Here is a 56,613-nt window from a genome sequence, read left to right on the forward strand (position 1 = left end):
GGAGTCCCCTATTCTGGGGCCCGCAGGCAATAAAGAGTTTTGGGTGTGGCTTGAAAACGAATCCGCACAAAATCCAACGGGTGGGGCTGCTGGCCAACCCGGATAAACCCAACTGCCGCGCGGTGTTGCACAAGGCCGAACGCTGGCTGCGGCAGGCGGGACGCGAGGTGTTGACGGAGAGCGGCACCCGGCGGCTGGCGCGGCTGCACGGGGAATGTGTGCCCACCCCGGCCGAGCTGGCTCACGCCTGTGATCTGCTGCTGGTTTTTGGCGGGGACGGCACCATGTTGCGGGCGGCGCGGGACGTGGGCGGCGCGCCGACGCCGATTCTGGGGGTGAATGTCGGCGGCCTGGGCTTTCTCACCACCGTTTCTTCCCAGGGCCTGGAGGCGGCGCTGGAGCGGGTGCTGGCCGGGGAGTTTGATCTGGATGTGCGTCCGCTCATCAAAGCCACGGCGATGCACGAGGGGCGGCCGGTGGCCTACCGGGCGCTCAATGATTTTGTGATCAGCCGAAGCGGCGGCTCACGGCTGGTGGAGCTGGAGGTGTATGTGAACGGCGAGGAGCTGACGCGCTACCGTTGTGACGGACTGGTCATCAGCTCGCCCACCGGCTCCACGGCCTACTCGCTGGCGGCAGGGGGCGCGATCGTGCATCCGGCCGCCCAGGCGTTTGCCTTGACGCCCATCTGCCCGCACACGCTTTCCAACCGCTCCGTGATCCTGAGCCTGCATGATGTCATCAAGGTGGTGTCGCTCACCGCCCTGCCGCAGGTGATGCTGGCGGCCGATGGGGAGCCGGCGCTGACCCTGCCGGTGGGCGCGGCGGTGGAAATCACCCGCAGCCGGCGCAGTGTGCGACTGGTGCGGTTGCACGGGGCCAATTTTTTCAACACGCTGCGCTGCAAACTGGGTTGGAGCGGCGCGCACGTCTGAGGTACACTTGCGGCATGGTACGCTTGAAAGACATAGCTGCCCGGGCGGGGGTGACGGTGATGACCGTCTCGAAGGTGATGCACGACGCGCCGGATGTTTCCGCCGCCACCAAGGCGCGGATTCGGGCCCTGGCCGAGGAGATGGGGTACATGCCCAACGCCATGGCGCGGGGCTTGCGCAGCCGCCGTACCCGGCTGTTGGGGGTGGTCATTTCGGCGGTGACCAATCCGATGTTTGGACGGGTGCTGCTGGCCTTGGAAGAACAGGCCCATGCGCATGGTTATGATTTACTGCTGGCCCATACGTTAAACGATCCCGCGCGGGAGGAGCAGGTGATTCGCCGCATGTTGTCCCGGCATGTGGAGGGGCTGCTCATCAGCCCGGTGTACCGCTTGCAACCCACGGCCCCCATCTACGAGGAGCTGCGCCGGCGCAACGTAAAAACCGTGTTGCTGGGACATCGCGCCCCCTTCTGTGAGCACCTGGTGGCGGTCGAGACGGCGGACTTTGAGGCCAGCCGGCAGTTGACGGCGCATCTGCTGGAGCTGGGGCATCGCCGCATTGCCTACCTGGCCGGGCCGGTGATTTCGCCCGGCAATCGCGAGCGTCTGGAGGGGCACCGGACGGCCTTGCGCGAGGCGGGCATTGAACCGGATGATCGGCTGGTGTTTCACGCCGGGGCCACAATCGAGGAGGGGGAGCAGGCCGCCGCACAACTGGCCCAGGAGGCGGTGCGGCCCACCGCTTTGATGGCAGTGAATGATCTGGTGGCCATTGGTGCGGCCCGGTTTCTCCTGAGTCAGGGCTGGCAAATCCCGCAGGACATTTCGGTGGCCGGCTTTGGCAATGTGCTGCTGGCGGAGCATTTCCGCGTGCCCTTGACGACCGTGCGGCAGCCCAAGTTGCGTTTGGGACGCACGGCTTTTGAATTGTTGCTGGGCTTGCTCAAAGGGGAGGTGGTGCAGTCGGTGCGGCTGCCGGCCCAGGTCATCGTGCGGCAAAGCACGGCGCCTCCCCCGGCGCCGGCCGGCGAATCTTCCATCTCCCCGGCGTCCTGAACTCAGGCCGGGATCGTGGCCGCTACTTCCGCTCCTTCCACAAGTAGGCCCGCCGGGAATTCTCCATCGCCACCAGCCGCAGCGTTTCGGGGCCTTTCTCGCCGAAGTATTTTTCAATAAGCCCGATCACGATGTCGTAGGGGGCGAACAGCTCACTGACAGGATAATTGCTGCCGAAGATCAGCCGGTTGATGCCAAAAATCTCCGTGGCGGCATCCAGTACCGGCCGGTAGTAGTCCAGCTCGCGCGGGGCGCGAAAATCATCGCGGCGTGTGCCCTCGACCAGCCCCGAGACCTTGAGAAAAACCCGCTCATGCTCCGCCACCGCTTTCATGGCGTCCACCCACTGGGCCGGCGGGGCCTTCCCGTCAATGGTGAGGTTGGCCAGGTGATTGATGACGATGCGCAGGCGGGGATTCTGTTTGGCCACCTGCGCGGCCGCCGGCAGTTGCGTGGGCAGGCAGTTGAAATCCAGCGTCAAATCGAAGTCCGCCAGCAAACCCAGCGCGCGCTCGGCGGATTTCTCCGTGGCCTTGGGCGAGGCGGCGCCGCGCACGCGGATGCCGCGGAAGAGGGGATTGCGGCTGAGCCGGCGCAGGTGTTTTTCAAATTCAGGATCTTCCAGAGCCAGCCGGCCCACAAAGCCCAGGATGAATTTATCCCGGGCGGCCTGCTCAAGCACCCAATCATTGTCGGCCAGCCATTCACTGGCTTCAACGACGATGGTGCCCGCCACGCGGTGTTTGGCTGACACTTTGCGCAGATGCGCCGGCAGCACGGGGCGGTAGAGGCGGCCCTCCTCGCGGGGCGGCCAAGGCACCCCCTGGGGACGGGTGGGGTCATAGATGTGGGTGTGGCAGTCCACAAAGGAAACTTTGGCCGGGGCGGATTTGGCGGCGGCCCAGCCGGGCGTGCTGGTGGCCAGCGCGGCGGTGGCCAGCGCGGTGGATTGCACAAAGTGGCGGCGATTCCAATTCATAAATCAATGCATTGCGCGAGCCTTTGATAAAAGAAATCCCTGCGTGGCACAAGCAAGAACGCAGACGGTCCCGGTAAAAACCGGGTCCTGGCGGCGGCCGCCATTCAAGCCCTCGCCTTGAGGGAGCGCAGACCCTCCTGGTGGGACACGGGCACGAGCAGGCGATCCATGCCCATCACCGCCAGCCCGGCGGCGCGATGCCGCGGCGCGGCAGTGCAGAGCACCTCGCCAAACCGCGCCCACATGGCGCCCCGCTCGATGGCCCGGCTGAGATATTCAATGACGGCGGGGGGCAGTTCGACCAGATGGCCGGGGAGCACCACCTGGCGCAGTCCCAGCACATTCAGCGCGCCGGCAATAACAGTGGCGGCGGCCTCCAAGGAATCAGCCAGCCATGCGGGCATGCCGTGCTGCTCGATCTCCGCCACCAGCTCCGCCCACGACGGGCTGCGGTGGGCGTGGCGTGCCTCGGCCAGACTCCGGAGCAAACCGGGGCGCGACACCAGCGTCTCCACGCAGCCACGGGCGCCGCAACCGCACAGGCGCTGGTTGCCGGCCACCGGGGTATGGCCCAGCTCGCCGCACAAGGGCAGGGGATTGTCATAGAGCTTGCCCTGTTTGACGATGGCGCCGCCGACCCCCTGGCCAAAGTCCACCAGGAGAAAGTTCTGCGCTTCAGGATGAGTGGCCAAGTGACCCAATGCCAGGGCGCGGATTTCCTGAATCATCAGGGCGGGCAGTTTGACCACCTGCTGCACCAGTTCCGGCAGGCTGACCTTTTCCGACCAGTGCAGATTGGGGGAAAACAACACCCGGCCGGCTTTTTCATCCACAATCCCCGGCACGCTGATGAGCGTTCCCCATAATCCGTGGAGAGAGAGTTTTTTGATGGTACGCGCCAGTTGTGCCTGCCAGGCCTGGGGAGAATCCGGGGTGGCGAAACGGTGGGTCCAGTTGTCCTCGCGCATGCGCAAGGGCAGGGCCGCGAGGCGGGTTTCGGCCACATCCAGCTCGATGGCCAGAAAACGTTGCTGCTCGTCGTTCAACCGCAGACGCCGCCCGGGCCGGCCCACTTTGGGGGCGGCTTCCTCCACGCCGTTGGGCAGGGCCGACTCATCGTCCTCGAGGAGCACGCCCAGCTCAAGCAGCTCGGAAGTGATTTTGCCGATGGTGGGCTGGCTTAGTCCGGCCACCTTGGCCAGTTCCGCGCGGCTGGCCTCACCCAGCCGCATCAAAGCCCCCAGCAGGGTGCGTTCGTTGGCCCGCCGCAGGGAGGCGGGTATGGCTGCCGTGCTGATTCCAACCATGATATCTATGCGGACTGCTCCAGAGGCTTGCGACCCAGGAGGCCATGAGCCATCTCGCTGCCTGCCTTTGCCCGGCGCACGCTTGCGCGGGTGCAGGCTGCAAGACCTACTGCGCTCAGTCCTTAAACCACTTTGCGCTCATTTGGCAAGTCGCATCTTTGCGGCAGGGCGCTGAAGGTGTTGGGCGCAGGGCCCGCGCGCAACGGTGGCACGGCCCCCCACGGCGCAGGCTGGCATTTCAGCACCGCGTGGGCGCGGCAGGGGACCTCCAGCTTGGCATAGAGCCGGCGGACGTAAGTCCGCACAGTGTTGATGCTGATGGCCAATTGATCCGCAATCTGTTTGTAGGGGTAACCCAGGGCCAGGTATTCAAGGATCTCTTTTTCCCGCGAGGAAAGCCGGGCCAGATGCCGGCTGGCCATTGTCTGACCCTGCACCCGTTGGATGAGCTGGCGTGCCACTGCGGCGGAGACAGGCGACAGGCCCCGCGCCAGTTGCTCCAACTTGCCCAGCAGGCTTGGCGGAGGTTCATGCCGCAACACATACCCGCAGGCGCCCTGGGCCATGGCCGCCACCAGCCGCTCCGGGTTTTCGTCCGGCGCCACCACCACCACGGCCGTTTCCGCGTGGGCCAGGCACAAGCGATTCACCTCCACCGGCCAGCCGGCCTCCCGCCAGTCCACATCCAGCAGCAGCAAATCGGAAGGGCTGTTTCGGCAGTGCGCGCACCATTGGGCGGCTGAAGCATAAACGCCTACGCAGTGAAACGAGGGCGATTCGTTGATCAGAGGAACCAGCCGGGCGCACCAGGCCGGATCGGCAGAGATGAGGGTGAGGGTGGTGGCCATGGCCGTTTCAAGCAGGGGTGGACGCGGGATGTGGCCCCCGGCGTCCCGGCGGCAGCCTGCGGCCGGGGCGTGCGGCGGTGTGCGGAGCGAAGCCGCTTGGGCGGGGGTGGCAATAATTTATTAACATAATTAAGTAATTAAAAATTCTTCCGTTTCTTGGCAAGCACTTTTTTTGGCTTTTGCGGTTGCCCCCCGCGGCCCCCCTGTGCCAGCCTTGCGCCATCCTCAAGACATGGAAGCCGTGAAGTACCTGGTACGCGGGGCGGATCAACGTGAATACGGGCCGGTGGAACTGCCGATGGTCCGGCAATGGCTGCAGGAGGGGCGGCTCAACGCGGCCAGTTTGGTGCGCCGTGCCGACAACCCCGAATGGCGGGCGGTGGGCACGATCCCGGAGCTTGCGGATGTGGTGATTCCCCCGCCGGTGATGGTGGCGCCCGCGGCGGTGGCCGCCGCCCCGCCAACCGCCGCGGCAGGGCCGCGCGTGAGCGGCCTGGCGGTTGGCTCCCTGGTGGCTGGGCTGTTAACGCCGTGCACGCTGGGTTTGTCCGGCTTGTTGGGCGTGGCGCTGGGGGTGGCGGCGTTGGTGAAGCTGCGGCGCGAGCCGGGCCGCTGGTGGGGGCGCGGGCTGGCGGTGGCGGGGCTGGCCGTATCGCTCGCCCTGGGGCTGGTGATGCTGATCTTCCTGTTGGCGGTGGGGCTGCCGAATCTCTACCGGGCGCGCGAAACCGCCCAGCGCAATGCCTGTCTCAACCATTTGCGGCAGATTGATGCGGCCAAGGAGCAGTGGGTGCGCGAAAACAAGCAGCGGGGAGCCGAGGCGCCCACGTGGGAGGACCTGGTGGGGCCGGGCAAATTTTTTCAGGAGAAACCCGTTTGCCCTGCCGGCGGCACCTACACGATTGGGGACATGATGACCGAGCCGACGTGCTCGATCCCCACACACACCCTGCGATACCCCATCACGCGCCGCCCGCCGCGTTAAGCCCGGCGCGAAGAGTTGGCGTTCACAGCGTCGGCGCCGATGGCCTGTGGATGGCGGCGGCCGTTGGGACCTTCAGCGGCGGCTTTGGCCTCCAACAGCTTCTTGTATTCCGCCAGCGCGAGCAGCGGCCAGTTGTTCCGGTACATGTCGTATTTCAGGTAGAACACCTGGGGGAAACCGGTGCCGGTGGTCTCGTCCTCCGACCACGAGCCGTCCGGGTTCTGGGTGCGGATCAGATATTCGACGCCGCGGCGGATGCTGGGGCGGTCGGGGTCGCCGAAGGCCAGCAAACCCATCAAGGCCCAGGCGGTTTGGGAGGCCGTGCTCGGGCCCTGGCCTTTGAAGACCGGGTCATCGTAAGTGTTGCAGCGTTCCCCCCAGCCGCCGTCTTCGTGTTGCACGCTTTCGAGCCAGTCCCGGGCGCGCAAGAGCCAGGGCTCGTGCATGGGATAGTTCAGGGCGGAGAGCCCGCGGAGGGTCTGCCACGTGCCGTAAATGTAATTCACGCCCCATCGCCCAAACCAGGAGCCGTCCGGCTGCTGCTCCTTCCGGAGATATTCGAGCGCGTGTTGCACCTGGGGATCGGTGAGCGGGGTGCCCACCTTGCCCATGACTTCCAGGATGCGGGCGGTGATGTCGGCGCATTCCGGGTCCAACATGGCGTTGTGATCCGCAAAGGGCACCTTGGTGAGCACGCTCTTGGTGCAATCCTTGTCAAAGGCGGCCCAGCCGCCGTCTTTGCACTGGAAGGAGAGCATCCACTTGTACCCGCGCTGAAAGACTTCATCCCGGCGGCGGGGGTCATCGGTGGGAACCAGGCGCAGGCCCAGCAGGACCATGGCGGTGTCGTCCACGTCCGGATTCCATTTGTTGTTGAACTCAAAGACCCAGCCGCTGGGTTCGACGGGCGCGGGGTTTTTATGCACCCAGTCCCCCCGGAAGCGGATTTCGCGATCCATGAGCCAGCGGGTGGCGGCCACCAGTTGGGGATGATCGGCGGGCACGCCGGACTCGCGCAAGGCGATGAGCGTGATGGCCGTGTCCCACACAGGCGAAAGACATGGCTCGATGCGCACGGTGTCTTTTTCTTCGTGCTCCAGCTTTTTCAGCTCCCGCTCCGCGCGCACCACTTCCGGATGGTCATCGGGGTAGCCCAGCGCCTTGAGGGCGATGAGCGAGTTGAGCATGGCCGGAAAGATGGCGGCCAGCCCGTCACTGCCTTCGAAGCGCTCGAGCATCCATTTCTCGGCGCGTTTGAGCGCCGTGCGCCGGAAGGGATGGATGCCGGCCCGCGCCCACAGCTCGGCAAACTTGTGCAGTTTGTCGAGCCACAGGAAGAAATTGCGCCAGGTGAACCATTTGGGATCGGGGGCCAAAGCCAACTGATGCTCCTGGTAGCCGTCCGGGTAAAGCTCGTCCAAATCCACCGGCGGGTTGGGCCGGCGGGTGGGCTTGAAATGATTGATGATGGCCAACGGCACGAGCATGGCGCGGGTCCAGTTGCTCATGTCGTGGAAGTTGACGTGAAACCATTTGCCCAGGAGGATGACCTCGCAGGGAATGGTGGGCACGTATTTCCACGGATACAACCCCAGCAGCGCCAGATAGAGTTTGGAAAACGTGTTCATGCGCGGCACGCCGCCGAGGTTTTTGGCAACTTCGCGCGCTTTGAGCATGCGGGGATCAGTGATGGGCACGCCGGCCAGTTTCAAGGCCAGGTAGGCCTTGATGGTGGCGTTCACCTCCGAGGGGCCGCCGTAATAGATGTTCCAGCCGCCCTCGGGCAGTTGCAGCGAAAAGATGTGGTTGACCGCCTTGCGCTGCCACTCCGGGTCCACTTTGCCATTCCAATGGTGGTAGGCCACCATGTCCGCCACCAGGGTGACGTCCACAATCAACTCACCAATCCAATAGCAACCGTCCCGCTGCTGGCTCAGCAGGTATTGTTGCGAACGCGCCATGGCTTGCTCCAGCGCGTTTACTGACCGGTATGCTTGGGATGCCTCCCGGAGGGCGGTCTGTTTCCCTTCCGCAGTCGTATTCCGCGACATGGCGTTAAATGTGCGTGCGGGCTGCCGGTCTGTAAAGTGTTTTTGCACACCTTTTCCGGCGCGGCGCAACCGGCGGGACCCTGAACCGGCGGGGCTGACGGCCCCGGTCAGCCCTGGCTGGCGTAGTAGGCGTCCACCTTGGCGGCCACGTCCTTGTAGCCGATGTCCGCCTCGTAGATGAGCTTGAACTGCTCGATGGCCTCCTCCTTCTTGCCCATTTTCTCGAGCACGCAACCCAGGGCGTACAGCAGCTCCTTCTTTTCGTCGTCGAAGGTCACTTTTTCCTTGAGGGCCTCCTGGAATTTGCGGGCGGCCAGGTCATTCATGCCGCGGCGGGCGAAGCACTGGGCCAGATAACTCATGGCCGCAATGCGGCGGGCGGGATTGTTTTGCGCTTTCTGAAACTCCTGGATGGCCTCGCTGATCTTGCCCGCGTTGAAGTAGAGCACGCCCAGCTCGAAGCGGAGCTGCAGGTCGGTGGGATATTTCTCCACCCGCTGGCGGGCATCGTTCAACTGAAACTCCTGTTTCTGGGCCTGAAGCTGCGCGATCTGCTGCGCCTGCTCCGGGATGTTCGGATCCAGCGATTCGATGAGATAATCAAACCGTTTCAGGTTGGTGTCCGCGATGGCCTTTTCCAGCGAGGGATCCGCCCCGCCTTCGGAATTGCGGATGCGCTCGTAGTATTCGAGGGCCTTGTCGTAATCCTTCTTCTGCGCATGCAGCTCGGCCAGATCGCGCAGCACTTTCAGATTGTTGGGCTCGCGCGCCAGGCGCTCCTCTTTTTCCCGGATGAGCTGCGTGGTGACATCTTCGGTTTTCACCTGCCGGCTTTCCTGCTCCAGGGCCACGGCTTCCTCCTTGTCTTTGAGGACGTCGCGGTAACTGCCCTGACCATCGGCCAGCGCGCCAAAGCCCGTTTCATCCAGGGTGCGCCGGGCGGAGAGATTTTTGTAGGCCTGGGCCACTTCCGCATCGTTGGGGTTGGCCTTCAGCATTTCGCTGTAGATGGCCTCCGCCTTGGCGATCTGATGGATGCGCTGGTAGGCCTCGGCCAGTTGCAGGCGCAGGGCGCGGTCTTTGGGCGAGGCCTTGGCGAGAATTTCCAGCGACAAGATGGCGGTGCGCGGAAAATCCGCCGCCAGGGCGGCCTCGGCCAGCACGCGGTGGGCGGCGGAATTATGCGGGTCGTTGTTCAAGATTTGTTCGGCAATGGCGATGGCTTCGATGGGGTCTTTGCGCATGGCCAATTGGGCTTTGGCCACCAGCGGTTGCGAGCTGGCGGCGCCGATCACCTTCTTGAACAGCCCCGCTTTGGCCCCCGCTTTCTTGAACTGGGCGGCCCGCAGCAGCTCGCGGCACTCGTAGAAACCGGGTTCGCGGGCCAGGACCTGCTCGAAATGAATGAACGCGTAATCCAGGATGTTGCGTTGCAGGGCAACCTTGCCCTTCTCAAAAATCTCGCGCACTGCCGGCGGGATTTCATTGATGGTTTTCTCAGGCATAACAACTCAGGTCCCACTTTGCTTTGCAGGCTTGCATTATTCCACATCAAAGCCGCCGGCCGGGCAAGTCCTGATTTACGCGGGCGGGCCGGCGCTGCCGGTGCTGGCGCCGCGGTTTTGCAGCACGGCCTCCGTCATGGTGTTGATGTTTTGCAGGACGCGCCGGGCGGTTTCGGGATCGGCAATCTTCAGGCCAAAATGCTTGTCAAGCATGACCACCAACTGCAGGGCGTCCACGCTGTCCAGCCCCAGGCTGTTGGGGCCAAACAACGCCTGGTCATCGCCAATGTCCCCGGCGGCGACCTGCAGCATGAGGTTCTCGACCATCAACTGTTTGATTTGCGCTTTGATTGCCTGCGTGTCCATTAAAGAATTCCTCCGTCCACTTTGAGCACCGCCCCGGTAATGTAACCCGCCTCGGCGCTGGCCAGAAAGCGCACCGCGGCGGCGACTTCCTCGGGGCGGCCAAACCGCCGCATGGGCACCTGGCGGGCGCGGGCCTGGCGTTCAGTCTCCGGCAGTTGCATCAGATCCCCGCTCTCGATGTACCCGGGGCAAACAGCGTTCACAGTGATGCCCAACCGGGCCACTTCCTTGGCCAGAGACTGGGTGAGAGCAATCACGCCCGCCTTGGCGGCGGCGTAGTTGGTCTGGCCGGCCGGCGCAAGCAGGGCGCTCAAGGAGGCGATGTTGACGATACGCCCCTGGCGTTGGGCAATCATCCGGGGCAGGGCGGCCTGGCATCCCAGAAACACGCCTTCCAGGTTGACCCGCACAATGTCCCGCCACACCTCGCTGGGCATCTGGCCCAGGAGCATGTCCTGATGCCGGCCGGCGTTGTTCACCAAAACATCCAGGCGCCCTTCCTGTTGCTCCAGGGCGCCGAGCGTCTGTTGCCAGGAGGCCTCGCTGGTGACCTCCAGCTCAACACAGGCGCAGCGGCCGGGAAATTCCGCGCCCAGGGCTTCGGCGCGCTCGCGGTGCTGGCGCACGCCCAGCCAAAGGCGATTGGCGGGTGACTCCTGCAGGAAAGCACGGGCGATGGCCAGTCCCAAACTGCCATTGCCACCGGTAATCAACACGACCCGCGCTTGCATGATAACGGGAGGGGATAGTGCCGGAAAGTCGCCGGGGACGGCAACTGCAAATCACCTCATCCGCGCACCCAGGCGGCAGTCATGGCTTGATGGTTGCAACCGGCAACGCTCACGACTCCCGCCGTGGCCTGGCCTTGGGCCACGGCATCCGCCGCCAGAATCGTCTGCCAGGCGGTGGCGGCCGTGAAGGCGTTGCCCAGCAGGCTGCGCACTGCAAGCTGTTGGCCCGGCCAGTCGCTCCAGGCTTCCCGCTCGACGCCATCATGGCGCGGCAAGGCCATGCGGCTGTCACACAGCAAAGCCCGGGGGCTGGCAAAAGGTTGCATTTGCTGGCGGGCGGCGCGCATGGCGGCTGATCGTCCTCCCGGCAGCACATAGGCAAAGGGATCGCTCACCGCGGCCAGGTGCGGCGCGGCCCCAGACGGCGGGCGGCGGCCCAGCAACACGGCGCCGGCGCCTTCACTGGCAATGTGCCGGCGCAGAAACAAACGAAAGGCGTCGGCGGGCAGCCAGTCCAGTTCTTCGGCGGCCACCACCAGGCATTGCTCGACACGCCCGGCACTCAACCATTGGGCGGCCAGCGCCAGGCCGGCGAGGTAGGCGGTGTCATCGCCAATGAGCGTATAAACCGGCCCGGTCAGGCCCAGGAGGGCGGCCAGATGACTGGCCGGGGCGTTGAGCACGGTTTCCGGGAACAACATCGGACTGGCGGTGAGCGGATCCCGAAGTGCCTCGGCATAAAACCGCCGGGTGTAATTCAGTGGCCCCGCCATGGTGCAGAAAATCAGGCCCAGCCCCGGCCGCGGCGCCAGGGGGGAAGGATGGCCCAGCGCCTCCAACGCCGCAGCCACGGTAAAATGACTGATGTTGCTCGTGCGCCGCAGACGCGGATGCGCCAGGAAGCCGGGCCGCGTCGGGGGCGGCGGCACTTTGCGCGCTGGCAGCGGGGTGCTCCAGCCCGGCCGCTCCAGCTCGTTCACCGGCAACGGCTCATGGCGCAGCACGGCTTCCCGCAGCGCGGCCACACCCCATCCCGCAGGGCTGACAGCCCCCAAGCCGAGGATATGGAAGGTGATCTGGCTCATGGCCGGCGGCGCAGGATTAGGGTGGCATTGGCCCCGCCAAAACCAAAAGAGTTGCTCAAGGCGTATTCCAACACCGCCTCCTGAGGCTGGTTGACGATGGGCAGGGCACAGGCCGGATCGGGCACTTCCCAACCGGCGTTGGGGGGCAGCCATTGCTCGCGCAAGGCCATCAAGCAAACCACCGCCTCCACCGCGCCCGCTCCCCCCAACAAATGGCCGATGACACCCTTGGTGGAGCTCACGGGGGGGATGGCTTGCTGTGAGGCCGCCCAGCGTTGAATGGCGGCGGCCTCGGCGCTGTCGTTCAGCGGAGTGCCAGTGCCGTGGGCGTTGATGTAACTCACCTGTTCAGGGCGGAGTCCTGCCATGGCCGTGGCTTCCTGCATGGCCTGAAGCGCCGCCTCGCCTTGCGGATGAGGCTGGGTCAGGTGGTGGATGTCAGTCGCCGCGCCATAACCCGCAATTTCTCCCAGGATTTCCCCGCCGCGCTGGCGGGCGTGCATTTCGCTTTCCAGCGCCAGCACGGCGGCGCCTTCGCCCAAGGCCAGCCCGTCCCGCCGGCGGTCAAAGGGCCGGCATTGGGTCAGGGAAAGGGATTGAAGCGAGTCAAACCCGCAAAACACCAGTTGACTCAGGGCATCGTAACCCCCGGCGAAAACGCGCTCGGCCAGGCCCCAGCGGATCAGATCAAAGGCGTGGCCAATGGCGTTGGCGCCGGAGGCGCAGGCGTTGGCGATGAAAATCGTGGGGCCGTGAAAACCCAGGGCGCGCTGGACGTTCAGGGCCTGGCGCTGGGCCTGGTAATGCAGGCCGCGGCCGGCCTGGGCGCGGAAGTTCCGGGGGTGAGTGAGGGCATGGCGAAAATACTCCTCCCCCCGTCCCATGCCGGCGCTGGTGGTGCCCAAAACCATGGTGATCGGCTGGTGTTTCTCCCAACCGGCCTGCTCCCAGGCTTCCCGGGCAGCGTGATAAAGCAGATGATTGGCGCGGTCCCAGCGCCGCCATTCATGGGGATGAATGCCAGGGGGCGGCTCGGACATCGGCAATTCCACTTCGGCGGCGGTTTTGGCGCGCTGCCGGGACACATCAAACAGGCTTACCGGCCGAAAGGCGGGTTTTCCCCGTCGAAAACCGGCGGCGTTGGCTTGCCACCCCCGGCCCAGGGCGGTAATGATGCCGGCCCCGGTGATGACCACCCGGGCGGCGGATGTGCTGCACTGGCCGGCTTGAAATAACACGCCTCAAAATGCCCCTACGGCGCGCCAAACTTAGGAATATCCCGGGGTGAAGTCAAACTTGGATGATGCGGCGCGGGCAGATGCGCCGGGGCCCGAGCAACTTTTGGCTTTGAACGGGTTAGTGGAGTAAAGCAAACTGGCGTTGCTGCGTATGCCGCAATTTACTTACAAAGCCCGCCGCCGCAACGGCGAGGTGGTCACCGGGGTGTTGGAGGTGCCGGACCGCTCCGCCGCGCTGGCGCAAATCGAGCGTCTGGGGCTGCTGCCCGTGATGGTGGACCAGCCCAAGGGCGGCGTGGTGGTGGACAAGGCGGCCCGGAAGGGCGTCGGTGCCCCCGCCGCGGCCGGGGCGTCGGCCCTGTTGCCGCCGGGGCTGCGGGAGCTGTTTCTGCGCCAGCGCCGGCCCAAACTGCAAGAGGTGGCCACCTTTACCCAGCAACTGGCGAATCTGCTGCACTCGGGCATGCCGCTGACCGTGGCGCTGAACAGCATGACCCATCTGGAAAGCAAGGGTATTCCGGCGGAGGTCAGCCGCCAGTTGCGGCAGGATGTCACCGAAGGCCGGAGCCTGTCCGATGCCATGGCGCGGCAGCCGCTGATTTTCAGCGACATGTACGTGAACATGGTGCGGGCCGGCGAGCAAAGCGGCGCGCTGGTGGATGTGTTGCGGCGGCTGGCAGAACATTACACCCGGTTTGCGGAGGTGCAGGCCAAGTTTGTGTCGGCCCTGATCTACCCGGCGGTGGTGACGTTCGTCGGCATTGGCATCATCGTTTTCTTCATGACCTTCATGCTGCCGAAATTCAAGGAGATCTTTGAAGGCATCAAGGTCCCCCTGCCGCGGCCCACACAGATTTTGATGAAAGTGGGCGATTTGATGGTCAGCCCCAGTTTCTGGGTGATCTCCGGCCTGGTGATCTCGGCGCTGGCAGTGCTGTTCATGCGCTTCAAAAACTCCCCGGGCGGCCGGCGCACGCTGGACGGCTGGAAGCTGCGCCTGCCGGTGGTGGGGCAGATTTTCCGGCTCAACCTGTACGCCCAATTCGCGCGGGTGCTGGCGACGCTGCTGCAAAATGGCGTGCCGGTGCTCACGGCCCTCAAGATCACTGAGCAGGTCATCCCTAACCAGGTGTTGAAGGAGGCCATTGCCCAGACCCGCGAAGCGGTGACCGATGGCAAAACCCTGGCCCAGCCGCTGGCGCGCAGCAAGGTGTTCCCGCAGCTCATGATTGATTTGATCAAGATTGGCGAGGAAACCGGCGATGTGCCGGGGGCGTTGCGCAATCTGGCCGATACCTATGAAAATGAGTTGAGCTTGGCGTTGCGGGTGATGACCAATTTGATTGAGCCGGTGATGATCATCGTCATGGCCGTGGGCGTGGGGCTGCTCCTGTTCAGCATCCTCTCGGCCATGTTTGAAATCACCAACAGCATTGGACGCGGATGAAGCGGCGGCCGGGCGCAAAGGTGACAGGTGGACCCGCGGCGGGCGCGGGGCGGGGGGCGTTCACCTTGGTGGAACTGATGATTGTGGTGGCCATCATGGGGCTGGTGGTGGGCATCGGCATCCCCGCCATCTTCCGGGCGGCCGAGAAAGACGCCCTGCGCGCCACCGTCACCGCCATGATGGAGGCCTGCCAGGCGGCCCGGGCCCAGGCGATTTTAAGCGGCCAGACGCAGACGCTGATGTTGCGGCCGCGCGAGCGCGCTTTTGAAGCGCCGGGCAAAGGCTCGTTTGTGGTGCCGCAAAACGTGGGCATTGACGCGTTGGAGGTCAATTTTGTGGACGTGCGCGAATTCGACCACGCGCCGGTGCGCTTTTATCCCAACGGCACCAGTGACGAATTTACCGTGGTGTTCTCCTCCGCCCGGCATGAGCAGCGTTTCATTGAATTGGACTGCATCACCGCGCTGCCGCGGCTGGAAAATGAGCAGACCACCCGCTACCGGCGTTGAGACATGAGATGGCATGGACATGAGGGACGACTCCTGAACCCCGCCCGCCGCGCCTTCACCCTGGTGGAGGTGATGATTGCAGTGGGGATCTTTTTTATCGCCCTGCTCTCCATCCTGGGGGTGATGACTCGCGGTCTGGCCGCGGCGCGCGGCCTGCAGATCAGCGCGCCGGACACCGGCATGCTGGCGGCGGAGCGCTATGTCACCAACATGCTCGACGAAGCCACCTCCAGCGGAGATTTTGGCGACGCTTATCCGGGGTTCACCTGGGAGCGCGACGAGTACCCCGTGGCCTCCAACGGCTTGTGGCGGGCGGATTTCTTCGTCTTCAAACGCACCGATCGGGGCCCGCTGTTGTATGACACCCTGAGCATCTGGCTCTACAAACCGGATTCCAAAATGAAAGGCGGCATCAGCCGCCCCGCGTTTGAAAGTGACAACGTCGATTTGCGGTAAGGCCATGAATGCGCCGCACTTTATACCTCCCTGGCACCGGCTCCCGCGTGGCTTCACGCTGCTGGAGGTCATGCTGGCGCTGGGCATTTTTTCCATGGTTTTGGTGTCCATCTACGCCACCTGGAGCGCGTTGACCAAGGGCGCCCGCATTGCCGGGGACGCCACCGCGGCGGTGCAGCGCGCCCGCATGACCGTGCGGGCCATTGAGGACGCCTTGAACACAGCCCAGATTTACGCCGGCAACCCGGATAAATACTGGTTTGAAGCCCGCAAGGCAGGGGAGTTTTCCGCCCTGAGTCTGACCGCCCGCCTGCCGGCTACTTTTCCCGGCAGCGGTCTGTACGGGGAGCAGCGCCTGCGGCTGGTGGAATTCATTGTGGAAGAGGGGCCGGACTCGACGCGGGAGTTGCACCTCTATCAAAAAGCGGTGCTGGCGCCGGACAATGAGCCGCCCTATCGCATCACGCTGGGGCGGGATGTCACGCTCTTCAAACTCGAGTTCTGGGATCCGCAAAAAAAGGACTGGGTGGACGAGTGGCTCAACCGCCAGACCAACAGCATCCCCCCGCTGGTGCGGGTGTCGGTGGGCATGGGGCCCCGCTCGCGGCAGTTTGGCGATGACCGCGAGCTGGTTTCGCGCGTCATTGCGCCGGCGGCGATCGTGGTGCCGCGCGAGTACCAGATCCCGGGCACGGCCCAGCCGCCCACCCTGCCGCCCGGCACGCCGGTGCGCAGCGGCAGCGGCACCGTGACCCCGCCCGTTACTCCCACCCCGGCGCCGGGGCTGGGCTTCCCGGGCGGCATCCCGGGCAACTGAACCAGGCACGATGCGCACCCGCCCACCATCTCCCGTTCACCGTGGCATTGCCCTCATCATTGTGATGGTGGTCATCACCTTTTTTAGCATGCTGGCCGCAGCGTTTGCCTACCGCATCAAGGTGGAGACACGGCTGGCGCGCAATGCCGCTTACAATGCGGAAATGGACTGGCTGGGGCGCTCGGGGGTGGAACTGGCCAAATATGTCATCGGGGTGCAGCGCACCATTCCCAATGAGCCGTACGATTCGCTCAATCAAAAATGGGCCGGGGGTCCGGGCAATTCCAACAGCATCCTCGCCAACGTCCGCCTGAATGACATCGAGCTGGGCCGGGGGCGGTTCAGTGTGAAAATCACCGACTGTGAGCGCAAAATCAACATCAACCTGGCCAACGAAATCATCCTCAATCATGTGCTGGCGGTGATTGGCGTGGAGGCGTCCGAGTCGGCGGCCATTGTCGGCTCCATTCTGGACTGGATTGATCCGGATGATCAGACCCATTTGAACGGCGCGGAAAATGATTATTACCTTTCGCTGGACCCGCCCTACCGCGCCAAAAATGGGCCCTTGGACGACATCAATGAATTGTTGCTCGTCAAGGGGGTGACGCCGGAGCTTTTCTGGGGGCCCAAATACTCCGGGCCGCCCACGGTCACCCAGCGCTCACGCACCCGCTTTGGGTTGGAGCCGGAGCCGGTCACTTACTCGGTGGGGCTGGTGGATGTGTTCACGCCGTTGTCGGCGCGTTTTGTGAACATTAACACGGCCAGCGCCACCGTGTTGCAAATGTGCCCGGGCGTGGATGAAACCATCGCCCAGGCCATCATCGAGCAACGCGCCGGCCCGGACGGGGTGGACGGGACGGAGGATGACACGCCCTTTCGCAACGTCATGGAATTAACCCGCATCCCCGGTCTCTTTGGGCCGGGAGCCGCGCCCCCGGCGCCGGGACAGCCAGGCCGGCCGGCGGCGCCGCCAGCCAGTCCGCTCACGAGTTTTTTCAGCACGCAAAGTTTTACCTTCGAGGTGGAGGTGGACGTGCGCCTGGACGACCAGCAGCGCACGTATTACGCCATCCTCCGGCGCGTGGACCAGCGCAACGTGCAGGTGCTCAACCTGTGGTGGCGCTGAGCCCGACCACGCCGGGCGCCCGGCCCGCCAACTTGAATCTTGCCACGCCGCCGCAAATCCCGCTTCAATAGGCCACCAACCGAAGTAGCATTATGATTTTAATGGGCATTGGCGATGAGGCGGGCGCGCATCTCGACGCGCAAATCAAAGCACTGCACACCCTGGGCTGGCAGTACCTCGAGGCGCGCGTGGTGGAAGTGCCGGGCTTTCCCAAGGGCAATTTTCATGACATTCCGGAGCCGGCCTTCGAGCAGGTGGTGGAAAAATTGCAGCAGGCGGGCCTTCGCGTGTACTGCTTCGGCTCGGCCATCATGAATTGGGCCAAAACCGTCGAGACGCCCTTCGAGGTGACCCTGGCCGAGGTCGAGCGGGCCATCCCGCGGATGCAGCGGCTGGGGACAAAATACGTGCGGATCATGAGCTTCAAGCCCGGCCCCGAGGACGACACCATCCCGCCGGTCGTGTTCGAGCGCGTGCGCGAGGTCACCCGCCGGTTTCTGGACGCCGGATTGCAACCTGTGCACGAGAATTGCATGAATTATGGCGGCATGAGCTGGCGTCATGCCCTGGAGCTGCTGGAAAAAGTGCCCGGTCTCAAATGGGTGTTTGACACTGCCAACCCAGTCTTCAATCCCGATCGCTCACGGCCCCGGCCGTGGCCGCGCCAGGATGCGTGGGAGTTTTGGACGCATGTGCGCGATCACGTGGTGCACATCCACATCAAGGACGCCACGTGGAATCCGGCCAAAAATGATGCGGACTACAACTGGCCCGGCGAAGGGCAGGGGTATGTGCGGGAAATTTTGCGCGACGCCCTGGCGCGTGGTTATCAGGCGGGGGTTTCGATTGAGCCGCATCTGGCGGTGGTGTTTCACGATGCCAGCAGCCAGGCCTCCGCCGACGCCGCCTTCCAGAGTTTCGTGGAGTACGGGCGGCGGCTGGAGCAATTGATCGCCAGTCTGCGCGCCTGAGGCAAAGGCCCCGGCGAGGACGGCGGCGCAGAATGGCGGCCGGGCGCGCTAAGCGCACGACGGCGGCGCTTCGCGCAGTTGCGCCAGCAGCCGGGCGCGCATCTGCTCCAACCAATGCTGCAGCTCCGCGCCGGCGTAGTCGGGATAGGTCCACGGCAGGGCGGCGAAGCGGCCGTCGCGGTAAAGCAGCGCCAGGTCCGCGTACACCCCGCGCCCCAAATAAACCCGGTGCGGACTTTTCTTGCCGGTGGCGAGGATGAGATTTTCCACGGTGAGCATGCCCGGATCCAGATTCACGCGGCGGCGGCCGTCGGAATGAGCCAGGCGTTTCTCGAGGGACGCCGTGTAGTGCTTGATCTCCACGAGCCGCTCGGGGGAAGTCAGGGGCGCAAAGGACACCGCCAGCCGCCACAGGGGCGCGCCCATTTCCGGCTCATAATAACGGGTAAAATTGAAGGGCAGGGGCGGGCTGATTAGATCCGGCGCGCCGAGGACAGCCTCCATGGCGTTCATGGCCTCGGTGGCTTCCGCCGTCACCGCCCCCTGCGGCGAGCCACCGTAGAGCAGGGACAGAAAAACTTTGGCGCGGGGCGGTGGCTGAAACTCGCTCATGCGGGCACGGGAAGACAGACTTCACCCTGGCGCAGGTTGCGGGCCTCGAGCAATGCCGCCAGTTGCTGGTACAGGCGGTTGGGCTCCCATTCCCAGCGCGGCGCGAGCAGCAAATCCGGCCGGCAGGTGCTCCACAAGCGATGCAGCACCACCGTGCGGGGGATTTCCGGCAGCAGCGCGCACAGCCAGTCCAGATACTCCGCGGGTTCGGGCAGCGGCCAGGGACGGCGCGCATACTGACGCGCCAGCGGAGTGCCTTTGACAATTTGGAGATGGTGCAGCTTGAGGTGTTGCACGCCGGCCGCCACCACCATCTGCACACTCTGCCGCATATCTTCCAGCCTTTCACCGGGCAGACCGAGAATCAGGTGCGCCCCCAGCTCGAAGCGGCTGCGGCTGCGTATGCGCACGGCTGCCGCCATGAAATCGGCGGTGGTATGGCCGCGGTTCATCGCCGCCAGCACCTTGTCATTGGCCGTTTGCAGGCCCACCTCCACCATCACCACCTTGTTGCGCCAGGCCTCCGCCAGGGACTCCAGACGCTGGAGGAATTCTTCCGAGGCATAATCCGGCCGGGTGCTCACAATCAACCCCAGACAGTCCGGATCTTTCAAGGCGGTCTGAAAGGCGTGCGCCAGGGTGGGCCAGTCTCCCGCCGAGGCGGTTTCCTGTTGAAAACCCGCCATAAAACAGCGGACCCGCAGTTGCCGCAAATAGGCGCGCCCCAGTTCCAGCTGCTCTTCCACCGACTGGCCGGGCTGCAGGTAATAAGGCCGAAAACTCTCCGGCGCACAATAGGCGCATCCTCCCTGCTCGCGGTGCGGACAGGAGATGCCGGTGGTCAGGATGATTTTCCCTACCGGTTCACCCCATCTGCGGCGGGCATAATCACGCCATAAATTGATGCGCTTCGGCGCCATCATCACGCGCGAGTTGTACAATATATCACGCCGCTGCCAACCGACAATCGGTTGGCTCATCTTAAGACAAATACCCCCCACGCCGCAGGGCTGGCGGGGGGCGATAGCCGGCCGGCCTTGGCTTACAACGGCTTGATGCGGATGTTCTTGAACTGCACCACCATGGGCGGGCCAACGTGAATTTGCAGTGCAATCACCCCGGACTTGGCGGCCTTGGCGGTGTGTTCGTCCACCACGTCCACGGTCTGCCGGCCATTGATGAAGTGCTGCAGATGGTTGCCTTTGGCAACGATGACGTAGTCATTCCAGTCCTCATTTTTGATCGAGGCCTGGATTTCGTTGGAATCTCCCACGGAGCCCACCACTTCAATTTTGACCTTGTTGGCATCCTGCGGATCGGCGCGCAGGATCGTCTTTTCCCCGCGCTTGGCCAGAATGCCCCGCCCGCCTTCTTCATAAAGAATGCCGGAGTAATTTTTGCCCGCTTCGAAGTCGGCCTGGTACCCCTGCACAATGGGGCCGAAGGGGCCGTCCTTGGGCACGCGGCTGCGGTATTGAATGCCGGAGTTGCCCTTTTCGATGCGATAGGACAGGCGCAGCTCAAAATCACTGAACTCCCGGTTGGTGTACACCAGGAAGGTGTTGTGGGTCAGCTTGGGCTCCGCCTTGGTGATGCCGGTGATGACGCCCTCTTTGACGCTCCACAAGTCCGGATTGCCGCGCCAGCCCGCCAGATCCCTGCCATTAAACAGGGAGATGAAGCCGGGTTCGACGGTTTGCGCCTGCGCCGGCAGGGGGTGGAGCGACCAGATCGTGGAGCATGCCAGCACGGCGAGGAAAAGCGATGTTCTTTTCATAAGGTATTCAGCGTCAGTTGACCATGAGAATGGACGTCTCGCAACCCTAAAACCTTCATCCTTTTTGCGTGACAAATGCCGCCGCTTGTGGCACATGCTGCGCTCCATGAAAACAATGCGTCTTGGCTTGTTGGCATGGGCGTGCAGTCTGGCGCTGGCCTGCGTGGCCTGGGGCGCCGAAACCTCCACTTCAACCGAGGGCAAAAAATTGAATACCAACGAAGTTGCAGTCTTGAAAACCACGCTGGGCGAGATGGTCATTGAATTCTGGCCCGACGTGGCGCCGAAAACCGTGGAAAATTTCGTCACCCTGGCCAAAAAGGGGTTTTATGACGGCACCTGTTTCCACCGCATCATTAAAGGTTTTATGATCTAGGGCGGCGATCCCCTCACCAAGGACCCGGCCAAAGAGGCCATGTGGGGCACCGGCGGACCGGGCTACACCATCAAGGCGGAGTTCAATGACCGGCCCCATGACAAGGGCGTGATCTCCATGGCCCGCAGCGCCCATCCCGACTCGGCCGGCTCGCAATTCTTCATCGTCCACGCCCGGGCGCCGCACCTGGACCGCCAGTACACCGCCTTTGGCAAGGTGATCAAGGGCGAGGACGTGCTGGACAAGATTGCTTCAGTGCCGTGCGCGTCCAACGGGCGCGAGATGAGCAAGCCGACCCAGCGCATTGAGGTTATCAGCGTCAAGATCGTGGATCGGGCCACGCTCAAGTAGGCCGCAGTCTATGGCTTCAGTTCACCCGCGGAGCCATCTCCGCGGGTGTTTTGTTTTCCGGCTCAGAGGAGCAACATCGCATCGCCGTAACTGAAAAAGCGATAGCGTTGCGCCACCGCCTCGCGATAGGCGCGCAGGATCAGCTCGCGCCCCTCCGTGCGGCCGGGCGCCGCAAACGCGCTCACCAGCATCAGCAGCGTGGATTTGGGCAGATGGAAATTGGTCAGTAAAACGTTCACCGCGGCAAAGTGGCACGGAGGATGGATGAACAGGCGGGTCCGGCCGGTCTGGGACACGATATGTCCCCCATGCAGCCGGGCCACCGTTTCCAGCACGCGCAGCGCGGTGGTCCCCACCGCCACCACCCGCCCGCCGGCGGCACGGGCGCGCTCAATGATTTCCGCCGCCTCGGGGCTGACGGCATAACGCTCCTCGTGCATGACGTGGTCTTCCACCCGCGCCACTTTCACCGGGGCAAAGGTGCCCACGCCCACGTGCAGCGTTACGCGCGCCAGCGCCACCCCCTGCGCCTGTAACTGCGATAACAGGGCGGGGGTAAAATGCAGCCCCGCCGTGGGCGCGGCCACCGAGCCGGGCGGGCCGGCATAAACCGTTTGATATCGTTCCGCGTCCTCCGGCGCGGCGTGGCCGTCCGGCCGGTGGATGTACGGCGGCAGGGGTGGCTCGCCCAATTCGGGCAGTTGCATCCACACATCGGCGGCTCCCCGGAAGCGGAGGCGCCGGTGCCCCTCCGCATTGATATGTGTCACTTCAACACTTATCCCGCTGTCAGCCTGCTGACGATTGAGCACCTGCAAGGTGGCGCCCACCGGCGCTTTGCGTCCCGGCCCGGCCATCGCCCACCAGTCATTGGTCCCCACCTCTTCCAGCAGCAGCAGCTCTACCAAGGCCCCGCGACGTGTGCGGGCCTGAAGCCGGGCGGGGATAACCTTGGAATCGTTGACCACCAGGACATCCCCCGGCCGCAGCCAGGCGGGCAGATCCCGGAAGGTGCGATGATGCAGCGCCCCCGTGGCGCGTTCCACCACCAGCAGCCGCGAAGCATCCCGCCTGGGCGCGGGGGTCTGGGCAATCAATTCTTCAGGCAGCGGGTAATCAAAATCATCTGTCCGCATCACGCCGCTTTCTGCCACAAGCCGCCTAAAGAGCAAACCCAAATTCGATGAACCGCCGCACTTAAAACCAGGATATGCGTTAAAATCACCCTCGGAAAACATCGCCTGAAAGAGGGAGAAAAGCGCGGCTATGACGTTAAAGTAGTCCTCTTTGTGCGACACGCCCAAAAGAGCCAAATCAGCCATAAAGTGGTGCCAAAAAAATGGTGGATAAGTTTTGGAAATCATCGGCGGAATGACAGCACCCCGGCGCCAAGGCCATGGCCTCGTCCGCAAAGTAACATTTATAAACTATTCAATATCAGTATGATACAAAAATTATAACAAGGTTGTTGAGAACAGGAAACGAGAGGGAATCAGGCTGAAAACCGTGGATAAACTGTGGATAACTTTTTTGTGAAAATGTATTGACGGGGGGGCGGTGTGGGATAAAGTGGCATAAAAGTGTGACTTTTTGGGAAGAATGGTCATGCTTTTGGGTGTCATGTCCGCTGACGGCAATGAAGTCTATTACCTGCTCGAACATCGCCACACCGTGGACGATAAAGGCAGGGTTTGCATTCCCGCTGACTGGCGGGCCCCAGCCGGACAGGAGACCACGTTCTTTCTCATGTTGTGGGACAAGAACGATCAGCCGCCGTGTTTGATGGGTGTGCCGCCCAGCGGCATGCAGGAGTTGCTGCGGCGGATCAAAGAGTTGCCGTTTTTTGACTCCTCGGCGGAGAGCTTGCAGCGCCTGGTGGCGCGCTCGACAAAAGTCACGGCGGACAAGGTGGGCCGGATCCGGCTGCCGGAGCAACTGGCCAAGGCGGCCAACCTGGGCAAGGAAGTGGTGCTGAAGGGGTTGTTGTTTCGTTTCCAGATTTGGAATCCTGAATACTACGCCCAGGTGCAGGCCAAGGATCTGGACCGGCGCGATGAGTCGCAGAAATTAGTCTAGCCTATGAGTCTGGCGCAGTATCTGGCTTTGGGTAATAGCATCAAGCAGGTGAGCGGGCCGGGCCGTTACAAATTGCCTGCCGGGCCGGTGCTGCCGCGCTTTGAGGGCTGGCAACGGGAGAGGATGCCGGGGAAGCGGCCCGGCGGGGGCACAGCCGGGAAAACGCCGGTTGATGCTTCGCCAGCCCCGGTGGCGAAGGTGGCGGAGCGGGTGGAAAGCCTGCCGTCCGTGCCCGTTGAGGCGGCGCCCGTGCCGGCGGAGACGGGGGCGCCCGTATCCGCCCCCATTGCGGCCCCGGTCCGCGGCCGCTGGTTGTTGCAACCGCGCAGCCGGAGGGACGAGCAAAGCCCGCTGCCCCGGCAGGGGGAGCTGGCCTTGGGGCTGGTGCAGCCGGTGCGGAATGATTTGCGGGATTCGGATTGGGAAGTGGTGCCGGTCAAGGCGGCGCCGACGCCGGGGCCGGCCCGGCCCTCCTGGTGGGCGCGGTTTTGGCAGTGGTGCAGGGCGCGATGGCGGCGCTCCAATCGGCGGAGCCGATGAGATGTCTGAATTTGTCCACCAGCCGGTGATGGTGGAAGAAGTGCTGGCCTGGCTGCAGCCGCGGGCGGGCGGACGTTATGTGGACGGCACGGTGGGCGGCGGGGGGCATGCGGCGCGGATTCTGGCGGCCAGCGCTCCGGATGGCTGGTTGTGCGGGTGCGATCGGGATGCGCAGGCGCTGGCGGCCGCGGCGGAGCGGCTGGCGGCCTATGCGGGGCGGTTCGAGCTGCGGCAGGGGAATTATGCAGAGCTGGATGCCTGGGTGCCCGCCGGCAGTTGCGATGGAGTGCTGCTGGATTTGGGCGTCAGTTCGCCGCAGCTCGACCAGCCGGAGCGGGGATTCAGTTTTGCCCAGGATGGTCCTTTGGATATGCGGATGGATGCGCGGCAAAGCCTGACGGCGGCGACCTTGATCAATGAGGCCCCGGTGGAGTATCTGGCCCGCATTTTTCAGGAGTACGCGGATCAACCGGGGGCGTGGGGGCTGGCGCGGGCCATCGAGCGCGAGCGGCAGCGGCGGCGGTTTGAGAGCACGCGGCAACTGGCGGATTTCATTGCCGCGCGCCAGCCGCAGGCGGGACGGCGGACGCATCCGGCCACGCAGGTGTTTCTGGCGTTGCGCATCGCCGTGAACGACGAGCTGGGCGGCCTGCAGCGGGGGCTGGCGGCTGCGGAACGGGTGTTGAAGCCGGGTGGGCGGTTGTGCGTCATCACCTTTCACTCGGCGGAGGATCGGTTGGTCAAGGCTTTCGGACGCGAGGCGGCCCGGGACTATGAGTGTCCCGGCGGGGTGGATGTGCCGGAGCTGCGGCGGCCGCGCCCGCCGCGGATGCGGTGGTTGACGCGCAAGGCGGTGCGGGCGGCGGCGGCCGAGTGTGCGGCCAACCCCCGCAGCCGCAGCGCGCAGCTCCGGGTGCTGGAAAAATGTTAAGTGCGGGTGGCGACGAGTTATGAAAAACCGGAAACGTCAGACGTCGGCGGTGCGGTTCGGGGTGGCGCTCAAGACGGTTTTGTTGTGTGCGCTGCTGGCGGCCGCCGGAGTGGGCTACGTGGGTTTGAAGAATCAGATTCACCGGCTTTCGCAGGACATCGTGCGCAAGGAAAAGCAGTTGGAGCAACTGCGCGCCGACAACGCCCGGCAGGCGCGGCAACTGGCCACGCTGCGGGCGCCGCCGTTTCTGCATACCCGGGCCGCGGAGCTGAGCCTGGGGCTGGTGCCGCCCCAGCCGGCGCAGATCGTCCGGCTGCCCGAGCCGCAACTGCCGCCGGGCGCAGGGACGGCCGCCGGCCCGGGAGAAACCACCGGCCGCTGGCAACTGGCCGAGGCTCCCGCCGCCGGGCTGCCGGCGGTCCGCGCGGCATTGCGCTGAGACAAAACGATTTTGCCGCCACCCGCGCCGACACTGAAAATTGAGGGTTCGGTAGGCGGCGCGGGTGGCAGGCGGGTTGAGCGTTTTCATGATCACCGCCCAACAACTGCGGCGCATGGGCTTTCTGGCCGGGCTGCTGCTGCTCGGCTTTGCCGGCCTGGGCTACCGCCTGGTGGAGCTGCACGTCGTCAGGCACGAGGTGCTCCTGCCGCAGTCGGAAGCCAACACGCGCCGGGAGTTTTTGTTCACCCCCCGCCGGGGGGAGATTCGCGACATCCGCGGCAACCCCCTGGCGGTGAGTTTGCCCGCCAAAACCGTCTGCGCGGACCCCAGTTTGATCGGGCCGCATGCGGCGGACATCACGCGGGCGCTGGCGCCGGTGCTGGCCCTCCCGGAGGCACGGCTCTACGAGCTGCTGAGCCGCCGCTGGCGCACCAATGCGCAGGGGCAGTGGATGACCAACCGGTTTGTCATTTTGAAACGTAAAGTGCCGCTCGAAACCTGGGAGCAGGTGCGGCGCGTGATGACCAACATGACCTTTGGCCTTGAAGGCAAAACCTTGAGCCGCACGCAGGCGCAGTTCTACCACAACCTGCGGCATAAGGCCATTTTCCCCTATCCGGTGGACGATCAACTCCGCGTGTATCCCAATCAGCGCCTGGCGTCCCATGTCCTGGGTTACGTGGGCTTGCACGAGGTGGAGGTCAACGGCCAGCCGGTGTTTGATACGGTGGGCATGGACGGCATTGAGCGCCTCTTTGATCGTCATCTGGCCGGCGTGCGCGGCTGGCGTGTCACCGAGAAGGATGGGAAGAATCGCGAGCTGGTGTTTTTGCGGCAGCAGGATGTGGAGCCGGCCGACGGCTTGAATGTGGTCCTGACCCTCGATGCCCAGGTGCAATACATTGTGGAAACGGAGATCGCTGCCGCCGCCCGGCAACACCAGCCCGACAGCATCACCTGTCTGGTGGTGCGCCCGCGCACGGGCGAAATCCTGGCCATGGCCACCCTGCCGGATTTTGATCCCAATGCCCCCGGCGATTATCCGCCGGAGGCGCGGCGCAACCGCATGGTCACCGACATGAACGAGCCGGGCAGCACCTTCAAGGTCGTGGTGGTGGCCGGGGCGCTCAATGAGGGGCTGGTCCGGTTGGAGGATGTCATTTTCTGTGAGAACGGCGCCTTTGCCTTTGGCGGGCGGGTGCTGCATGACCACCACCGCTATGGCAATTTGACGGTGGAAGGCATCATCACCAAATCCTCCAACATTGGCGCGGCCAAGATCGGCCTGCTGCTGGGCGAGCAGCGGCTGTACGAATACATTCGCGCCTTCGGCTTCGGCGAGCGCACAGGTGTGAGCCTGCCGGGGGAAATCCCCGGGCTGGTGTATCCTCCCAAGCATTGGGAAAAGGTGAAAATCGCCCAGATTCCGATGGGCCACGGCCTGGCGGTGACGCGAATGCAGATGGCTTATGCAATGTGCGCCATCGCCAACCACGGCCTGCTCATGCGCCCGCTGCTGGTGGACCGGCTGGAGGACAACGAGGGCAAGGTGGTGGCCAAATACAGTCCCCAGCCCGTCCGGCAGGTGATTAAACCGGAGGCGGCGGCCCAGATGGTGCGCGCCTTGAAGACGGTGGTCACCCGCGAAGGCACGGCCTACAAGGCCCGCCTCGAGCATTACACCTGCGCCGGCAAAACCGGCACGGCCCAAAAGCCCGAAAACGGCACCTATTCGCATGACAAGTATTATTCCTCCTTCATCGGCTTCTTCCCCGCCGATCAGCCGGAAGTCTGCGTGTCGGTGGTGATGGACTACCCCAAACACGGCTACTACGGCGGCGAAGTGTGCGGGCCGGTGTTTCAGCGGATTGCTGAGCGCATCGGCAACTACTTGAATTTGCGTCCCGATATCGAATCCCCCCCGGCCACCGGCGGGCGGCTGGCGGCCCGGCCGGAGGGACGGTCGCTGTCGGGCATGGCGCGTGACTGACCACCTGAGGGCCTGAACATGCAAACCACCATGACCTTGCGCGAACTGGTGAAGGCCTTGCAGCCCACCCGTGTGGACGGCTCGCTCGACCGGCAGGTCAGCGGCATCGTCTATGATTCGCGCCGCGTCACCCCGGGCATGTTGTTTGTGGCGGTCCCGGGCCAGAACACCGACGGCCATCAGTACATTCCGGAAGCAATCAGCCGCGGCGCCGTGGCGGTGGTGAGCGAGCGCAACGGCTATCCCACCACCCGCGTCACGCGCATTTTGGTGCCGGATGCGCGCGAGGCCCTGGCGCGGCTGGCGGCCGCCTTCTACGGCCATCCCTCGGCGCGGCTCCAGATGATTGGCGTGACCGGCACCAACGGCAAAACCACCGTGGCCTTCATGGTGAAAGCCATTCTGGAGGCGGCCGGCTGCCCCAGCGGCTTGATGGGCACCGTCCGCTATGAAATCGGCGAGCGCGTCATCCCGGCCTCGCGCACCACGCCGGAATCGGTGGAAATTCAGGCCATGCTGGCCCAGATGCTGCGCAGCGGCTGCCGGGCCTGCGTGATGGAGGTCAGCTCCCACGCCTTGGATCAAAAGCGCGTCCTGGGGGTGGAATTTGATGCCGCGGTGTTCACCAACCTGACCCAGGACCACCTCGACTGGCACGGGACCATGGAAAATTACTACGCCGCCAAGGAAAAGTTGTTCCGCTCCAGTGGCGGCAGCAAAAAACAGGCCGCGGTCATCAATATTGACGATGCGTACGGCGAGCGTCTGCTGCGCGCCAGCGATTGCGCCGTGAAGCTGACCTATGGTTTGTCCGAGGCGGCCCAACTGCGGGCCGTGGACGTGGAACTGGGGGCCCATGGCTGCCGCTTTCGTGTCGAGGGCGGCCCCGAGGTGTTTCCTTTGCAGTTGCCCCTGATCGGGCGGCACAATGTCTATAACGCGCTGGCCGCGGCGGGGGCCGCGCTGGCGTTGAAACTGCCGGTGACGGCCATTCGTCAGGCGCTCGAGCATCTGCCCCCGGTCCCGGGCCGGCTGGAGCGGGTGGACGCGGGGCAGCCGTTCACGGTCCTGGTGGATTACGCCCATACCGATGACGCCCTGCGCAATGTGCTCCGCACGCTCAAAGAGATCACCCCCGGCCGCCTCCTGGTGGCCTTTGGCTGCGGCGGCAGCCGCGACAAGGGCAAGCGCCCCAAGATGGGCCGCGTGGCCGCCGAGCTGGCCGATTTGACGTTTGTCACCAGCGACAACCCCCGCAAGGAATCGCCCGAGGAAATTGCCGCCGCCATTGTCGCCGGCTACCACGAACTCCGCCGGGAAGGCTGCATCGTGGAGCTGGACCGTCGGCGGGCCATTGAGGAAATCCTGCGCCAGGCGCGGCCGGGGGATACGGTGTTGCTGGCCGGCAAGGGACACGAGACCTATCAGGAATTTCGCGACACGGTGGTGCCGTTTGATGACCGGGTCCATGCCCGGGAAGTGCTGGAAGTGCTGGGCTACCGTCCCGGCAAGGGCAAAACCACCGCTAAACCGAGCTAAACCCATGCAACCCGCCACCCTGCATGAACTGGCCCAGGCCTGCCGCGGTGAATGCCGCGGGCCGGCGCAGGTGGTCATTGAGCGGGTGTGCACCGATTCCCGCCAGGTGCGGCCGGGGGATTTGTTTGTGGCCTTGGAGGGACCGAGATTCGACGGCCACGCTTTTCTCACGGCCGCCCTGGAGGGCGGGGCGCGGGCGGTGCTCGCAGCGCGCCGCCGGTTGTCCGGCCTGCCACCTGCGGCCCCCGCCATCCTGGTGGACGACACCCGGGCCGCGCTGGCGGAGCTGGCCCGGCGCGAGCGGCAGTTGTTTGGCGGCGTGGTGGTGGGCGTGGCCGGCTCCCACGGCAAGACCACCACCAAGGAGCTGGCGGCGGCGGTGTTAGGCCCGACGCGGCGGGTGCTGAAAAGCGCGGCCAGCTTCAACAATGATATTGGTGTCCCCTTGACACTTTTAGGCCTGGAGCCGGCCCACGAAGTGGCCGTCGTGGAGCTGGGCACCAATCATCCCGGCGAGCTGGCTCCCCTGGTGCGGCTGGCCGCCCCCCGCTACGGCCTGCTCACCGCGCTGGGCCGCGAGCACCTGGAGTTTTTCGGCTCGGTGGACGGCGTGGTGGAGGAGGAGGGCTGGCTGGCCGAACTCCTGCCGGCCGAAGGCCGTTTGTTTGTGTTGGGGGATGACCCGTTGGCAACGCGCGTCTGCCGCCGCGGCCCGGCCCCGGTGACGCGCGTGGGCTTCGGCCCGCACAACGACTGGCGCGCGCAGCTCCTGGGCATGGATGAACGAGGCGCCACCTTCCAGGTCTCCGCGCCTCGCCCGGATTATCAGCGCGAATTTACGCTGCCCTTGCTGGGCAAGCATCAAGTGCTCAATGCCCTGCTGGCCCTGGCCCTGGCGGCCGAATTGGGCGTGGCGGCCGCGGACGCGGCGCGCGGACTGGCCGCCTGCCGCCCGGCCCGGATGCGGCTCGAGTTGCAGGAATTTGAAGGCATTCGTGTGTTGAATGACGCTTACAACGCCAATGCCGATTCCACCCGCGCCGCCCTGGACACACTGGCCGCCCTGCCTTGCGCCGGCCGCCGGTGGGCCGTGCTGGGCGACATGGCCGAGCTGGGGCCGCATGCCGAAGCCGCCCATCGTGAGGCCGGGCAACTCGCCGGGGAGCTCCGGTTCGATGTGCTGGTGGCAGTGGGGGAAAAAGCTGAACCCACCGCCGAGGCCGCCCGCCAGGCGGGTCTGGAGCGGACGCACGCGTTTAGCACACTGGAGGCGGCCGCGGAATATCTGTCGCACGAGTTGCGGGCGGGGGATCTGGTGCTATTGAAAGCCTCGCGCGCTGCCCGGCTGGAGCGGTTGATCGAGCGGTTATGGCCTCCCGCCGGTGTGGGCGGCCAGGTCGCGCTTTGAATAAGCCATGGCACGCAGTGCATCCAAAAAAAATGTTTTGCGGCGGCCGCCGGCGCCGTTGCCGGAGGCGGTGGTTGCGGCGCGGGCGCTGGCGCTCGGCCTGCCGCGTTTTGCCGTGCGCCTGGCGGGCGGGGCGCGTTTGAAACCCTCCGCCTTCCCGGGGCCGCGCCGGGTTTGCGAGTAACATGCTGTACTACCTCAGCCAATATTTGCTGCATGCCGTCGAAGGGACGCCGGCCGAGGATACCTTGTCGTTCCTCCGCCTGTTCAAGTACCTCACCTTTCGCGGCATTGCGGCCGCCGCCACGGCGCTGCTGCTGAGCCTCTGGCTGGGGCCGTGGTTCATCGGCTGGCTCAAACGCCTGAAGATCAGTCAGCATTACGTGGACAAGGCGGAGGAGAGCGGCATCGAGCGCATGAAACCCGGCGACAAACGGGGCGTCCCCACCATGGGCGGGCTGCTCATGGTGCTGGTCATCAGCCTGACCACGTTGCTCTGGGCCCAGTGGAACACGCTGGTGCAGTTGACGCTGCTGGCCGCCATCATTTTGGCCGGCCTGGGATTCATGGATGATTACGCCAAGATCACCCGCCAGCGCAGCGACGGCGTCACGGCCCGCACCAAATTGCTGGTGCAATTTTTCATGGCCTTCTTCATCGCCGCCTATTTGTGGTATCTGCCGGCCACGCGGCACTTGGTGAGTGAAGTCTGGGTGCCCTTTTACAAACATCCCGTGCTCACCGGCGCGGCGGGCGCGGTGGCGGGCATTCTGATTGTGGTGCTGGCCATTGTGGGCACCTCCAATGCCGTCAACCTGACCGATGGCCTGGACGGCCTGGCGATCGGCTGCACCACCATCGTCGCGTTTGTTTTTCTGGTGATGACCTACGCGGCCGGACGGGTGGACTTTTCCCAATACCTGCAAATCACTTATGTGCCGGGCGCGGGCGAGCTGACGGTGCTGGTGGCGGCGCTGATCGGAGCAGGGCTGGGTTTCCTTTGGTTTAACTGTTATCCGGCGCAGGTGTTCATGGGCGACACCGGCTCGCTGGCGCTGGGCGGCATTCTGGGCATCGTGGCGGTGCTCATTCAGCAGCCCTTTGTGCTGCTGATTGCCGGCGGGGTGTTTGTGCTCGAGGCCGTTTCCGTGATGCTGCAGACAGGGTACTTCAAATACACGCGCCGCCGCTACGGCGAGGGCCGCCGCATTTTCTTGATGGCGCCCCTGCATCATCACTTCCAGAAAAAAGGCTGGCTCGAAACCCAGGTGGTGACCCGGTTTTACATCATGTGCGTGCTCTTTGCCGTGCTGGCGCTGGGCACGTTGAAGATACGTTGAGGCATGGCGTGCATGAACTGGCCTCCGCATAAAGTGATCGTGATTGGCCTGGGCCGCAGCGGCCGGGCGGCCGCCGCCTGGCTGGCCCGCCAGGGCGCCCACGTTCTGGCCGTGGACGCGGCGGATTCCCCCGATTTGCGCCGCGCCGCCGAGACCCTGCGGACGGCGGGCGTGGAAGTGCAACTGGCGGTGAAGGAGCCGGTGGCCGGGCCGTTTGATCTGGCGGTGCTGAGTCCCGGCGTGCCGCTCGAGCAGCCGCTGGTGCAGCGTTTGCAGCAGGCGGGCACGCCCCTCTGGGGGGAGCTGGAGCTGGGTTGCCGTTTCCTCCGCTGCCCCTATGTGGGCATCACGGGCACCAACGGCAAAACCACCACCACCGAGCTGGTCGAGCGCCTGCTCAATCACTGCGGCCGCCGCACCGTGGCGGCGGGCAATATCGGCCTGCCGGTTTGCGCTGTCCTGGAGCAAAGTGCGGACTACGAGATATTGACCCTCGAGGTCAGCTCCTTCCAATTGGAGACCATCCAGACCTTTCGTCCGCAGGTGGCGGTATTGATGAATGTGACGCCGGATCACTTGGACCGCTACCCCGGCATGGAAGATTACCTGCGTGCCAAGGCGCGGATTTTCATCAATCAACAGCCCGAGGATTGGGCGGTGGTGCAATGCGATGCTTGGGAGCAAATGCGCGCCCAGGGATTGGGCGTCAACGCCCGGCGCATCCTCTTTAGTGCCACCCAGCCCGGCGGGGACTTGTGGTTGGAGCGCGGCATCATCTGCTCGCGCCTGCCCGGTTGGGAAGGGCCGCTGCTGGATATGCGCCAGTGCCGCCTGCGGGGAGTCCACAATGCGGAAAACCTCATGGCCACCCTGGGCGTGGCTTACGCGTTGAGCCTGCCCAAAACACCCGCCCTGAATGCCCTGAAAACCTATGCGCCCGCCCCGCATCGTTGCGAATGGGTGGCCGAAATCAAGGGCGTCCAGTACATCAACGATTCCAAAGCCACCAATGTGGATGCCGTCCGCAAGGCCATCCTGTCCATGCCCCAGGCCGAAACCTCCGGCCCCAACATCTGGCTCATTGCGGGCGGTAAGGACAAAGGCCTTGATTTCCATGAGCTGGGACCGCTGCTGGCCCAGCGGGTCAAAGGCGCCTTTCTCATCGGTGAGATGCGGCATAAGATGCGGGCCGCGTGGCACTTATACGTCCCCTGCGAGCTGGTGGAGGATTTGCCCACGGCAGTCAAACTGGCCGCGGGGAAGGCGGTGGCCGGCGATGTGGTGCTGCTCTCGCCCGCCTGCTCCAGTTTCGACCAATTTCGAGATTACCAGCATCGGGGGGACGTTTTCCGGTCGGTGGTATTGTCTCTAAAAAACACAATAGATTGTGGTTGCATATCCTTGACGGCACAACATAATGGAGATGCCGTCAATAAAACCAAAAATGGCGGCCCTGAGAAGGCACAGGATTTGACAAAGCAGTGAAAAATTTGCCTCGGGCTTTTTTGAGGGAAAAGCCCGGGGCAACAACTAAACCCAAACCTCAAAGAAAGGACGCTGAATGCGTTAAAGTTATGAGCAGTCAAAACCCGCTAATGCCGCAAGGCGCTCTGGATGAGCAGAGGCCGCGCAGCAAATCGAATGTCTATATCGCCGTGTTTGCCATCCTGGCATTTCACGTGGTCTTGTTGGGGGCTTTGTTGTTGCAGGGGTGCAAGGACAACCGGGGCGGTGCCTCCGTGGCCAACAACAACGAGGCCGGTCTGGTATTGCCGAGCAACCCGCCACCGGCCGATTTGGGCATGGCCAATCCCTTTGCCCCTCCGCCGGATGTGGCGTCGAATCCCGTGGGGACGACCGCGCCGCCTGCCCCGGTGAACACCCTGGCCGGAGGCGGGGCCACGTTGCCGCCCACTCCCGGACCCGCGGTGGTGACTCCGCCGACGGCCACTCCGGCTCCGGCGGCGACGGCCGCCGGCGTGCGCGAGCATGAAGTGCAGGCCGGTGAGAATTTCACCACGATTGGCAAGAAATACAACGTCAGTCCTACAGCCATCGCCAAGGCCAATCCCGGCGTGGACTCGCGCCGCCTGCGCGTGGGTCAAAAACTTAAAATCCCCGAGGCGGCGGCCACCGTGGCGGCGGCGCCGGAAACGCGCGCTCCGGCTGCGACGCCGGCGGCGGCGCCCGTGCCGGCGGGGGCGGTGACCTATGAGGTGAAACCGGGTGACACGCTGACCAAGATTGCCCGGAGCCAGGGGACTTCGGTGGAGAAAATCAAATCTGCCAACAACCTGAAGACCACCATGATTCGCGCGGGGCAGAAACTGGTGATTCCGCCGCGTCAGGAGGCCGCCCCGGCGGCGCCGGCGGTGCCGCCGACCAGCACGGGTTATGTGACACCCTTGCCGGGCCGGACGACCGCTTCTCTGTAAAGAGGGTTCAGTGGACCGGGCGCCCGGTGGCCTCAGCCGGGCGTCCGTTTTTTCCCGGAAGTGAGGCAAGGCAACTTTTTCATGCGCCGCGAGAGAAATACCCTGCCGCTGGTGGCCCATCTGCTGATTGGCTGCGTGGGGGTGTTGCTGGCGTTGGGCATGGTCAGTCTCTACAGCGCCAGCATGACGGCCCGGGGGGCGCAACTGGTGCAGCAGCAGGTGATGTGGTGCGCGCTGGGCCTGATGGCGGCGGCGGTGTGCGCCGCCATGGACTACCGGCGCTGGCAGCGCTGGGCGGTGCCGCTGGCGGTGCTGGCGAGCTTGGCCCTGCTCCTGGTGTTTGTGCCGGGCCTGGGCAAAACGATCAAGGGCGCCCGCCGCTGGATTCAGTTGGGGCCGGTCAATTTTCAACCCAGCGAGCTGGCAAAACTGGCCGCCATTATCGCGCTGGCCGCTTACGCCGCCCATCGGCAGCGGCGCATGTCGCGCTTCAAGGAGGGGTTGCTGATTCCGGGCGCCTTTCTCGGGGCCATGGGGGCATTGATTTTGGCAGGGCGCGATTACGGCACCACGTTGCTTTTTTTGAGCGTGGGGGGATTGATTTTGTTGGTGGCGGGGGTGCGCTGGCGCCATGTCCTGCCGCTGGCCCTGCTGGTGATTGCAGGGTTTGCAGCGGCCATCTGGAACAACGATGTCCGGCGCACGCGCGTGCTGTCCTTTTTGTATCCGGAAAAATACGCCGAGACCACCGGTTACCAGGCTTACCAGGCCATCCTGGCCTTTGGCTCCGGCGGGGTGGACGGGCGCGGACTGGGCGACGGACGGCAAAAAACATTTGTGCCGGAAGTGCACACGGATTTTGTGTTGACGACGGTGGGCGAGGAGCTGGGCCTCAAAGGCAGCCTGGCGGTGGTGGTGGCGTTCATGGTGTTGTTGATCTGCGGGATTGCCATTGCGGAGCGGGCCGCCGATTCCTTCGGCATGTATCTGGCTTTTGGCATCACCGCCCTGATCGGTTTGCAGGCCTTTGTCAATATCGCGGTGGTCACCAGTTTGTTGCCCAATAAAGGATTGCCGCTGCCCTTCATGAGCTATGGCGGCTCGAATTTGTTGATGATGATGGCGGCGGTGGGCATTTTGTTGAGTGTCGCCCGCCGCGGCGTGGAGCTTGAGCCGGCGCCGGCCAACCCCTTTGAAGGCGAGGCCCCATCCCTGCGGGAGGAGGAGGCATGAGGAGCCGGATGCCGGAGTCACAACCCCTGGTGGCGATTGCCTGCGGCGGCACGGGCGGTCATTTGTTTCCCGGCCTGGCCGTGGCGGAGGAGCTGCAGGCGCGCGGCTGCGGTGTGTGGCTGCTGATCTCTCCCAAAGAAGTGGATCAACAGGCCGTGCAGGGCGTGCGCGGCATGGAGATCAAGGTGCTCCCGGCGGTGGGCTTGAGCGGACATCGTTATCTGGCTTTCTTGCACGGTTTCTGGCGGTCTTATCAGCAGAGCCGCGCATGGTTTCAGGCGCGGCCACCGCAGGCCGTGCTGGCCATGGGCGGTTTCACCAGCGCTCCGCCGGTGCACGCCGGACGCCGGCTGGGAGCCGTCACCTTTTTGCACGAATCCAACACCATCCCCGGCCGGGCCAACCGCTGGCTGGCGCGGTTTGTGCAGCAGGCCTTTGTGGGCTTTCCGTCCACGGTGACGCGCCTCAAACATCCGCGCGTGGTGCACACGGGCACGCCGGTGCGCCCGCAATTCCAACCCATGGAGCCGGCCGCGGCGCGGCGGGCGCTGGGGTTGCGGCCGGAGGTGCCCACCCTGCTCGTCATGGGCGGCAGCCAGGGAGCGAGGCCCATTAATGAACTGGTGCTGCGCGATTTGGATGCCTTGCAAAAGGCGCTGCCCGGCTGGCAATTTGTGCATCTCACCGGTCAGCGGGACGAAGAGCGCGTCCGCCAGGCCTATGCCGCGCGTCAGCTACCGGCCCTGGTGCGGGCCTTTTTTTCGGAAATGGAGCTGGCCCTGGGGGCGGCCACCCTGGCCATCAGCCGCGCCGGCGCCTCCTCCTTGGCGGAGTTTGCGGCCATGCGGGTGCCGGCGATTTTAATTCCCTATCCGGCGGCGGCGGATAATCATCAATACCACAATGCGCGCGCGCTGGCCGAGGCTGGCGCGGCGGTGCTGCTGGAGCAGTCGGCGGCCACGCCGGCGCGTTTCCTGGGTGAAATTACGCGCCTGGCCAATGACGAATCGGCCCGAAGACAAATGGCCGAAGCGGTGGCGCGCTGGCATCATCCGGACGCAGCCACGCGCATCGCCGAGCAAATGGTGACATTGATGCGCACGTGGAATGGGGCGGGCAGCACGGTCAAGCCCGAGCACCCGGCGGCCACGGCGGGCAAGGTTTTGGCATGAACGGTTACGAGTTGGACACGTGGGGGGTGGAAGAGCTGCTGCGCCAGGCCGGCAGCAGGCTGGCGGTGCATTTGATTGGCGCCGGCGGCTGTGGCATGAGCGGCCTGGGGCATCTGTTGCTGGACCTGGGCTGCCGCGTCAGCGGCTCGGATCTGCAGGACAATGCCGAGACGGCCGGTTTGCGCGCCCGCGGCGCCGTGGTGCATCAGGGACATGCGGCGTCCCATGTCACCGCGGCCGCGCCCCAACTGGTGGTGCGCAGTTCCGCCGTGCCCGAGGACAATCCGGAATGGCGCCAGGCACGGGAGGCGGGCCTGCCGGTGACCCGGCGCGCCCCGGTGCTGGCCGCGCTGGCGCATCGGCAGCGGCCCTTGTGCGTGGCCGGCATGCACGGCAAAACCACCACTTCCGCCTGGCTCGCGTATGCCCTGGAGCAACTGGGGGCGGCCCCCAGTTATGCCGTGGGCTGGCTCACGCCGCAGTTGACGCCCCATGCGCGGTTTTCCCAGGGCCGCGTGAACGGGCAGCCCCCCTGGTTCGTGCTGGAGGCCGATGAAAGCGACGGCACCCTCCTGGAATTCCGTCCCCAGGCGGCCATCCTGCTCAATGTGGACGAGGACCATCTGGATTATTTTCAGGACTTTGCCGCGGTGCGTCTTGAATTCCAGCAGTTTGCGGATCAAGTCCGCGGCGGCCCGCTGATTTATTGCCTGGATGACGAGCGGCTGGCGGCGCTGATGAAAAAACGGTCCGATGCCCTGACCTACGGCTGCCATCCGCTGGCCCATTACCGGCTGGAATTCATCCATTGCCGGCCTCTGCCCGGCCCGGCGGGGGCCACACCGGAGCCGGTGGCCTGCTTCGAAATCTGGCATCAACGGCGGCGGCTGGGTGAATTCTCCACGCGCCTGCTCGGCGCCCAGAATCTGAGCAATGCGGCGGCCGTCATCGCCATGCTTCATCAGTTGGGCTATCCGGCCGAGGACATCGCCCGCGTGCTGGCCGGTTTCCGCGGCGCCGCCCGGCGCCAACAGTGCCTCTATCGGGACGAGCGCTGCGCGGTGTATGACGATTACGGCCACCATCCCAACGAAATCCGGCTGACCTTGCAGGCCATGCGCTCGCTTTCGCCGCAACGCCTCTTGGTGGCCTTTCAGCCGCATCGCTACACCCGCACGCAAAAACTCGTGGAGCAATTTGCAACTTGTTTCCAGGGGGCGGACCGCCTCTGGCTGCTGCCCATTTACCCGGCCAGCGAGCCGCCCATCCCCGGCGTGGACAGTGAATGGCTGGCCCAGGCCATTCGCGCCGAAGGCCAGGCGGCGGAGGTTGTGGCGGGCCCGGAGCTTCTGGCCCAACAGGTGCGCGCGGCCCTGCGGCCGGGAGATTTGGCCTTGTTCATCGGCGCCGGGGCCGACATCACGGTGGCCGCGCACCGGCTGGCTGAACAATTGCGGGCGGAAAACCCGGGGGCCGCGAGCGCCGCAGGAAGCGGTGGGATGGCGGCGCCTCCGGGGCGGCCCTGTTGCGGACGTTATCGGTAAGCATCCATGCGAGCGCACCTCCATATTGCCGTGTTCATGGGCGGCCCCTCCGCCGAGCGCGAGGTTTCGTTGCGCTCCGGCGCGGCGGTGGCCCGTGCCTTGCGGGGGCTGGGACACACCGTCACCGAGGTGGACGCGCAGCCCGGCCGCTGGCGGCTGCCGCCGGGGACGGATGTCGTTTTTCTGGCGCTCCACGGCACCTATGGGGAGGATGGCGCGGTGCAGGAGGAGTTGGAGCGGCTGGGCGTGCCCTATACCGGCTGCGGTCCCGAGGCCAGCCGGGTGGCCTTTGACAAGGTGCTCACCAAGCAACGGTGCCAGGCGGCGGGTGTGCCCACCGCGCCCTTTGTCGTGGTGGAGCATCCGGCCGCCCCCTGGCCGGCCGGCTGGACGCCGCCGCTGGTGGTCAAGCCAGTCTGTCAGGGCTCCAGTGTGGGCCTGGCTTTTGTGGACGCGCCCGACCAATGGCCGGCCGCTCTGGCCCAGGCGCTGCAACACGACCGCCGCGCCCTTGTCGAACCGCGTTTGTTCGGGCGCGAAACCACAGTGGGCCTTCTGGACGGTCAGCCTTTGCCGGTGGTGGAGGTGCGCCCCAAACGTGGCGCTTATGATTACCATAATAAATACACCGCAGGGGCCACCGAGTATCTGTGCCCCGCGCCCCTGCCGCCCGAGGTGACCGCCCGCGTCCAAGAGGCGGCCCTGGGGGCATTTCATGCCATCGGCGGCCGCGATTATGCCCGGGTGGACATCATGGTGACGGAAAACGGCCAGCCCATGGTGCTGGAGATCAACACCCTGCCGGGCATGACCGAGACCAGTTTGCTGCCCAAGGCGGCGGCAGCGGCGGGCCTGGACTATGCCGCCCTCTGTCAACGCATGGTTGACCTGGCTTTGCGCCGCGCAGACGCCGCGGTTGCCGTGAGGACGAACGAAGTTTAATCGGCATCATGTGGCCCTTTGGAAAAAAGAACAAGAGCCGGCGGGCGGACCCCCCGCGCGTGCTGGAGGTGAACCGTGGCGGGGTGCGGTTGCGCTCGGATCGCCTGCGCACGGCCTCCAAAGCCATGGCCTTCTCCATGCTGGCCCTGCTGGGCATGTTTCTGCTCTGGCGAAGCTGGAGCTGGTTGATGGACCAGTTGATCTACAACAACCCCTCCTTCTCCATCCAGACGATCGACATCCAGACCGATGGCGTGATCTCGCCCGAACAAATCCGGCGCTGGGCGGATTTGAAGGTGGGCCAGAACCTTTTTGCGCTGGATCTGAACCGGGTGAAGCGTGACCTCGAGCTGGTGCCGATGATCGCGTCGGTCTCCGTCGAGCGGGTGCTGCCGCAAACGCTGCGCCTGCGCATCACCGAGCGCGAGCCGGTGGCCCAGGTCCTGCAGCCGATGGGCCCGGGGGTGCGCGATCCGGTGGTCTTCACCCTCGACGCCTCCGGCTATGTAATGCTGCCGGTGACCCCCGGCCAGCGGGCGGTGCCGTGGACGGCCACCAACCAGTTTCTGCCGGTCATCACCGGCATCAACTACGTCGAACTGCGCCCGGGCAAGGTGGTGGAATCGCCCCAGGTCAAGGCCGCGCTGCGGTTGATCACCATCTTTGAACGCTCGCCCATGGCCGGCTTGGTGGACCTGCGCTGGATTGATTTGACCAGCCCGGAAGTAATGGTGGTGCACACCGGGCAGGGAAGCCGGATTTGTTTCGGCATGGAGAATCTGGAACGGCAGCTCTGGCGATGGCGCGCCGTGCATGATTACGTGCAGCGCCAGGGCCGGGCGCTGGCGTCGCTCGATTTGTCCGTCGCCAACAACGTGCCCTACACCACTGTGGACGCTGCGGCCGTACCGCCTGCCCCCCCCAAACCGGCCAAGACCGTCCGCAACACCAACCGCAAAAAAGATGTCTAGAAGCTCTGTCATCGTGGGTCTGGAGATCGGCACCGCCAAAGTGGTGGCCGTGGTGGGTGAGATGAATGCCGCCGGCGCCTTGAATCTGATTGGCATCGGCCAGTGCGCCTCACGCGGCGTGCGCAAGGGCGAGATCGTGGACCCGGTGCAGGCCGCCGAAGATGTGCGCGTGGCCATTGCCGAGGCGGAGAAAAACGCGGACGTCGAAATCCGCAGTGTATGTCTGGGCGTCACCGGCGGCCATATTCAGGGGCTGACCAACCGGGGGGTGCACCAGATCGTCTCGGTGGATCGGGACATCACCGAGGAGGACGTGCAGCAGGTGATTCAAAATGCGCGGGCGGTGGTCATTCCCTCCTCCAACGCCATCATCCACACCATGCGCCAGGATTTCACCGTGGACGGCCAGTCGGGCATTCCCAACCCCGTCCGCATGTTGGGCAGCCGGTTGGAGGTGGATGTGCACGTGGTGCACGGCAATGACAACCGCATCAAGACGGCCATGCGGGTGGTGCAGGGGTTGCAGCTCGGTTTGGATGGCGTGGCCTTCAACGGCCTCGCCTCCGCCCTGGCGGTGCTGAGCCACGAGGACAAGGAGATGGGATCTCTGGTCATTGACCTGGGGGCGGGGGTCACTGATTATGTGGTCTATGCGGGGGGATTGTGCAAACACACCGGCGTGCTGGCGGTGGGAGGCGACCACATCAGCAATGATCTGGCCATTGGCCTCAAGGTTTCGCTCGGGCGCGCCGAGCAACTGAAAATCGAGTATGGCAGCGCGCTCACCCGCCCCGAGTGGCACGGCCAGAACCTCTCGCTGGAGACGGAGCACGGCCTCCAGATGCGCACCATCAACCTTGAACACCTCAACCGCATCATGGCGTTGCGCATCGAGGAAATCCTGCAGCTCATCGAAAACGATCTGGCCCAGGCCGGCTGGCTGGACCATTTGCGCCGCGGCGTGTTCCTGGTGGGCGGAGGGGCGCGCATCCCCGGCATTCAACAACTGGCCGAGCAGATCTTTCAACTGCCGGTCTATCTGGGGCGCAACGGCTCGATCAACAGCATTCAATCCACCCAGGACCAGCCGGAGTTCGCCACCGCCATCGGCCTGGTCAAATACGCCTCCATTCAACAAAAACGGCAGCCCAGTCTGTTGGAGCGCTTCCGCGATACCTTGAGTGGATTGGTGGCGCGCGGGTGAAGACCATTTATGAGCGAACAATCTCCTTCGGCACCGATGCCTGCCGCCAAGCCGGCGGCCCCCAAAATCACGGTGATTGGCGTGGGGGGAGCGGGCGGCAACCTGGCCGCCCTGCTGGCGCGCGCCCCTTGGCCGGGCATCCGTTGTGTGGCGGTGGACACCAGTTGGCGCGCCTTGCAAATGCGCGCCGGGGTGGAAACGTTCCTGCTGGGCCGCCCGGTGCTGGGCGGCCTCAGCGCCGGCGGTGACCCCAAGCAGGGAAGAGCGGCAGCCGAAGCCAGCGAAGCCGAGCTGCCGGCGCTGGTTGCCGGTGCGGAGGTGGTTTTTCTGCTGGCGGGGCTGGGTGGGGGCACGGGCAGCGGCGCCGCGCCGGTGATTGCCCGGGCAGCCAGGGCCGCCGGCGCCTGGGTGGTGGCCATCGTTGCCATGCCCCTCGAAATGGAAGGCTCGCGCCGCCGACGCCAGGCCATCCTGGCCCTGAGCCGCCTGCGCGACGAAGCCGACATCACCATACCCCTGGATAATCAGACGCTCCTGGAAAAGGGCGATGCCGGCCAGACCGTTCCGCAGCTCCTCTCTGCGGCCAACGAGCGGCTGGCGAATGTGGTGGCCGCCTGGTGGCGCCTGCTGGCCCTGCCCGGGTTGATGCAACTGGACCTGGGCGCCCTGCGCACGGCCACCGCCGGCCGGGCGGTGGAATGTCAACTGGCCGCCGCCGAGGCGGCGGGGGACAATCGTACTTTTGAGGTCTGGTCCCAATTAAGCCAGCAGTTGGGAGCGGGCCAGGCCGGCGAATGGCAGAAATGGGGGTTCATGGTGGTGGGCGTTGCGGGCGGTGAGGACTTGCTGCCGGCCGATCTGGAGTGGCTGAGTGCCCAGCTCCGGCAGCAGGCCCCCCAAGCCCACCTCGTCTGGGGCGTGGCGTGTGATCCGGCTTTGCGCGGACGCCTGCTTGTTACTTTAATGGCCTCCACCCTGGCAGGACGGGAAGTTGAACCGGTCACGCCCGCCGAAGCCCCGGCGGCTGAAGCCCCGCCGCGGCCCGCACCCGCGGACGAATCCGAAGCCCAAAGTTTTCTCCCTCCCGCCGCGCCGCGTCCACCGGCGCGCATCGTGCCGCCGCCTCCGGAAGTCCCGCCCGAAAAAGCCCGCCAGCATTTTCGCAAACAGGGCGGGCGTGTGCGCGGCAAACGGGCCGGGGCGGAACAAGTCATGCTGCCGCTGGAGGTGGTTTCCAAAGGGCGCTTCGATAAAAGTGATCCCACCATCCGGGATGGTGAGGATTTGGACGTCCCCACCTACATTCGCCGCGGGGTCAAACTCAATTAGGCACCCGGGCCGCTCAGCGCGCGGCCTGGTCCAGGGCTTCCAACACCATGCGCGGGGTGAGCAACTCCGGCAGGACAATCGGCGGTTTGGAGGCGTCCCTGGGATAGACCAGCACCAGCGGCACGCCCGCCCGGCCATGCCGCGCCAGCTCTTCGATCACGGTTTTATTCTTGCGATAGCTGTTTTCCAACAACGCCACCGCATTGATGGCTTTGAGTTTTTCGCGCACTTCCGGGATTTCTAGGCTGGTTTTGGCGTTGACCTGGCACGTCAGGCACCAGGAGGCCGTGAAGTCCACCAACACCGGACGCCCCTGGGCGCGCGCGGCGGCCACGGCCTCCGGACTCCACCGGCGCCACTCAATGCCGTTGGGATGCAGGCGGATGATTTCTTCACCGCCCGTTGATGGCTCCGGCGGATGACGCCAGCGGGCCACATTTTCCAGTAGATAAAGGTTGATGGCCGCCAGCAGGGCGATGAGGACCCAGGCTCCCTTGCGTGCCTGGCCCTGCACCCAAACGCCGTAAATCCAGGCCCCCAGGGCCACCACCAGCAGCACCATCCCCAGCCAGACGGCGCGGCCGGTGCCCAGGGCCTCGATGGCCAGGCTGAGCAGCCAGACCGCGGTGGCCAGCATGGGAAAACCCATGAATTGCTTGAATCGCTCCATCCACACGCCCGGCTTGGGCAGCCATTTGAGCCACGCCGGATTATACGACAGCACCACATAGGGCAGGGCCATGCCCAGCCCAATCGCCAGGAAGAAGGGAGGGATCATGGCCGGCCACGGCTGTGCAAAGGCAAAACCGACGGCCGCGCCCAACATCGGCGCCGTGCAGGCGGTGGCCAGAAACGTGGCGAGCACTCCGTTGAAAAAGGCGCCGGCAGTCCCCCCCTTGGCCGTAAGTGACGAGGCGGCGCCCAACAAACCGCTGCCGGGCAGAATCTCAAACACCCCAAACAGGTTCAGGCCCACCAACGTCATCACCATGGCCAGCACCATGACAAAGGCCGGATTCTGCAACTGAATGCCCCAGCTCACACTCTGCCCGGCCAGCCGCGCCCCTAAAACCACCAGCGCCAGCACCAGAAAGGAGCAGAGCACTCCCGCCGCATACACCATCCCCAGCCGCCGCACCTCCCGCGGCTGCGCCTGGCTCTGATGCACAAAGCTGAGGATTTTCAACGAAACCACCGGCAGCACGCAGGGCATGAAATTCAAAATGAATCCGCCAGCCAGCGCCCCCAAAAGCTGAATCACGTACACCCACAAGCCGGCTTTGGCGGCCGCCGCGGCGGCGGGCGGCGGGGAGGATGGCGCCTCGCCGCCGGGCTGGAATTCCACGGCAAAGCCCCGCACCTGGTCCTTGAAACCTGCCACCAGCACACCTTTGATGCGTGTCGGCCAGGCGGCGCCGTGGCGTTTGACCTCCTTGCGCAACTGCCAGCGTCCCGGCGACAACTCCTTGACGGTCGTCTCCCCCGCCACCGTGAATGTCTCCTCGGGCAGGGGAAAGAAATCCGGGGATTCACTCCCGGGACCGGCCTCCCATTCGATTTCCAATTGACGGAGGTCGCCCTGCGGCGCCCCCCAGCGCGCCGTGGCCTTGGCCCCGGTTTGAGGCAGCCGTTGCCGGGCCATGGCAAAGTTGGCCGCCTGGGGGGAGGGCACTGCTTGGCGGCCGATGGTCAATTCGGCCACCACTTCCATTTCGCCCGGCAGGCAGGTGGTTTCGCACTCCAGCCATGAGACCTGGGCACGGAGAGTGACCGGGCCGGCGGGGGCATTGGAGGCGATTTGCAGCGGCACCAACAGCCAGGCCTCGCGGTAATAAACATAAGTGAACAAACCACTATCCTCATGTTTCTCCGGCACCGGCCACTGAATCTCCCCAGCCTTCAGGAAGGGCGGCAGTTGCCATTTGATGGTGGTGGGGCCGCCCGCATCGCCGCCGTACTGCCAATAAGTGTGCAACTTGCCAGGCATGCGCAACTGCACGCCAGCCCAAACGATGTCGCCCGGCCGGGCCGCCGAGTGCTCCAGCCAGAGCGCCGCCTTGGTCCGCACGGCCGCCTGGGCCACGACGCCCAGCAGCAGGCTCAATGACAGCAAGATTCGTAACATGCGCTTAAATTGTCATGAAAACCGGTTTTGGGCAGGCCTTTTCTGTTTTCCTTTTGCCGCCCGGGGCGTACATTGAACAGGTAAACCTTTGACGGGCTTATGATGCATGCCTTGCCATCCTGTTCGGGTCTCCACCCTCGCGGGTGGAACTTCTCCTTGTTGCTCGCCGGTGTCTTGCTGTTCTGGCTCAGCGCCGGCGCGGGCGCCGCGAGCGCGGCCTCGGGCGATGAGCCCGCGGCCGTGCGCAAAGTAGTGCAAGACTGGGTGGACGCCAACAAGGCGCAGGATGCCGAGAAGGCTCGCAAACTCCTGACCCGTGCCGCGCAAAAACATTTCAACCCCGGCAACCGCATCAACGTGGGCATGGCGACGGTCAAGACGGAGACGGAAGTGGGCGAGCCGCAGGTGACTGAGGACACGGCCCGCTGTCAGACCGTGGAGACGTTGGGCAAGGCCCGGCTGCACACCGAATACAGCCTCAAAAAGGAGGACGGCCACTGGCGTATTCACGCCCTCTCCATCATGCTCAATGAGAAGGAGCGCGCCCTCACCCTCGATTTGGAGCAGGGCTTGACGCCCAAGTTTGAGGCCGATCCGCAAAAGGTGCAGGCGTTTCTGGTGCAACTGGCCCAGATCGCCGCCAAGGCGGCCGCCGGGAATCAGCCCGCCAAGAGCGGCGGCTCACGCCCGGCGACTCCTCCGGCTTCCCGTCCCCCTCCGCCCACCGAGGTGGAAGCCCCCAAACCGCCGCCTGCGCCCGAGCCAATTGTGCCCCTGGACTTTGGCAACCGTCGCCGCCCCGTGCAACTGGACTTTGTGGAGTTCACCGGCAGCGGCGCCGAGCGCGGCGTCAAGGTGGCCGCCAAAAACCACGCCAACAAACCCCTGCGCAAATTGACGGTAAAACTCTACTTCCTCGATTCCGGCGCCAATCCCGTGGGCGAGCGCGAGGCCTTGCTGTTGGCGGCCGAGACGCCGCTGGTGGAAAAGAACAGCGAGGCCGAGCTGGAGTTCAAAAATGTCATCATCCCGGCTGACGCCCGCAAGGCTATCATCGAGCTGCGGGAAACGCAGTTCACGGATGGCACGCGCTGGCCGGCCCAGTAACCCCGCCCTATTTTGCGAGCACAGGAAACTCCGTGATCCGCAGCCGTGTGCAGCCGTAGGGCACCAGCTCGAGGGTTTCCAACGGCCCCACGGCCACCACCGGACTCGCTGGCGGGGCTGCGGCGCTGTTCTGCTCCAGGGTCCATTCCGGCACGCGCCGGCCCCGGCCGGTCAGCACCACCGGCGCTGTGGCATTGTCAAACGGCATGGCGCCCACCGGCTGGCGGCGCACCTTGAAACTTTTCCCGGGATTCTTCTCATCCAATAACAGCGCATAATTCCAGGCCGTGGTGGGATGCACCTCCCAATCCACCACCGGCAGGGTGGGATGATGCCGTTGGAGTTCCTTGAATTCTTCCCCGATGCGCAGCGAGAAATACAACGGACCACGGAGAATGGCCGCGCTGTTATTATAGCGGCGCTCCACCCGCAACGGCATGGGCAGGCGGAGCTGCACCGTGTCGCCGTCCTTCCAGTTGCGTTGCACATGCACAAAACTCCCCGGCGTGGCCTTGAGGGTGCGGGCACCGACTTTCAGCGTGGCATTCGTTGCCCAGGCGGGAATGCGCAAATACAACGGGAATGCCGCCGGCCGGTCCAAAGCCACTTTCACCAGGATGGTTTCATCGAAAGGATAATCTGTTTCCACCCGCAGCGTGGCTGGCGCGCCATCGGCCACCCGGGCCTGCACGCGGCAGGGGCCGTAGGCGATGGCGGCCAACCCCTGATCAGGCGTGGCCATCCACAAGTGGGCCACCAGCTTGGGCCAGCCTTGATGCATGTTGGCCGTGCAACAACCAAAATTGGGCTCCAGACCGTATAGATTGGAATCATCCCCGTTGGTGGTCCACCGGCGTTTGGCCCGCGAAACCAGCACCTGGTTGGCTTGCTGATCGTATTGATGCGCCCAGTAATCCGGCGTGCACGTGCCCGGCTTGCAATTATACGCCAGCATTTCCAGCCGATCGGCCAGCGCGGGATCCCCCAGGTACTCCACCAGTTTTTCCAGCGAATACATATACTCAACAATCGCGCATAGCTCGGTGCCCTGCGAAGGATGGCGGCCCGCCAGATGCTCATCCCCGCCAAAGCGGCCACCCACCTGGCCATGGTACTGGTCCAGGTTGCCCATGGCGGCATACAGCGCATGATGGGCGCGGGCGTCGCCGGAGTATTGCAGCCACAGGCCGGGGTACTTGATGGCCATCGCGAGATTCACGACATGCGTGTCGTGCCGCAGCGGATGCGGCGGGCGATGGCGCGGCTCGCGGAAGGGGAATTCAATGAAGTAACCGATCCAGTCAAAGCTGTTGCGGTGGATGGATTCCAGCACGCGCAACGCATCAGCATCGCCGGTGCGGTTGTAGTACCACAGGGCCAGCACCGCATGCTCCATGGCCCGCACGCCGCGCCACTCGCGATCCGGCCAGTCCGGCGGATTGTCCCGCAGATAGCGCAAATAATTTTGCAGCACCTGCAGGGCGCGCGGATCGCCGGTGGCCTCGTGATATTGCATCAGCACCTTCGCCGCCACCGCCAGCGGCCAGCGATCCTTGTTTTTCTCCGGGCCGAACCAGCCGTTGGGCTGGCTGCTGGCGAGGATGAAATCCAGGTACTTTTGCGCGATGGCTTTGAGCTTGGGATCGTCCAGTTGCCACGCCAGCGGCACCAGCCCATCCAAATAATACGGGCCGCGCTCCCAGGCGTCACCCGTCCCGCCTTTCCAGGCCGAGTCGCGCAGGGACGGCCAGAATTCGTCCAAATGCCCCGTGAGACCCTGCGCCTGCAAGGTAAGCTGGCGCAGCAGCCAGCCCTCCGGCCGGATGGCCCCCACCGGCAGGGCGGCAAACTTCGCCGGTTGGAGCGGCGGGCGGTTTGTGGGGTAAAAGGCATCCGTGGCTTGCGGTGCGCTCATAAGGCAGGTGGCGAAGGCGGCGCAGCCCAGCGCCAGCATCATACCGGCCCAACTGCGCCTGAACGTGAACGTTTGAACGGCTTGCATGATCACCAACTTAAGGGCCGCCGCCCCTCCCGGCAAGCGGCGAAAAAGGCTCCGCGCCCCGCTATGCAGGCATGGCCCACCCATGCCGGTGGGATGGTGATGGCCGTGAGGGCACAACGCGGCGAAGTATGGCCTGCCGAGGCCCGGCATTAGGTTTGCCAGCCTGCCTCCACCCCATTACACTCCCCGCCATGAAAACCACTTCCTTGCGGACGGTGCAGGGCCAGCCTTCATGGCGCATGTCTTCCAGCCGCGTCGAGATGTTTGTCACGCAAACCGGCGGGCACCTGGGGCCGGTGACGTTTAATCTGGGCGGGCGCACAGTGCAGCCCTACCACGTGGCGCCGTGGGCGGAGGAAAAGGGGTGGAACAAACTGCCCCCCATTCTGCGGGTATTGCGCGGCGATTTCTTCTGTCTGCCCTTCGGGGCCAACACCACCCCCTGGCGCGGCGAGCAGCACCCGGTCCATGGCGAGACCGCCAACGCCCGCTGGAAATGTCTGGCGCATATCAACGAGGCCGGCACCCACTGCCTGCACCTGCAGTTGCCCACCCGGATCCGGCCCGGGCTGGTGGACAAGGTGCTGTTTTTGCGCGAAGACCATACCGCGGTTTATTGCCGGCACGTGCTCTCCGGTTTCACCGGCCCCATGAACTTCGGCCACCACGCCATGTTGCGGTTCCCGGCGGCGGAGGGTTCCGGTTTAATTTCCACCAGCCGCTTCGTTTGGGGCCAGGTGTTTCCGCAACCCTTTGAGGACCCCGCCCAGGGCGGCTACCAGTGTCTCAAGCCGGGCGCCCGGTTTGATTCCCTGGCCCGGGTGCCCCGGCTCGATGGCACCACGGCGGATTTAACCGCCTACCCGGCGCGGCGTGGTTTTGAGGACCTGGTCCTCATGGTGAACGATCCCAAACTGCCGTTTGCCTGGACCGCCGTCACGTTTCCGCAGGAAGGCTATGTTTGGTTCGCCCTGAAGGATCCGCGGGTGCTCCGGCAGACGATTTTCTGGATTAGCAACGGCGGCCGGCATTATCCCCCCTGGAATGGCCGTCACGTTCACGTGATGGGCCTGGAAGACGTGACCTCCTATTTTCACCTGGGCCTCGCGGAATCGGCCGCCCCCAATCCGCTCAGCCGCGCCGGTCATCCCACCGTCGAAAACCTGACGCCCGACATGCCCCTCATCATCCCTTACATCATGGGCGTGGCGGCGATTCCCAAAGGCTTTGATCGCGTCCAACACATCGAACGCATTCGCGGCGGCATCCGCCTGGTTGCCGCCACCGGCAAATCCGCCCGTGCCTCGGTGGCCATGGAATTTTTGGATTGAACCTCCGGGCTGTCCCCACCGCCCGGCTGATGGCCGGGAGGCCAGGCGCCTTCCTTGCCCTGCGGCCGCTCCGTCGCCGTGGCCATGCCTCAAGCGGGCCAGACCCGGCCCCAGAGGACTTTGAGATAGCGGCCCTCGGGAGCGCTGGACATCACGGGATGATCCGGCGCCGCCCCAGTGCGCTCCAGGATTTGCAGACGGCGATGTCGCCGATGGATGCCGCGGCAGACCAGAAACTCGAAGTCCTCCGCCGCCAGCAGGCCCGAACAGGAGCAGGTGACCAGCAGGCCGCCCGGCTTGAGCAAGGTGGCCGCCAGGCTGTTCAAATCCTCGTATTTCCGGCGGCCCTGGGCGGCCTCCTCCCGGCTCGGAATTAACTTGGGCGGATCCAGAATCACCACATCCCAGAGCTGGCCGTTCTGCTGCATCTGGCGGGCGTAGGCAAAGGCATCGCAGTGCACCCATTGCACGCGCAGTTGATTGAGATGCGCATTGCGGCGCGCCTGCGCGATGGCCTCCTCGTCCAGATCCACCCCGGTGACCTCCGCCGCCCCGTGGGCGGCGGCGTTGAGCGCAAAACCGCCGGTGTAACAGCACAAATCCAGCACCCGCGCGCCGTTGGCCCAGGCCCGCAGGCGCTGCCGGTTGTCGCGCTGATCGCAAAAAAAACCGGTTTTGTGGCCGGTGGCAAAATTGATTTCGTATTTCAGGTCATGCTCGCGCACCCGGACAGAGCGCACGGCCGGCTCGCCGGGGGGCAGGGGAATCCCTTCGACTTTGGCGATTTGCGGCTCCACGCTCACCACCACCCGGCGGGTGTCCAGGACCTGGTGCAGACGCGGCAGCCAATGCTCAAGCCGCTGATGCGCCGCCAGGCTGTGAAGCTCCACACTGAGCACGTCCCCCAGTTTGTCCACCACCAGGCCTCCCAGTCCGTCGCCGTCGCTGTGCACCACACGGAAGGCGTCGGTGTGGGCGGGAAGATTCAGCCGGCGCAACCGTAAATCCAATGCCCGTTCGAACAGGGTATCCGCGTAGGCTTCCGTGATGGTTTCCGCCCCATGGTAAATCATGCGCAGCGGCACGCGGGCCTTGGGATGGTACCAGCCCGCTCCAAAAGGGCGGCCCTGCTTGTCATACACATGCACCAAAGCCCCCGGCCGGGCATCGGGTGAGGCGGCCTTGATCATCGCCGGGTAAATGCAGGGATGAAAGGTGATGTACTTGAGCTGCACCCACGGGCGGGCCCAGGCGGTGCTCTCCACCGCCGGTGCCATCTGGAGCACCGGAGCCGACGTCGCGGGTGTGTGGCGGGATTTCATGCGACTGCCCACCGCCCCAGCCTGCGTCAGCCGCGTCCAAATTGCAATCCCGGGCATACCCTGCGCCGTCGGCGCGCCCTCCCAGGACGTTGGCAGGGGGGGATTAAAGCCGGCGATGATGAGGCGGGCCAGGGGGCAACCCTGGCCCCCCCTTTTGCCCCCAGAGGGGCGGGGGAGGGGGGCCTGCCGGCGGGAATGTTTGGTTTTGACGAACAGGCCGGGCTTGGCGACATTGGGCGGCGGGCAATGAAACCCAGGGGCATAACCCGCCTCCCGGCGGCGGCTGGATAATATGGACGGGACTGGCATGCACCGCCCGCGCAATGTGGATTGGATGCGCGCGGCGGCCCTGTTGTATGGCGACTGGGGCACCAGCAAGGCGTATGTCATCGGGGCCGCGTTTGTGGCGGCCTCCTACTCCGCCCTCCCCATCATCATCGCGGTGTGTTTGCTAACCGCCCTGGTGGGGTATAATTACACCGTCATCTGCAAACACTTCCCGGACGGCGGCGGCGTGTACTCGGCCGCCCGCAGCCAGAGCCGGTTGGTGGCGGTCATCGGGGCATTCATGCTGGTGGCCAATTTCTGCGTCACCGCCGCCCTGAGCGGTTGGGTGGCCATGGTCTATTTTCGCGTGCCCGAGCACTACCTGCCGCTGGCCACCATGTCCCTCATCCTCGGCATGGGCCTCATCAATTACTTCGGCCCCAAACACAGCGGCAGTTTTGCCATCTCCCTGGCCGTGCCCATGGTGGCGGTGGTCATCCTCATCATTCTCCTGAGCCTGCCGCATCTCACCCTCGCCCACATCGAGCCTTCCAGCAAAGGCTTCAGCTTTCAATGGACGGCGTTTGTGGGGACGATTCTGGCCCTCAGCGGCGTGGAGGCCATCGCCAACATGACCGGCGTCATGAAACTGGACCCCGGCGCCACCATGGACGCCCCGCGCGTGGAGAAAACGGCGCGCAAGTCCATCCTGGTGGTGGCGGTGGAGGGGGTGGGCGGCACCATTCTGCTGGGCTGGGCCATGCTTTCGCTGCCCAAGACGCCGGAGATGGACGGCCTGCTCCACAAACGGTGGGAGGACATGATCAGCCTGCTGGCCGAGCAATACGGCACGATGACCCTGGGGCCGGCGTTTGGCCATTATTTCGGCATCGTGACGGGCATCATCGTGGGCGTGCTGCTCATCAGCGCCGTCAATACCGCCATCGGGGCGCTCATTGGGTTGACCTACCTCTTGGGGCGCGACGGGGAGATGCCGCGCTCGTTTGTCAAACTTAACAAATTTGGCGTCCCCTGGCTCCCCATGATCATTGCCACCGTGCTGCCGTTTGTGGTGGTGGCGTTGTCACCCGACCAGAAATCGCTGATGGAATTGTATGCCATCGGCGTGGTGGGCGCCATCACCGTCAACCTCGGCTCGTGCCTCATGAACCGCAAGCTCCACCTGCGCTGGTACGAGTGGGGCGCCATGGCGGTTACTTTCCTCGTGTTGCTGGCGGTGGAAATCACCCTGGCCAAGACCAAGCAGAACGCCCTCTTTTTCATCGTCTGCATTTTGATTGTCGGGCTGGCTCTGCGCGCCTGGGCCCAGCGCCGCGCCGGTTTCCGCACCATCACCGTCAGCGAGGAGGTGGCCGCCGTGGTGGCTCCGGCCGAGGGCGAGGAATTTCAACTGCGCATCAACCCCGGCCAGGCCATTCTGGTGGCAGCCCGCGGCATCACGCCCGTCTTGCGCTTTGCCCTGGAGGAGGCCCGGCTGCGCTCGGCCACGCTCTACGTGTTGTATGTGAAGGAGCTGGCGGTCAACCTCCCCGGTCCGGTCGAGCGCCCGGAGCATCCGCGATGGCAGGACGACAAGATGGCGGCCACCATCATGTACCGCATGTTGGAGGAGGGCAAACGCAACGGTGTCACCGTCATACCGCTGTATTTAATCAGCGAAAATCCGGCGGCCACCATCCTCGACTTGTCGGCCACGCTGGGGGTGGATTTTCTTTTCCTGGGCGCCTCGCATCGCAAAGGCCTGGAGAAGTTGCTCAAGGGCAGCGTCATCACCCAGGTGGCCAAGGATTTGCCGGAAAACATCGAGTTGGTGATTCATGGGTGAGGCGTTTATATTGATTACCCGGCGGGGCGCGCCCCAACGACCGAAGGCTGCATGAAAGTACCGTGGTTATTCACCTTGTTGGGCGGCTTGATCGTCACCGCAGAACTCCCGGCGGCGGCCCTGACCGCCACGCTCGCCCAATGGGGCAGCAACGCCATCGCGGGGGTCAATTTCCCCGCCGGCTTGAAGGATGCCAGTGCCATCGCGGCGGGGCCTAATCATGCGCTGGTGGTCCGCGCCAATGGCACCGTGCTGGGGTGGGGGGACAACAGTTTCGGCAAGGCCACTCCCCCGCCCGGTTTGCTCAATGTCGTGGCGGTGGCCGCCGGCGCCAATCATAGCGTGGCCCTGCGGGCCAATGGCACGGTGATAAGCTGGGGCGCCAATGAGTCCGGCCAGACCAACACGCCGGCCTTTACGGATGCCACGGCCATTGCCGCCAGTGAGTTTTACAACCTCGCCATTTATGGCGGCGGCGCCGTGGCGGCGTGGGGCTCCCCCCCGGCGGCCACGCCCGCCCTGGCCAATGTCATTTCCATCGCCGCCGCCCCGAGTTACGCCCTGGCGGTGGTCCGGCCGGCCGGCCAGCGCGGTTACGTGGTGGCGTGGGGGTATGGCGCGCCCGCCGTGCCCGCCAGCCTGGGCTTCAGCGGCACGCTGGATGTGGTGGCGGTGGCGGCTGGTTTTCAACACGCCGCCGCCCTCCTGAGCAGCGGCCAGGTGGTGGTCTGGGGCAGCAATTACTTCGGCCAGGGCAACATCCCCTCCGGCGTTTATAATATCTTGGGCATCAGCGCCTACAGCAATTATACCCTGGCCCGCCGCAATGACGGTGCCATTTTTGCCTGGGGGGATTTGACCGGCAGCATTACCCCCCCCGCCGGCTTGAGCAACGTGGTGGCCATTGCTGCCGGCAACCAACACGCCCTCGCGCTCTTTTGGGAGCCGCTGAGTTTTACGCTGCAACCTCAAAGCGCCACCGTCCTGGTGGGGCAGACCGTTCAATTTCAGGCGGGCGTGACTGGCAGTGAGCCGATCACCTACCAATGGCAGCGTCAGGGCACCAACCTCCCCGGCGCCACCAATTTCCTGCTGACCCTCGCCAACGTGCAGACCAACCAAGCCGGCGCTTACCGCGTGGTGGTGGCCAACCCCGTCAGCTCGATCACCAGCACCGCCGCCACCCTCACGGTCCTCGCGCCGCCCGTGGTGGTGACCCCCCCGCAATCCCAGACCGTCCCCCAGGGCGCGCTGGTGCAATTCACCGTGACCGCCAGCGGCACCTCCCCGCTCAGTTATCAGTGGTACAAGGACGGCACGGCACTTGCCAACGGCAACCTCTCGGTGTTGTTGCTGCCCAATGTCCAATGGTTTGATGCAGGTACCTACACCGTCGTGATTACCAATATCGCCGGAGCCGTGACCAGCCCGCCCGCCTCTCTCACCGTGCTGCTGCCTCCCATCATCACCGAGCAACCGCGCAGCCAGACGGTGCTGGCGGGCAGCGCCGTCACCCTCAGCGTCTCCGCCACCGGGGCCACCTCCTACCAATGGCGCAAGAATAATGTGAACATCCCGGGCGCCACCGGACCCGTTCTCACGTTCAGCCCGGTAAGCACCAATGATGCCGGCTTTTATCAGGTCATCGTCTCCAACGCCGGCGGCAATACCCCCAGCGATATTGTTCAGTTGACGGTCCTGGCTGGCGGCGAATCCCGCAGCCTGGTGGCGTGGGGACAGGAGGAGGTCTTCGTCAGCCCGGTCTGGGTGAGCCTGCGGCCGCCCGGCGGCTTGTCCAACCTTACCGCCATCGCTCTGGGAGGCCAGCATGGCCTGGTCTTGCGCCGGGATGGGACGGTGGTGGGCTGGGGCGACAACTCCTACGGCCAGGCCGCCGCACCCCCCGGCTTGAGCGATGTCAAAGCCATCGCTGCCGGCCTGCATCACAGCGTGGCTTTGCGCAGCAACGGCACGGTGGTGGCCTGGGGCCGCAACCAGTTGGGCCAGACCAATGTGCCGGGTGGTTTGGCGGACGTTAAAGCCATCGCCTGCGGCGCCAATCACACCCTGGCCCTGCGCGCCAACGGGCTGTTGGCCGCATGGGGTGACAATGCCAACGGCAAGGCCTCGGTTTTCCCTTCCGCCACCAATTTAATCGCCATTGCCGCCGGGGCCGAGCACAGCCTGGCCGTCCGCAGCAACGGCACGGTGGTGGCCTGGGGCAACAATGACGATGGCCAGGTGGCCGTGCCTCCCGGTCTATCCAATGTGGTGGCCGTGGCGGGCGGCGATTACCACAGCTTGGCGCTGCGCCGCGATGGCACCGTGGTGGCCTGGGGCGCGGCCCGGCCGGTGTTCAACTATGACCAGGCCAATGTCCCCACCGGCTTGCGCCACGTCATGGCCATCGCCGCAGGGGGCAGACACAGCCTGGCCTTGCTCGCCAATAACACGGTGGTTTGCTGGGGAGCCAATACTTACGGACAGAGCACCCCCCCGGCAGGACTGGCCGGAGTGGCCATGGTGGCCGCCGGCCCTGCCCGCAGCCTGGCCCTGGTCCTGCCTCCCCTCCAAATCAGCCCTCCGCGCTTCCTGCCAGGAGGCGTCTTGCGACTGGAAATTGCCAATCGCGACGGCACACCGCTGGAGGCTGACCGCCTGAAGCGCATTCAAGTATGGACGGCAGGCCGCATCGCAAGCACCGGCGCGGACTGGGTGGCCCTCAGCAATGCGTTGACCCCGCTCGGCCAGGGGGCCGTCTTCACGGAAACCAACACCTCCCGGCCCTCCCTGCGCCTCTTCCGCCTGACCGAACAACCCTGATCCCTGAGGGAGTCGAAGTCCTGCCCCGGCCGGACAGCCTCGTGCGTCTCGCGTGTCAGCATCCATTCCTTTTTTCCCGCGGCTTGCCGGCGCGGTGGATGCGGAGGGTGAAACCGCGGCCGTTCTCAAAAGGCTCGACGGTGGCGGTGACTTCCAGGACGGGATGGCGGACGGTGGCCAGGCCGTAGCTGCGGTAGGTGGGGGCAAAGAGTTCGGTCTCCACCATGCCCGTCCAGTCCGCCAGCGTCAGGAATTTCATCGGCTCGCCGGTGCTCTGGTGGAAGAGCCGCTGCTCGATGACCAGGCCGCAGGTCACAACGGACTGGCCCACAAATTCACCCAGCCGCGCCACCGGGCAATACGTCTCCCACGCCACGTGCTCAAAGAGTTCGAGCGGATGACCGCTGACGGGGAAACCCAACAGCTCGGCCTCCCCTTCCAGGCGCTGGCGGCGGGTGGGTTCCTGCAACGGGGCATCGCCCAGGCGTTCAGCCCCGGGCGGCGGCAGGAGCCAGCCCTGGCCGCGGCCCGCCTCGGCGGGACCAAAGGCGCGCCGCAGCCATTGCGCCTCCCAGAACAGCCGTGTGCGGCTCAGGCCAAATTCGTCCAGCGCCCCGGCGCGGATGAGCAGCTCCATTTCCTCCGGCGCGGGGCCGACGCGCGCGTAGAAATCGCGCACCGACGCAAAGGGGCCCTGTCGCCGCGCGGCCAGGAGCCGTTCACCAGTGGCCTGCGTCAGTCCTTTGATTTGGGTTACCGGCACGCGAATGGCCCGCGCGGGGAAGGCCGGGCGGGAGGGGGCCGCCTTCTCCGATGGGAGGGGCTCCGGGACGGAATGAGGCCTGTTCACCACCATGAAGCCCGGCCCCGGTTCATTGACGCTGGGCGGCAGGAGGGGGAGGCCCAGCCGGTGGCATTCGAGCACATAGACCAGCAGATCATAAAAGCCCTTGCCGTGGCTCAGCACCGCCGCCATGAACTCCGCCGGATGGTATCGCTTGAGCCAGGCGGAGAGGTACGCTTCCACCGCGTAGGCCGTGGAGTGGGCCTTGCAAAAGGCGTACCCGGCAAAGCCGGTGACCAGATCCCACACCTCGCGGATGACGGCCTCAGGGTGTCCGCGCGCGCGGGCGGCGGCGAAAAATTCGCGGCCGATTT

Annotated in this window: 49 protein-coding genes and 1 pseudogene (2 of these 50 running past the window's edge); 33 read left to right on the plus strand and 17 right to left on the minus strand. The window is 64.9% G+C overall.

The window, feature by feature from the left end:
* The 3 genes in view from N3J91_13250 to N3J91_13260 are tightly spaced (at most 14 nt apart) and all read left to right on the plus strand, a layout consistent with a single transcriptional unit that may run on beyond the window.
* Nucleotides 1–106: the 3' portion of a TlyA family RNA methyltransferase gene (locus N3J91_13250; GenBank protein ID MCX8157388.1), read on the plus strand. It extends 692 nt beyond the left edge of the window; the window shows 106 of its 798 coding nt (coding positions 693–798); its start codon lies off the left edge, out of view; the stop codon is at nt 104–106.
* A complete protein-coding gene (locus N3J91_13255) occupies nt 51–935 on the plus strand; it encodes an NAD(+)/NADH kinase (GenBank protein ID MCX8157389.1) in 885 nt (294 codons plus the stop codon). Before N3J91_13250 ends, N3J91_13255 begins: the two co-directional genes overlap by 56 nt.
* Before the next feature lie 14 nt (nt 936–949).
* Nucleotides 950–1,993, plus strand: a complete 1,044-nt coding sequence (locus tag N3J91_13260; protein ID MCX8157390.1) for a LacI family transcriptional regulator — start codon at nt 950–952, stop codon at nt 1,991–1,993.
* Nucleotides 1,994–2,015: 22 nt separating this feature from the next.
* On the opposite strand, the gene N3J91_13265 is transcribed toward N3J91_13260, so the two are convergent.
* The 3 genes from N3J91_13265 to N3J91_13275 form a co-directional block, all read right to left on the minus strand.
* The gene (locus tag N3J91_13265; GenBank protein ID MCX8157391.1) at nt 2,016–2,972 is read right to left on the minus strand and encodes an amidohydrolase family protein; all 957 of its coding nucleotides are present in this window, start codon (nt 2,970–2,972) and stop codon (nt 2,016–2,018) included.
* A gap of 104 nt (nt 2,973–3,076) precedes the next feature.
* On the minus strand, nt 3,077–4,279 hold the full coding sequence (locus N3J91_13270) for an ROK family protein (protein MCX8157392.1): 1,203 nt from the start codon (nt 4,277–4,279) through the stop codon (nt 3,077–3,079).
* 122 nt (nt 4,280–4,401) lie between these two features.
* The gene (locus tag N3J91_13275; protein ID MCX8157393.1) at nt 4,402–5,127 is read right to left on the minus strand and encodes a response regulator transcription factor; all 726 of its coding nucleotides are present in this window, start codon (nt 5,125–5,127) and stop codon (nt 4,402–4,404) included.
* A gap of 232 nt (nt 5,128–5,359) precedes the next feature.
* Here N3J91_13275 and N3J91_13280 point away from each other — a divergent pair, with 232 nt between their 5' ends.
* Entirely contained in the window at nt 5,360–6,112 is a 753-nt protein-coding gene (locus tag N3J91_13280) for a GYF domain-containing protein (protein ID MCX8157394.1), read from the plus strand.
* Here the strand turns inward: N3J91_13280 and shc are convergent.
* The 6 genes from shc to N3J91_13310 all read right to left on the minus strand — a co-directional run bounded on the left by shc (nt 6,109) and on the right by N3J91_13310 (nt 13,088).
* Entirely contained in the window at nt 6,109–8,085 is a 1,977-nt protein-coding gene (gene shc / locus N3J91_13285; GenBank protein MCX8157395.1) for a squalene--hopene cyclase, read from the minus strand. The genes N3J91_13280 and shc overlap by 4 nt on opposite strands.
* 185 nt (nt 8,086–8,270) lie before the next feature.
* On the minus strand, nt 8,271–9,668 hold the full coding sequence (locus N3J91_13290) for a tetratricopeptide repeat protein (protein MCX8157396.1): 1,398 nt from the start codon (nt 9,666–9,668) through the stop codon (nt 8,271–8,273).
* Nucleotides 9,669–9,743: 75 nt separating this feature from the next.
* Nucleotides 9,744–10,034 (minus strand): acyl carrier protein, encoded by a 291-nt coding sequence (locus N3J91_13295; GenBank protein ID MCX8157397.1) that lies wholly within the window; start codon nt 10,032–10,034, stop codon nt 9,744–9,746.
* On the minus strand, nt 10,034–10,765 hold the full coding sequence (locus tag N3J91_13300; GenBank protein ID MCX8157398.1) for an SDR family oxidoreductase: 732 nt from the start codon (nt 10,763–10,765) through the stop codon (nt 10,034–10,036). The genes N3J91_13295 and N3J91_13300 overlap by 1 nt, the downstream gene beginning before the upstream one ends.
* Nucleotides 10,766–10,821: 56 nt before the next feature.
* Nucleotides 10,822–11,850: a hypothetical protein gene (locus N3J91_13305; GenBank protein ID MCX8157399.1), complete on the minus strand. Its 1,029-nt coding sequence runs from the start codon at nt 11,848–11,850 to the stop codon at nt 10,822–10,824.
* Nucleotides 11,847–13,088: a beta-ketoacyl-[acyl-carrier-protein] synthase family protein gene (locus N3J91_13310; protein ID MCX8157400.1), complete on the minus strand. Its 1,242-nt coding sequence runs from the start codon at nt 13,086–13,088 to the stop codon at nt 11,847–11,849. The genes N3J91_13305 and N3J91_13310 overlap by 4 nt, the downstream gene beginning before the upstream one ends.
* 151 nt (nt 13,089–13,239) lie before the next feature.
* Here N3J91_13310 and N3J91_13315 point away from each other — a divergent pair, with 151 nt between their 5' ends.
* The 6 genes from N3J91_13315 (at nt 13,240) to N3J91_13340 (ending at nt 18,420) form a co-directional block, all read left to right on the plus strand.
* Nucleotides 13,240–14,535, plus strand: a complete 1,296-nt coding sequence (locus N3J91_13315; GenBank protein MCX8157401.1) for a type II secretion system F family protein — start codon at nt 13,240–13,242, stop codon at nt 14,533–14,535.
* Nucleotides 14,532–15,044: a prepilin-type N-terminal cleavage/methylation domain-containing protein gene (locus tag N3J91_13320; protein MCX8157402.1), complete on the plus strand. Its 513-nt coding sequence runs from the start codon at nt 14,532–14,534 to the stop codon at nt 15,042–15,044. Before N3J91_13315 ends, N3J91_13320 begins: the two co-directional genes overlap by 4 nt.
* A gap of 3 nt (nt 15,045–15,047) precedes the next feature.
* Complete coding sequence (locus N3J91_13325; GenBank protein ID MCX8157403.1) at nt 15,048–15,500, plus strand: prepilin-type N-terminal cleavage/methylation domain-containing protein; 453 nt, start codon at nt 15,048–15,050, stop codon at nt 15,498–15,500.
* 4 nt (nt 15,501–15,504) lie between these two features.
* Complete coding sequence (locus N3J91_13330; protein MCX8157404.1) at nt 15,505–16,317, plus strand: prepilin-type N-terminal cleavage/methylation domain-containing protein; 813 nt, start codon at nt 15,505–15,507, stop codon at nt 16,315–16,317.
* Between the two features lie 10 nt (nt 16,318–16,327).
* Nucleotides 16,328–17,449: a general secretion pathway protein GspK gene (locus tag N3J91_13335; GenBank protein MCX8157405.1), complete on the plus strand. Its 1,122-nt coding sequence runs from the start codon at nt 16,328–16,330 to the stop codon at nt 17,447–17,449.
* Nucleotides 17,450–17,541: 92 nt separating this feature from the next.
* Complete coding sequence (locus tag N3J91_13340) at nt 17,542–18,420, plus strand: sugar phosphate isomerase/epimerase (protein ID MCX8157406.1); 879 nt, start codon at nt 17,542–17,544, stop codon at nt 18,418–18,420.
* 48 nt (nt 18,421–18,468) lie between these two features.
* Here N3J91_13340 and N3J91_13345 read toward each other — a convergent pair whose 3' ends face one another.
* The 3 genes from N3J91_13345 to N3J91_13355 all read right to left on the minus strand — a co-directional run bounded on the left by N3J91_13345 (nt 18,469) and on the right by N3J91_13355 (nt 20,809).
* Nucleotides 18,469–19,032: a DUF4416 family protein gene (locus N3J91_13345; GenBank protein MCX8157407.1), complete on the minus strand. Its 564-nt coding sequence runs from the start codon at nt 19,030–19,032 to the stop codon at nt 18,469–18,471.
* Nucleotides 19,029–20,012 (minus strand): TIGR01212 family radical SAM protein, encoded by a 984-nt coding sequence (locus N3J91_13350; GenBank protein MCX8157408.1) that lies wholly within the window; start codon nt 20,010–20,012, stop codon nt 19,029–19,031. Before N3J91_13350 ends, N3J91_13345 begins: the two co-directional genes overlap by 4 nt.
* A 62-nt stretch (nt 20,013–20,074) precedes the next feature.
* The gene (locus N3J91_13355) at nt 20,075–20,809 is read right to left on the minus strand and encodes a DUF1080 domain-containing protein (protein MCX8157409.1); all 735 of its coding nucleotides are present in this window, start codon (nt 20,807–20,809) and stop codon (nt 20,075–20,077) included.
* Nucleotides 20,810–20,924: 115 nt separating this feature from the next.
* Between N3J91_13355 and N3J91_13360 the strand changes: the two are divergent.
* Nucleotides 20,925–21,536, plus strand: a pseudogene (locus N3J91_13360) (peptidylprolyl isomerase).
* Nucleotides 21,537–21,598: 62 nt separating this feature from the next.
* Here N3J91_13360 and queA read toward each other — a convergent pair.
* Nucleotides 21,599–22,672 carry a tRNA preQ1(34) S-adenosylmethionine ribosyltransferase-isomerase QueA gene (queA, locus tag N3J91_13365; protein MCX8157410.1) on the minus strand — a complete coding sequence of 358 codons (1,074 nt, stop codon included), beginning with the start codon at nt 22,670–22,672 and terminating at the stop codon, nt 21,599–21,601.
* A gap of 469 nt (nt 22,673–23,141) precedes the next feature.
* Between queA and N3J91_13370 the strand changes: the two genes are divergently transcribed.
* From N3J91_13370 to N3J91_13455, 18 genes are all read left to right on the plus strand, one after another.
* Nucleotides 23,142–23,612, plus strand: a complete 471-nt coding sequence (locus tag N3J91_13370) for a hypothetical protein (protein MCX8157411.1) — start codon at nt 23,142–23,144, stop codon at nt 23,610–23,612.
* 3 nt (nt 23,613–23,615) lie between these two features.
* Nucleotides 23,616–24,152 carry a hypothetical protein gene (locus tag N3J91_13375; protein MCX8157412.1) on the plus strand — a complete coding sequence of 179 codons (537 nt, stop codon included), beginning with the start codon at nt 23,616–23,618 and terminating at the stop codon, nt 24,150–24,152.
* A gap of 1 nt (nt 24,153) precedes the next feature.
* Entirely contained in the window at nt 24,154–25,083 is a 930-nt protein-coding gene (gene rsmH, locus N3J91_13380) for a 16S rRNA (cytosine(1402)-N(4))-methyltransferase RsmH (protein ID MCX8157413.1), read from the plus strand.
* Nucleotides 25,084–25,102: 19 nt separating this feature from the next.
* A complete protein-coding gene (locus N3J91_13385; protein ID MCX8157414.1) occupies nt 25,103–25,522 on the plus strand; it encodes a hypothetical protein in 420 nt (139 codons plus the stop codon).
* Between the two features lie 88 nt (nt 25,523–25,610).
* A complete protein-coding gene (locus tag N3J91_13390; GenBank protein MCX8157415.1) occupies nt 25,611–27,515 on the plus strand; it encodes a penicillin-binding protein 2 in 1,905 nt (634 codons plus the stop codon).
* A gap of 18 nt (nt 27,516–27,533) precedes the next feature.
* Nucleotides 27,534–29,054, plus strand: coding sequence for a UDP-N-acetylmuramoyl-L-alanyl-D-glutamate--2,6-diaminopimelate ligase (locus tag N3J91_13395; protein MCX8157416.1), 1,521 nt, complete (start codon nt 27,534–27,536; stop codon nt 29,052–29,054).
* A gap of 4 nt (nt 29,055–29,058) precedes the next feature.
* Nucleotides 29,059–30,462: a UDP-N-acetylmuramoyl-tripeptide--D-alanyl-D-alanine ligase gene (locus tag N3J91_13400; protein MCX8157417.1), complete on the plus strand. Its 1,404-nt coding sequence runs from the start codon at nt 29,059–29,061 to the stop codon at nt 30,460–30,462.
* A gap of 7 nt (nt 30,463–30,469) precedes the next feature.
* The gene (locus N3J91_13405) at nt 30,470–30,646 is read left to right on the plus strand and encodes a hypothetical protein (GenBank protein MCX8157418.1); all 177 of its coding nucleotides are present in this window, start codon (nt 30,470–30,472) and stop codon (nt 30,644–30,646) included.
* Nucleotide 30,647: 1 nt separating this feature from the next.
* The gene (gene mraY / locus N3J91_13410; protein ID MCX8157419.1) at nt 30,648–31,802 is read left to right on the plus strand and encodes a phospho-N-acetylmuramoyl-pentapeptide-transferase; all 1,155 of its coding nucleotides are present in this window, start codon (nt 30,648–30,650) and stop codon (nt 31,800–31,802) included.
* 12 nt (nt 31,803–31,814) lie between these two features.
* A complete protein-coding gene (gene murD / locus N3J91_13415) occupies nt 31,815–33,287 on the plus strand; it encodes a UDP-N-acetylmuramoyl-L-alanine--D-glutamate ligase (protein ID MCX8157420.1) in 1,473 nt (490 codons plus the stop codon).
* 89 nt (nt 33,288–33,376) lie between these two features.
* A complete protein-coding gene (locus N3J91_13420) occupies nt 33,377–34,237 on the plus strand; it encodes a LysM peptidoglycan-binding domain-containing protein (protein MCX8157421.1) in 861 nt (286 codons plus the stop codon).
* An 81-nt stretch (nt 34,238–34,318) separates the two neighbouring features.
* A complete protein-coding gene (gene ftsW / locus N3J91_13425; protein MCX8157422.1) occupies nt 34,319–35,470 on the plus strand; it encodes a putative lipid II flippase FtsW in 1,152 nt (383 codons plus the stop codon).
* 8 nt (nt 35,471–35,478) lie between these two features.
* Nucleotides 35,479–36,642 (plus strand): undecaprenyldiphospho-muramoylpentapeptide beta-N-acetylglucosaminyltransferase, encoded by a 1,164-nt coding sequence (gene murG, locus N3J91_13430; GenBank protein ID MCX8157423.1) that lies wholly within the window; start codon nt 35,479–35,481, stop codon nt 36,640–36,642.
* The gene (gene murC / locus N3J91_13435; protein MCX8157424.1) at nt 36,639–38,186 is read left to right on the plus strand and encodes a UDP-N-acetylmuramate--L-alanine ligase; all 1,548 of its coding nucleotides are present in this window, start codon (nt 36,639–36,641) and stop codon (nt 38,184–38,186) included. Before murG ends, murC begins: the two co-directional genes overlap by 4 nt.
* Before the next feature lie 6 nt (nt 38,187–38,192).
* A complete protein-coding gene (locus tag N3J91_13440; GenBank protein MCX8157425.1) occupies nt 38,193–39,128 on the plus strand; it encodes a D-alanine--D-alanine ligase in 936 nt (311 codons plus the stop codon).
* A gap of 8 nt (nt 39,129–39,136) precedes the next feature.
* Complete coding sequence (locus N3J91_13445; protein ID MCX8157426.1) at nt 39,137–40,099, plus strand: FtsQ-type POTRA domain-containing protein; 963 nt, start codon at nt 39,137–39,139, stop codon at nt 40,097–40,099.
* Complete coding sequence (gene ftsA / locus N3J91_13450) at nt 40,092–41,303, plus strand: cell division protein FtsA (protein MCX8157427.1); 1,212 nt, start codon at nt 40,092–40,094, stop codon at nt 41,301–41,303. The genes N3J91_13445 and ftsA overlap by 8 nt, the downstream gene beginning before the upstream one ends.
* A 9-nt stretch (nt 41,304–41,312) precedes the next feature.
* On the plus strand, nt 41,313–42,632 hold the full coding sequence (locus N3J91_13455) for a hypothetical protein (protein ID MCX8157428.1): 1,320 nt from the start codon (nt 41,313–41,315) through the stop codon (nt 42,630–42,632).
* 13 nt (nt 42,633–42,645) lie between these two features.
* Here N3J91_13455 and N3J91_13460 read toward each other — a convergent pair whose 3' ends face one another.
* Nucleotides 42,646–44,757 carry a protein-disulfide reductase DsbD family protein gene (locus N3J91_13460; protein ID MCX8157429.1) on the minus strand — a complete coding sequence of 704 codons (2,112 nt, stop codon included), beginning with the start codon at nt 44,755–44,757 and terminating at the stop codon, nt 42,646–42,648.
* Between the two features lie 99 nt (nt 44,758–44,856).
* Between N3J91_13460 and N3J91_13465 the strand changes: the two genes are divergently transcribed.
* Nucleotides 44,857–45,864, plus strand: a complete 1,008-nt coding sequence (locus tag N3J91_13465; protein ID MCX8157430.1) for a hypothetical protein — start codon at nt 44,857–44,859, stop codon at nt 45,862–45,864.
* A 7-nt stretch (nt 45,865–45,871) separates the two neighbouring features.
* Here the strand turns inward: N3J91_13465 and N3J91_13470 are convergent, their stop codons facing one another.
* Entirely contained in the window at nt 45,872–47,866 is a 1,995-nt protein-coding gene (locus N3J91_13470) for a glycoside hydrolase family 127 protein (GenBank protein ID MCX8157431.1), read from the minus strand.
* Nucleotides 47,867–48,057: 191 nt separating this feature from the next.
* On the opposite strand from N3J91_13470, the gene N3J91_13475 reads away from it, so the two are divergent.
* Nucleotides 48,058–49,197, plus strand: a complete 1,140-nt coding sequence (locus N3J91_13475) for a hypothetical protein (GenBank protein MCX8157432.1) — start codon at nt 48,058–48,060, stop codon at nt 49,195–49,197.
* Between the two features lie 89 nt (nt 49,198–49,286).
* Here the strand turns inward: N3J91_13475 and N3J91_13480 are convergent, their stop codons facing one another.
* Nucleotides 49,287–50,576 carry a class I SAM-dependent rRNA methyltransferase gene (locus N3J91_13480; protein MCX8157433.1) on the minus strand — a complete coding sequence of 430 codons (1,290 nt, stop codon included), beginning with the start codon at nt 50,574–50,576 and terminating at the stop codon, nt 49,287–49,289.
* 235 nt (nt 50,577–50,811) lie between these two features.
* Between N3J91_13480 and N3J91_13485 the strand changes: the two genes are divergently transcribed.
* Both N3J91_13485 and N3J91_13490 read left to right on the plus strand, forming a co-directional pair.
* Entirely contained in the window at nt 50,812–52,632 is a 1,821-nt protein-coding gene (locus N3J91_13485) for an amino acid permease (GenBank protein MCX8157434.1), read from the plus strand.
* 51 nt (nt 52,633–52,683) lie between these two features.
* On the plus strand, nt 52,684–55,455 hold the full coding sequence (locus tag N3J91_13490) for an immunoglobulin domain-containing protein (GenBank protein ID MCX8157435.1): 2,772 nt from the start codon (nt 52,684–52,686) through the stop codon (nt 55,453–55,455).
* A 55-nt stretch (nt 55,456–55,510) separates the two neighbouring features.
* Here the strand turns inward: N3J91_13490 and dinB are convergent, their stop codons facing one another.
* Nucleotides 55,511–56,613 carry the 3' end of a DNA polymerase IV gene (gene dinB, locus N3J91_13495; GenBank protein MCX8157436.1) on the minus strand. It continues 3,286 nt past the right edge of the window, so 1,103 of the gene's 4,389 nt are visible here — the last part of the coding sequence; the start codon falls outside the window, past its right edge — the gene reads right to left on this strand; its stop codon occupies nt 55,511–55,513.

Source organism: Verrucomicrobiia bacterium (genome assembly GCA_026414565.1).
Taxonomy (GTDB): Bacteria; Verrucomicrobiota; Verrucomicrobiia; order Limisphaerales; family Fontisphaeraceae; genus Fontisphaera.

Excerpts from the sequence above, each read along its gene's own strand:
- N3J91_13260 (MCX8157390.1), top strand. The coding sequence starts at position 950 with ATGGTACGCTTGAAAGACATAGCTGCCCGGGCGGGGGTGACGGTGATG.
- N3J91_13265 (MCX8157391.1), bottom strand. The coding sequence starts at position 2,972 with ATGAATTGGAATCGCCGCCACTTTGTGCAATCCACCGCGCTGGCCACC.
- N3J91_13270 (MCX8157392.1), bottom strand. The coding sequence starts at position 4,279 with ATGGTTGGAATCAGCACGGCAGCCATACCCGCCTCCCTGCGGCGGGCC.
- N3J91_13275 (MCX8157393.1), bottom strand. The coding sequence starts at position 5,127 with ATGGCCACCACCCTCACCCTCATCTCTGCCGATCCGGCCTGGTGCGCC.
- N3J91_13280 (MCX8157394.1), top strand. The coding sequence starts at position 5,360 with ATGGAAGCCGTGAAGTACCTGGTACGCGGGGCGGATCAACGTGAATAC.
- N3J91_13290 (MCX8157396.1), bottom strand. The coding sequence starts at position 9,668 with ATGCCTGAGAAAACCATCAATGAAATCCCGCCGGCAGTGCGCGAGATT.
- N3J91_13295 (MCX8157397.1), bottom strand. The coding sequence starts at position 10,034 with ATGGACACGCAGGCAATCAAAGCGCAAATCAAACAGTTGATGGTCGAG.
- N3J91_13300 (MCX8157398.1), bottom strand. The coding sequence starts at position 10,765 with ATGCAAGCGCGGGTCGTGTTGATTACCGGTGGCAATGGCAGTTTGGGA.
- N3J91_13305 (MCX8157399.1), bottom strand. The coding sequence starts at position 11,850 with ATGAGCCAGATCACCTTCCATATCCTCGGCTTGGGGGCTGTCAGCCCT.
- N3J91_13315 (MCX8157401.1), top strand. The coding sequence starts at position 13,240 with ATGCCGCAATTTACTTACAAAGCCCGCCGCCGCAACGGCGAGGTGGTC.
- N3J91_13320 (MCX8157402.1), top strand. The coding sequence starts at position 14,532 with ATGAAGCGGCGGCCGGGCGCAAAGGTGACAGGTGGACCCGCGGCGGGC.
- N3J91_13325 (MCX8157403.1), top strand. The coding sequence starts at position 15,048 with ATGAGATGGCATGGACATGAGGGACGACTCCTGAACCCCGCCCGCCGC.
- N3J91_13330 (MCX8157404.1), top strand. The coding sequence starts at position 15,505 with ATGAATGCGCCGCACTTTATACCTCCCTGGCACCGGCTCCCGCGTGGC.
- N3J91_13335 (MCX8157405.1), top strand. The coding sequence starts at position 16,328 with ATGCGCACCCGCCCACCATCTCCCGTTCACCGTGGCATTGCCCTCATC.
- N3J91_13340 (MCX8157406.1), top strand. The coding sequence starts at position 17,542 with ATGATTTTAATGGGCATTGGCGATGAGGCGGGCGCGCATCTCGACGCG.
- N3J91_13345 (MCX8157407.1), bottom strand. The coding sequence starts at position 19,032 with ATGAGCGAGTTTCAGCCACCGCCCCGCGCCAAAGTTTTTCTGTCCCTG.
- N3J91_13350 (MCX8157408.1), bottom strand. The coding sequence starts at position 20,012 with ATGAGCCAACCGATTGTCGGTTGGCAGCGGCGTGATATATTGTACAAC.
- N3J91_13355 (MCX8157409.1), bottom strand. The coding sequence starts at position 20,809 with ATGAAAAGAACATCGCTTTTCCTCGCCGTGCTGGCATGCTCCACGATC.
- queA (MCX8157410.1), bottom strand. The coding sequence starts at position 22,672 with ATGCGGACAGATGATTTTGATTACCCGCTGCCTGAAGAATTGATTGCC.
- N3J91_13370 (MCX8157411.1), top strand. The coding sequence starts at position 23,142 with ATGCTTTTGGGTGTCATGTCCGCTGACGGCAATGAAGTCTATTACCTG.
- N3J91_13375 (MCX8157412.1), top strand. The coding sequence starts at position 23,616 with ATGAGTCTGGCGCAGTATCTGGCTTTGGGTAATAGCATCAAGCAGGTG.
- rsmH (MCX8157413.1), top strand. The coding sequence starts at position 24,154 with ATGTCTGAATTTGTCCACCAGCCGGTGATGGTGGAAGAAGTGCTGGCC.
- N3J91_13385 (MCX8157414.1), top strand. The coding sequence starts at position 25,103 with ATGAAAAACCGGAAACGTCAGACGTCGGCGGTGCGGTTCGGGGTGGCG.
- N3J91_13390 (MCX8157415.1), top strand. The coding sequence starts at position 25,611 with ATGATCACCGCCCAACAACTGCGGCGCATGGGCTTTCTGGCCGGGCTG.
- N3J91_13395 (MCX8157416.1), top strand. The coding sequence starts at position 27,534 with ATGCAAACCACCATGACCTTGCGCGAACTGGTGAAGGCCTTGCAGCCC.
- N3J91_13400 (MCX8157417.1), top strand. The coding sequence starts at position 29,059 with ATGCAACCCGCCACCCTGCATGAACTGGCCCAGGCCTGCCGCGGTGAA.
- N3J91_13405 (MCX8157418.1), top strand. The coding sequence starts at position 30,470 with ATGGCACGCAGTGCATCCAAAAAAAATGTTTTGCGGCGGCCGCCGGCG.
- mraY (MCX8157419.1), top strand. The coding sequence starts at position 30,648 with ATGCTGTACTACCTCAGCCAATATTTGCTGCATGCCGTCGAAGGGACG.
- murD (MCX8157420.1), top strand. The coding sequence starts at position 31,815 with ATGAACTGGCCTCCGCATAAAGTGATCGTGATTGGCCTGGGCCGCAGC.
- N3J91_13420 (MCX8157421.1), top strand. The coding sequence starts at position 33,377 with ATGAGCAGTCAAAACCCGCTAATGCCGCAAGGCGCTCTGGATGAGCAG.
- ftsW (MCX8157422.1), top strand. The coding sequence starts at position 34,319 with ATGCGCCGCGAGAGAAATACCCTGCCGCTGGTGGCCCATCTGCTGATT.
- murG (MCX8157423.1), top strand. The coding sequence starts at position 35,479 with ATGCCGGAGTCACAACCCCTGGTGGCGATTGCCTGCGGCGGCACGGGC.
- murC (MCX8157424.1), top strand. The coding sequence starts at position 36,639 with ATGAACGGTTACGAGTTGGACACGTGGGGGGTGGAAGAGCTGCTGCGC.
- N3J91_13440 (MCX8157425.1), top strand. The coding sequence starts at position 38,193 with ATGCGAGCGCACCTCCATATTGCCGTGTTCATGGGCGGCCCCTCCGCC.
- N3J91_13445 (MCX8157426.1), top strand. The coding sequence starts at position 39,137 with ATGTGGCCCTTTGGAAAAAAGAACAAGAGCCGGCGGGCGGACCCCCCG.
- ftsA (MCX8157427.1), top strand. The coding sequence starts at position 40,092 with ATGTCTAGAAGCTCTGTCATCGTGGGTCTGGAGATCGGCACCGCCAAA.
- N3J91_13455 (MCX8157428.1), top strand. The coding sequence starts at position 41,313 with ATGAGCGAACAATCTCCTTCGGCACCGATGCCTGCCGCCAAGCCGGCG.
- N3J91_13460 (MCX8157429.1), bottom strand. The coding sequence starts at position 44,757 with ATGTTACGAATCTTGCTGTCATTGAGCCTGCTGCTGGGCGTCGTGGCC.
- N3J91_13465 (MCX8157430.1), top strand. The coding sequence starts at position 44,857 with ATGATGCATGCCTTGCCATCCTGTTCGGGTCTCCACCCTCGCGGGTGG.
- N3J91_13470 (MCX8157431.1), bottom strand. The coding sequence starts at position 47,866 with ATGCAAGCCGTTCAAACGTTCACGTTCAGGCGCAGTTGGGCCGGTATG.
- N3J91_13475 (MCX8157432.1), top strand. The coding sequence starts at position 48,058 with ATGAAAACCACTTCCTTGCGGACGGTGCAGGGCCAGCCTTCATGGCGC.
- N3J91_13480 (MCX8157433.1), bottom strand. The coding sequence starts at position 50,576 with ATGCCCGGGATTGCAATTTGGACGCGGCTGACGCAGGCTGGGGCGGTG.
- N3J91_13485 (MCX8157434.1), top strand. The coding sequence starts at position 50,812 with ATGGACGGGACTGGCATGCACCGCCCGCGCAATGTGGATTGGATGCGC.
- N3J91_13490 (MCX8157435.1), top strand. The coding sequence starts at position 52,684 with ATGAAAGTACCGTGGTTATTCACCTTGTTGGGCGGCTTGATCGTCACC.